Annotated in this window: 48 protein-coding genes and 3 pseudogenes (1 of these 51 running past the window's edge); 16 read left to right on the forward strand and 35 right to left on the reverse strand. The window is 64.6% G+C overall.

The annotated features are described in order from the left end of the window. Nucleotides 1–370: 370 nt before the first annotated feature. The 6 genes from RJ1_RS15835 to RJ1_RS15860 form a co-directional block, all read right to left on the reverse strand. On the reverse strand, nt 371–2,140 hold the full coding sequence (locus RJ1_RS15835; protein ID WP_073361375.1) for a DUF4407 domain-containing protein: 1,770 nt from the start codon (nt 2,138–2,140) through the stop codon (nt 371–373). A gap of 397 nt (nt 2,141–2,537) precedes the next feature. After that, nucleotides 2,538–3,560, reverse strand: coding sequence for a zinc-binding dehydrogenase (locus RJ1_RS15840; RefSeq protein ID WP_073361377.1), 1,023 nt, complete (start codon nt 3,558–3,560; stop codon nt 2,538–2,540). Next, nucleotides 3,536–5,137 (reverse strand): phosphonate ABC transporter, permease protein PhnE, encoded by a 1,602-nt coding sequence (gene phnE / locus RJ1_RS15845; RefSeq protein WP_073361379.1) that lies wholly within the window; start codon nt 5,135–5,137, stop codon nt 3,536–3,538. Before phnE ends, RJ1_RS15840 begins: the two co-directional genes overlap by 25 nt. After that, complete coding sequence (phnC, locus tag RJ1_RS15850; protein ID WP_073361532.1) at nt 5,134–5,958, reverse strand: phosphonate ABC transporter ATP-binding protein; 825 nt, start codon at nt 5,956–5,958, stop codon at nt 5,134–5,136. Before phnC ends, phnE begins: the two co-directional genes overlap by 4 nt. Further along, on the reverse strand, nt 5,958–6,929 hold the full coding sequence (locus RJ1_RS15855) for a phosphate/phosphite/phosphonate ABC transporter substrate-binding protein (RefSeq protein ID WP_073361381.1): 972 nt from the start codon (nt 6,927–6,929) through the stop codon (nt 5,958–5,960). The genes phnC and RJ1_RS15855 overlap by 1 nt, the downstream gene beginning before the upstream one ends. A 28-nt stretch (nt 6,930–6,957) precedes the next feature. After that, nucleotides 6,958–7,686, reverse strand: a complete 729-nt coding sequence (locus RJ1_RS15860) for a phosphonatase-like hydrolase (protein WP_073361383.1) — start codon at nt 7,684–7,686, stop codon at nt 6,958–6,960. Nucleotides 7,687–7,794: 108 nt separating this feature from the next. Here RJ1_RS15860 and RJ1_RS15865 point away from each other — a divergent pair, with 108 nt between their 5' ends. Next, nucleotides 7,795–8,526, forward strand: a complete 732-nt coding sequence (locus tag RJ1_RS15865) for a GntR family transcriptional regulator (protein ID WP_073361385.1) — start codon at nt 7,795–7,797, stop codon at nt 8,524–8,526. On the opposite strand, the gene RJ1_RS49290 is transcribed toward RJ1_RS15865, so the two are convergent. From RJ1_RS49290 to RJ1_RS15890, 5 genes and pseudogenes are all read right to left on the reverse strand, one after another. Beyond that, nucleotides 8,463–8,846: a DUF4193 family protein gene (locus RJ1_RS49290; protein ID WP_378381325.1), complete on the reverse strand. Its 384-nt coding sequence runs from the start codon at nt 8,844–8,846 to the stop codon at nt 8,463–8,465. The genes RJ1_RS15865 and RJ1_RS49290 overlap by 64 nt on opposite strands. Continuing rightward, nucleotides 8,833–11,562: an MGH1-like glycoside hydrolase domain-containing protein gene (locus tag RJ1_RS15875; RefSeq protein WP_073361387.1), complete on the reverse strand. Its 2,730-nt coding sequence runs from the start codon at nt 11,560–11,562 to the stop codon at nt 8,833–8,835. The genes RJ1_RS49290 and RJ1_RS15875 overlap by 14 nt, the downstream gene beginning before the upstream one ends. Next, nucleotides 11,559–13,079 carry an alpha-amylase family glycosyl hydrolase gene (locus RJ1_RS15880; protein ID WP_083400831.1) on the reverse strand — a complete coding sequence of 507 codons (1,521 nt, stop codon included), beginning with the start codon at nt 13,077–13,079 and terminating at the stop codon, nt 11,559–11,561. Before RJ1_RS15880 ends, RJ1_RS15875 begins: the two co-directional genes overlap by 4 nt. Before the next feature lie 152 nt (nt 13,080–13,231). After that, nucleotides 13,232–15,061, reverse strand: a pseudogene (locus tag RJ1_RS15885) (glycoside hydrolase family 15 protein); the annotation flags it as partial. A gap of 93 nt (nt 15,062–15,154) precedes the next feature. Next, nucleotides 15,155–15,553, reverse strand: a complete 399-nt coding sequence (locus RJ1_RS15890) for a DUF7144 family membrane protein (RefSeq protein ID WP_073361392.1) — start codon at nt 15,551–15,553, stop codon at nt 15,155–15,157. 290 nt (nt 15,554–15,843) lie between these two features. Here RJ1_RS15890 and RJ1_RS15895 point away from each other — a divergent pair, with 290 nt between their 5' ends. The 3 genes from RJ1_RS15895 (at nt 15,844) to RJ1_RS15900 (ending at nt 18,475) form a co-directional block, all read left to right on the forward strand. Continuing rightward, nucleotides 15,844–17,292, forward strand: a complete 1,449-nt coding sequence (locus RJ1_RS15895; RefSeq protein ID WP_240320107.1) for an MFS transporter — start codon at nt 15,844–15,846, stop codon at nt 17,290–17,292. Between the two features lie 485 nt (nt 17,293–17,777). Beyond that, nucleotides 17,778–17,933 carry a hypothetical protein gene (locus tag RJ1_RS46745; protein ID WP_162850420.1) on the forward strand — a complete coding sequence of 52 codons (156 nt, stop codon included), beginning with the start codon at nt 17,778–17,780 and terminating at the stop codon, nt 17,931–17,933. A 143-nt stretch (nt 17,934–18,076) separates the two neighbouring features. Next, nucleotides 18,077–18,475 (forward strand): DUF7144 family membrane protein, encoded by a 399-nt coding sequence (locus RJ1_RS15900; protein WP_073361396.1) that lies wholly within the window; start codon nt 18,077–18,079, stop codon nt 18,473–18,475. A 195-nt stretch (nt 18,476–18,670) separates the two neighbouring features. Here RJ1_RS15900 and RJ1_RS15905 read toward each other — a convergent pair whose 3' ends face one another. From RJ1_RS15905 to RJ1_RS15915, 3 genes are read right to left on the reverse strand one after another with little or no spacing between them, the layout of a single operon-like run. Then, nucleotides 18,671–19,537, reverse strand: coding sequence for an HD domain-containing protein (locus RJ1_RS15905; RefSeq protein ID WP_240320109.1), 867 nt, complete (start codon nt 19,535–19,537; stop codon nt 18,671–18,673). After that, nucleotides 19,534–19,794 (reverse strand): hypothetical protein, encoded by a 261-nt coding sequence (locus RJ1_RS15910; RefSeq protein WP_073361398.1) that lies wholly within the window; start codon nt 19,792–19,794, stop codon nt 19,534–19,536. Before RJ1_RS15910 ends, RJ1_RS15905 begins: the two co-directional genes overlap by 4 nt. After that, a complete protein-coding gene (locus RJ1_RS15915) occupies nt 19,791–20,081 on the reverse strand; it encodes a hypothetical protein (protein ID WP_073361400.1) in 291 nt (96 codons plus the stop codon). Before RJ1_RS15915 ends, RJ1_RS15910 begins: the two co-directional genes overlap by 4 nt. A 1,086-nt stretch (nt 20,082–21,167) precedes the next feature. Here RJ1_RS15915 and dapA point away from each other — a divergent pair. The 4 genes and pseudogenes from dapA to RJ1_RS15935 form a co-directional block, all read left to right on the forward strand. Beyond that, complete coding sequence (dapA, locus tag RJ1_RS15920; protein WP_073361402.1) at nt 21,168–22,073, forward strand: 4-hydroxy-tetrahydrodipicolinate synthase; 906 nt, start codon at nt 21,168–21,170, stop codon at nt 22,071–22,073. Between the two features lie 195 nt (nt 22,074–22,268). Next, a complete protein-coding gene (locus RJ1_RS15925; RefSeq protein WP_143049033.1) occupies nt 22,269–22,802 on the forward strand; it encodes a hypothetical protein in 534 nt (177 codons plus the stop codon). 92 nt (nt 22,803–22,894) lie between these two features. Further along, nucleotides 22,895–24,046 (forward strand): esterase-like activity of phytase family protein, encoded by a 1,152-nt coding sequence (locus tag RJ1_RS15930; RefSeq protein ID WP_073361538.1) that lies wholly within the window; start codon nt 22,895–22,897, stop codon nt 24,044–24,046. Nucleotides 24,047–24,476: 430 nt separating this feature from the next. Continuing rightward, a pseudogene (locus RJ1_RS15935) lies at nt 24,477–25,415 on the forward strand (alpha/beta fold hydrolase); the annotation flags it as partial. Nucleotides 25,416–25,544: 129 nt separating this feature from the next. On the opposite strand, the gene RJ1_RS15940 reads toward RJ1_RS15935, so the two are convergent. Beyond that, complete coding sequence (locus tag RJ1_RS15940; RefSeq protein ID WP_073361406.1) at nt 25,545–25,985, reverse strand: nuclear transport factor 2 family protein; 441 nt, start codon at nt 25,983–25,985, stop codon at nt 25,545–25,547. A 32-nt stretch (nt 25,986–26,017) separates the two neighbouring features. On the opposite strand from RJ1_RS15940, the gene RJ1_RS15945 reads away from it, so the two are divergent. Next, nucleotides 26,018–26,281, forward strand: coding sequence for a hypothetical protein (locus RJ1_RS15945; RefSeq protein WP_143049034.1), 264 nt, complete (start codon nt 26,018–26,020; stop codon nt 26,279–26,281). A 146-nt stretch (nt 26,282–26,427) separates the two neighbouring features. Here RJ1_RS15945 and RJ1_RS15950 read toward each other — a convergent pair whose 3' ends face one another. The 6 genes from RJ1_RS15950 to RJ1_RS15975 all read right to left on the reverse strand — a co-directional run bounded on the left by RJ1_RS15950 (nt 26,428) and on the right by RJ1_RS15975 (nt 35,909). Then, nucleotides 26,428–29,955 carry a serine/threonine-protein kinase gene (locus tag RJ1_RS15950; protein ID WP_073361410.1) on the reverse strand — a complete coding sequence of 1,176 codons (3,528 nt, stop codon included), beginning with the start codon at nt 29,953–29,955 and terminating at the stop codon, nt 26,428–26,430. A gap of 230 nt (nt 29,956–30,185) precedes the next feature. Further along, nucleotides 30,186–31,433 carry a thiolase family protein gene (locus tag RJ1_RS15955; RefSeq protein ID WP_073361412.1) on the reverse strand — a complete coding sequence of 416 codons (1,248 nt, stop codon included), beginning with the start codon at nt 31,431–31,433 and terminating at the stop codon, nt 30,186–30,188. A 699-nt stretch (nt 31,434–32,132) separates the two neighbouring features. Beyond that, nucleotides 32,133–32,777, reverse strand: a complete 645-nt coding sequence (locus RJ1_RS15960; protein ID WP_073361414.1) for an FMN-dependent NADH-azoreductase — start codon at nt 32,775–32,777, stop codon at nt 32,133–32,135. 218 nt (nt 32,778–32,995) lie between these two features. Then, on the reverse strand, nt 32,996–33,505 hold the full coding sequence (locus RJ1_RS15965) for a DUF302 domain-containing protein (RefSeq protein ID WP_073361540.1): 510 nt from the start codon (nt 33,503–33,505) through the stop codon (nt 32,996–32,998). Further along, entirely contained in the window at nt 33,492–34,469 is a 978-nt protein-coding gene (locus RJ1_RS15970) for a nitrilase-related carbon-nitrogen hydrolase (RefSeq protein ID WP_073361416.1), read from the reverse strand. The genes RJ1_RS15965 and RJ1_RS15970 overlap by 14 nt, the downstream gene beginning before the upstream one ends. 378 nt (nt 34,470–34,847) lie before the next feature. Further along, nucleotides 34,848–35,909 carry an IS110 family RNA-guided transposase gene (locus RJ1_RS15975; RefSeq protein ID WP_073361418.1) on the reverse strand — a complete coding sequence of 354 codons (1,062 nt, stop codon included), beginning with the start codon at nt 35,907–35,909 and terminating at the stop codon, nt 34,848–34,850. 228 nt (nt 35,910–36,137) lie between these two features. On the opposite strand from RJ1_RS15975, the gene RJ1_RS47700 reads away from it, so the two are divergent. Further along, the gene (locus RJ1_RS47700; protein ID WP_240320063.1) at nt 36,138–36,467 is read left to right on the forward strand and encodes a hypothetical protein; all 330 of its coding nucleotides are present in this window, start codon (nt 36,138–36,140) and stop codon (nt 36,465–36,467) included. A 143-nt stretch (nt 36,468–36,610) separates the two neighbouring features. Here RJ1_RS47700 and RJ1_RS15985 read toward each other — a convergent pair whose 3' ends face one another. Next, complete coding sequence (locus RJ1_RS15985) at nt 36,611–37,426, reverse strand: NAD(P)-dependent oxidoreductase (protein ID WP_073361420.1); 816 nt, start codon at nt 37,424–37,426, stop codon at nt 36,611–36,613. A 7-nt stretch (nt 37,427–37,433) separates the two neighbouring features. Between RJ1_RS15985 and RJ1_RS15990 the strand changes: the two are divergent. Next, nucleotides 37,434–37,776 (forward strand): annotated as a pseudogene (locus tag RJ1_RS15990) (transposase); the annotation flags it as partial. Between the two features lie 538 nt (nt 37,777–38,314). Here RJ1_RS15990 and RJ1_RS15995 read toward each other — a convergent pair. From RJ1_RS15995 to RJ1_RS16015, 5 genes are all read right to left on the reverse strand, one after another. Next, entirely contained in the window at nt 38,315–38,758 is a 444-nt protein-coding gene (locus RJ1_RS15995; RefSeq protein WP_073361422.1) for a flavodoxin domain-containing protein, read from the reverse strand. A 15-nt stretch (nt 38,759–38,773) separates the two neighbouring features. Next, nucleotides 38,774–39,970, reverse strand: coding sequence for an FAD-dependent oxidoreductase (locus tag RJ1_RS16000; RefSeq protein WP_073361424.1), 1,197 nt, complete (start codon nt 39,968–39,970; stop codon nt 38,774–38,776). A gap of 131 nt (nt 39,971–40,101) precedes the next feature. Further along, complete coding sequence (fdxA, locus tag RJ1_RS16005) at nt 40,102–40,389, reverse strand: ferredoxin (RefSeq protein ID WP_073361426.1); 288 nt, start codon at nt 40,387–40,389, stop codon at nt 40,102–40,104. Continuing rightward, on the reverse strand, nt 40,386–41,849 hold the full coding sequence (locus tag RJ1_RS16010; RefSeq protein WP_073361428.1) for an FAD-dependent oxidoreductase: 1,464 nt from the start codon (nt 41,847–41,849) through the stop codon (nt 40,386–40,388). The genes fdxA and RJ1_RS16010 overlap by 4 nt, the downstream gene beginning before the upstream one ends. Before the next feature lie 81 nt (nt 41,850–41,930). Further along, nucleotides 41,931–42,596 (reverse strand): TetR/AcrR family transcriptional regulator, encoded by a 666-nt coding sequence (locus RJ1_RS16015; RefSeq protein ID WP_162850406.1) that lies wholly within the window; start codon nt 42,594–42,596, stop codon nt 41,931–41,933. A gap of 48 nt (nt 42,597–42,644) precedes the next feature. Here RJ1_RS16015 and RJ1_RS16020 point away from each other — a divergent pair, with 48 nt between their 5' ends. Both RJ1_RS16020 and RJ1_RS16025 read left to right on the forward strand, forming a co-directional pair. Further along, nucleotides 42,645–43,847, forward strand: coding sequence for a cytochrome P450 (locus RJ1_RS16020; protein WP_073361432.1), 1,203 nt, complete (start codon nt 42,645–42,647; stop codon nt 43,845–43,847). A gap of 158 nt (nt 43,848–44,005) precedes the next feature. Beyond that, entirely contained in the window at nt 44,006–44,866 is an 861-nt protein-coding gene (locus RJ1_RS16025) for an SDR family NAD(P)-dependent oxidoreductase (protein ID WP_073361433.1), read from the forward strand. A 501-nt stretch (nt 44,867–45,367) separates the two neighbouring features. Here the strand turns inward: RJ1_RS16025 and RJ1_RS16030 are convergent. From RJ1_RS16030 to RJ1_RS16045, 4 genes are read right to left on the reverse strand one after another with little or no spacing between them, the layout of a single operon-like run. After that, entirely contained in the window at nt 45,368–47,254 is a 1,887-nt protein-coding gene (locus tag RJ1_RS16030; protein WP_073361435.1) for an acetate--CoA ligase, read from the reverse strand. Next, the gene (locus RJ1_RS16035; RefSeq protein WP_073361437.1) at nt 47,251–48,015 is read right to left on the reverse strand and encodes an enoyl-CoA hydratase-related protein; all 765 of its coding nucleotides are present in this window, start codon (nt 48,013–48,015) and stop codon (nt 47,251–47,253) included. The genes RJ1_RS16030 and RJ1_RS16035 overlap by 4 nt, the downstream gene beginning before the upstream one ends. Next, nucleotides 48,012–48,896, reverse strand: coding sequence for an SDR family NAD(P)-dependent oxidoreductase (locus tag RJ1_RS16040; RefSeq protein WP_073361542.1), 885 nt, complete (start codon nt 48,894–48,896; stop codon nt 48,012–48,014). Before RJ1_RS16040 ends, RJ1_RS16035 begins: the two co-directional genes overlap by 4 nt. A 5-nt stretch (nt 48,897–48,901) precedes the next feature. Further along, complete coding sequence (locus RJ1_RS16045) at nt 48,902–49,852, reverse strand: enoyl-CoA hydratase/isomerase family protein (RefSeq protein WP_083400793.1); 951 nt, start codon at nt 49,850–49,852, stop codon at nt 48,902–48,904. Nucleotides 49,853–49,903: 51 nt separating this feature from the next. Between RJ1_RS16045 and RJ1_RS16050 the strand changes: the two genes are divergently transcribed. Both RJ1_RS16050 and RJ1_RS16055 read left to right on the forward strand, forming a co-directional pair. Next, nucleotides 49,904–51,088 carry an acyl-CoA dehydrogenase family protein gene (locus tag RJ1_RS16050; RefSeq protein ID WP_073361441.1) on the forward strand — a complete coding sequence of 395 codons (1,185 nt, stop codon included), beginning with the start codon at nt 49,904–49,906 and terminating at the stop codon, nt 51,086–51,088. A 3-nt stretch (nt 51,089–51,091) separates the two neighbouring features. Continuing rightward, nucleotides 51,092–52,912, forward strand: a complete 1,821-nt coding sequence (locus RJ1_RS16055) for an acyclic terpene utilization AtuA family protein (RefSeq protein WP_073361443.1) — start codon at nt 51,092–51,094, stop codon at nt 52,910–52,912. On the opposite strand, the gene RJ1_RS16060 is transcribed toward RJ1_RS16055, so the two are convergent. From RJ1_RS16060 to RJ1_RS16075, 4 genes are all read right to left on the reverse strand, one after another. Next, a complete protein-coding gene (locus tag RJ1_RS16060; protein WP_073361445.1) occupies nt 52,880–53,542 on the reverse strand; it encodes a GntR family transcriptional regulator in 663 nt (220 codons plus the stop codon). The two genes, RJ1_RS16055 and RJ1_RS16060, sit on opposite strands and share 33 nt — an antisense overlap. 66 nt (nt 53,543–53,608) lie before the next feature. Further along, nucleotides 53,609–54,319 (reverse strand): acetyl-CoA hydrolase/transferase C-terminal domain-containing protein, encoded by a 711-nt coding sequence (locus RJ1_RS46750; RefSeq protein WP_162850407.1) that lies wholly within the window; start codon nt 54,317–54,319, stop codon nt 53,609–53,611. Between the two features lie 466 nt (nt 54,320–54,785). After that, nucleotides 54,786–55,574, reverse strand: coding sequence for an enoyl-CoA hydratase/isomerase family protein (locus RJ1_RS16070; RefSeq protein WP_073361448.1), 789 nt, complete (start codon nt 55,572–55,574; stop codon nt 54,786–54,788). Nucleotides 55,575–55,633: 59 nt separating this feature from the next. Further along, entirely contained in the window at nt 55,634–57,196 is a 1,563-nt protein-coding gene (locus RJ1_RS16075; protein WP_240320145.1) for an AMP-binding protein, read from the reverse strand. A 398-nt stretch (nt 57,197–57,594) separates the two neighbouring features. On the opposite strand from RJ1_RS16075, the gene RJ1_RS16080 reads away from it, so the two are divergent. Continuing rightward, nucleotides 57,595–57,671 carry the beginning of an aldehyde dehydrogenase family protein gene (locus RJ1_RS16080; RefSeq protein WP_073361452.1) on the forward strand. The gene runs 1,348 nt beyond the window's last position, so only the first 77 of its 1,425 coding nucleotides appear in the window; the start codon lies at nt 57,595–57,597; its stop codon lies beyond the right edge, outside the window.

Below are 57,671 nucleotides of genomic sequence, written 5' to 3' on the forward strand. Positions count from 1 at the left end.
GCAGTATTCCCTCTAATGCTGCCACCGCGGCGGGGTCGTGGGGTCTAGACCTTCGGCGCGGGATACCGATCGAACGTCTTGACGTGACAGTCCTGCAGCTGCGCAACCCCGCTGGAGCACCGTGACCACCCATGACGACACTGCTGTGCGGTTGCAGAACGATGCCACCGACTCCTCCACTTCACACCGTCACGAGTTGCCGCGTGGAGCGCGACCAGTAAACGACGCCTGCCACCGCAAGTGCCACTGCTACGTGGTCACCCGCGGCGGCGCCCCATTCCCGTTGGTCAGGCGGAGGTATAGGGGGCGGATCGGTATCGTTTCGGAGCTGGACGATCTGGGATCCTGCTGACGACCCTGTCGCGCCGCTTCAGACTCCCGGCGGCAGCTCCCGTGGGCCCTTCCGTGCAGTCAGTGCGTGGCGGGCCGCCGCGGTGAGTGTGGGCGAGTCGTCGTGGTCTGATGCCGGCTCCAGCGAGTCCGGCAGCCACTCGGGCCTCGATCCACCGTGTGGGGGCTCGGCGATGCGGGTCGCGGTCACCCGAGTGGGTGGTGACTGTTCGACGCTCTCCTCGGTCGGCTCACCGACCGGTGTCGAGGTGCTCTGCTGCTCGTCCACGGTCACCGTGCGGCGGCGGGTGTAGCTGACGCTGACTTCCTCGAATTCCTCGACGAGGGTCCGCCGGGTGTGGCCGACCGCCCGGGCGAGGATCGGCGGCACGAACGGGCGGATGATCTCGGTGACGGCACTGGTGATGTCCGGTATCGGATTGCCCAGTGGTAGAGCTGGCAGCACGCCGAGCGGCCCGCTTCGGCGCTGCACCACCGGCGCTGTGTCGACCGGCACGGGCAGGTTCTCGGTGTCGGTGTCGTCGGTCTCCGGCCCCGCCGGGGGCTCGTCGGTGGTGGACGGCGCGGTGAGCGCCGCCGCGGTCAGCTCCGCCAGCGGCGTGGGCTCGGTGAGACCTCCGGACGAATGCAGTGCGTGTGACGGTGCGGTGAGTTCCCCGCCGTGTGCCGCCACGATCCGCCGCCGCTGCCGTTCCCGGGCGATCGCGGTCTCGGCCTCGGCGGCGAGACGGTTGGCAGCCAATTGCTGCTCCGCCCACAGGGCCTCGGCGGCGGCCCTGACCTCCGCCCGCTTCACGGCGATCGCGGTGTCGGCCTCGCGCTCTGCCCGCTCCCGCTCTGCATGGGCGGCGTCGCGGCGATCCTGCTCGGTTTCACCGCGCCACAGCTCGAGCACCAGCGGCAGCAGGCTCAGCACCGCAAAGAAGGCGATGGTGGCCAACCGGAGGATCAACGTTCCGGGGTGGCCGACCGTGTAGTCGTGCATCGCCGTCCACCGCGCGCCGAGGCCGCGGTTCAGGTCCGGCGGCGCCGCGGTCTGCGCGGCGGTGAGACCGTCGGTAGCCTGCGCGATGTCGGCGTCGAGGCCGGGTGCTTCGCGGTCGCGGGTCGCGAGGGCGGAGTCGAATTCCTGCTGGGCGTCGGCGAGTAGTTCGTTGGCCGTGCGTGTCTCGGGTCCGGCGCCGGGCACACCGGTGATCTTCTCCGGCGGGCAGGCCGGGGACGGGTTGAATTCGCAGCGGGCGACGACGAGCGCGTCGTCGCGCTGCGCGCGGGCGTCGCGCAGCGACTCGTCGAGACCGGCCCGCTGGGCCCGCAACCGGTCCAGGGTCTGCGCCGACTGCACGATCTCCGGGTCCGCGGCGACCTGCGCGGCGGCCCGGTCATCGAGTGCCCGGTCGATCGATCCGGCGACGATGCCGAGGAATGCCAGTTCACCGAGCACCGCCCCGACGAACAACGCAACCGCCGCGCGGCCCACCCACCCGGACCACCGAATCTGCCGCCCGCTGGCAAGGGTGCGGGCCAGGGCGCCCACCAGCAGACCGAAGATCAGGGTGAACGGCAGAAGCGCAAGGACTGGCCAGGACGTCGCGGCGGCGACGGCCATGGTCGCAACCAGCCAGGCGAGTAGTCCGTTGACAAGCACGACCAGGCCGGCGACCTGGTACGTGCTGCGCTCGACGGGTTCCGTGGTCTCGTGCGAGTGGCCACCGCCCAGCCAGAGGACAGACGTGCCGATAGTGGATCCTGTGGTGCGGGGCGTGCTGTGTGTTCGATGAGTGCTCATGGGACTCCGAAGGTCATTCCGGCGGTCCGTCCAGCCTCGCAGACACCTCCCGGACCCGCCTCCCGCCGCGCGCCTCCCGTGAGGGTTTTACCCAGGGTTCACACTGTCGTGGTGTCAGGCGAACGGTGCCTTGATGCCAGGCGAACCTGCAGCCACCTTGCGGCTCGAGATCTATCGGCGAACGAAGCACAAGACGATCCCGTGATGTCGATCGCGTCATGGAGGGCGATGGAGGGGGATCATGGAGGTGCGAGATCATCTCGCCCGTACACGGGCTGTCGGTGGATGATCAGATGTGGTGATCTGTGGCGTTCTGCTGCACCGGACCGCGAGCGAAGTTGTGCGCACTGCGCGGCGCAACCGGCCGGCCTCAGCCTTTCCGGCGCTTGCCGCATCCTCATGGTGCGATCGAGGCTCGGAGGATGTTGGGGGGTGGCGGGGCCATGACGGTCGCGATGTCGTCGAGCGGGACCGGCTCTGCCACTAGGTCTTCCCAGGGGAACTGTTCGCTGGTGCGGGTCAGGAACGCGACAGCGTGGGTCAGATGCCGGGGCTCGTAGTTGTGGACGCCGGTGATGGTCAGCCATCGGCGCACGACCGCCTCGGGATCGACCGCGATTGCGGGTCCTGGACTGACGGAACCTGCCAGGACGAGTCGTCCGCCGATGCCCAGGCGCCCGAGCGCGCCGGCGACGGCATCGGCTGATCCCGAGAAGTCCACCGCGACATCGACGTCGGTACCGTCGTCGTCCTTTGCTCCGAATCGGTGTGCCAGTGTGAGCCGTTGCGGGTTGATGTCGGTGATGCGCACGTGGGCGCCGGCCTCGGCGCAGGCAGCTGCTGCGGTGACTCCGAGCATGCCGGCGCCGCAGATCAGGACACGTCGACCGGTCACGTCGCCGGCGGCGTCGAGGGCGGCCATGACCGTTGCGGTTGCGCAGGCGGCGGGCGCTGCCACCGCGTCGGGCAGGTGCGGGGGAACGGGCACGATGGTGGTGCCGGGCGGCAGAATGATGTGCTCGGCGTAGGAACCGCTGAGGGCCCAATCACCCTCGAACGCCTCGTGACCGGTCTTTCGGACATTCGTGCATTTCGCGGTGAAGCCGACCCGGCAGCGGGGGCAGTGTCCGCATGCGACGGTGACCGACCACACGATGCGTTCACCGACGGTCACCGATTCCCCCGCGGCGTCGCCGCCGACCGCGATTACGTGACCGACAGCTTCGTGACCGAGGATCGACGGGCATGCGCCCGGCCGGCGACCGCTCACGGTGTGCAGGTCGCTGCCGCACACCGTCGCCAGCCCCACCCGCACCAGCACCTCACCGGGGGCCAGGAGCGGGACGGGGACATCCCGCACGGTCATGGTGTCGCCTGTCCATATGGCGGCGCGTGTCACACGAGGAGCGATCTGATCCACCCGGAGATCCTTTCGATGAGGTAGACGATGACGAAGATGATCACGACGATGGCGCCTGCCACCTGGAAGTTCAGTGTCCGAATCGCTTCGAACAGTAGGAATCCGATACCGCCGGCGCCGACGATGCCGAGGACGGTCGAGGTTCGGATGTTGACGTCGAGCAGATACAGGCTCGAGCCCACCATGGCGGGCACGGCCTGCGGGACTACCGCGGCGAACACTGTTTTCCACCATCCGCCGCCGACGGATGCCACGGCGTCGAGCGGTCCGGAGTCGATCTCTTCGACGGCGTCGGCGACCAGCTTGGCGAGGAACCCGATCGATCCGATCGCGAGGGCGCAGGTGCCGGCGACGGGGCCGAGGCCGAGTGCGGCGACGAACACGACCGCGAGGATCAGTTCCGGTACGGCTCGGACGAGGAGAATCCACGATCGAGCTGCCCAGTACACTGCGGGATGCGGAGAGATGTTGCGGGCGGCGAGGATTCCGACGGGGATCGACAGGACGATGCCGATGGCCGTGGACACCACACCGATCGCCACGGTTTGCACCGCCGCATCCACCAGGTCGGATCCGAGCGAGGCGAAGTCGGGCGGCGCCATGCGGGTGAACACCTCGAGCGACGGCCCGATCCAGGTGAACAAGGTGCGCGGATCGAGATCGAGCACGACGAATGACGCCGCGCACGAACCGACCAGGATTGCGGAGAATCCGAACCGCATCAGCCGGTCCCGGTGCGGTGAGGACGATGAGGGGCTCAGCAGCATGCGGCGGACGATGATGGCCACAGCTTCCATCACGGCGATGATCAGCAGAATGACCAGGACGATGCCGAGCGCGCGCGGATAGATCAAGCCCCGCAGGGCGTCCTGCAGCGCGAAGCCGATACCGCCGGCGCCGACGAAGCCGAGGACGACGGACATGCGCAGGTTGATGTCGATGCGGTAGACGAAGGTGCCGATCCAGGAGGGCATGACCTGGGGTATCACCGCGTTGATCATCTCTCGCAGGTAGCCGGCGCCGGTGGCGCGGACCGCTTCGCGGGGCCCTGGGTCGGTTTGCTCGATCGCATCGGCGAAGAGTTTGCCGAGCATTCCTATCGAGTGCACGGCCAGCGCCAGGATGCCCGGCAGGACACCGATTCCCAGCGCCCGCACGAAGAGCACGGCGAAGAGCAGGTCGGGCATCGCACGGCAGAAGGTGATCACCGCGCGAGCGATCGCGTACACCGCGGGATGCGGGGTGGTGTTGCGTGCGGCGAGGAACGCCAGTGGAACCGATGCGCCCGCCGCCAGAACCGTGCCGAGCACGGCCATGAGCAGCGTCTCGACTGCGAGGACCCAGACACGTCCCGGATCGTCGACCCGCGGTGGCAGCATTCGCCCGAGCAGACGCGCGACATCGTCGAGTCCGTCGATCAGCGTGCCCGGCGCGAACTCGATATACCGGGCGGATACGACGGTGGCTACCAGAGCGATCACCGTCAGGGCGGGCAGCAACCACCGCCGACGGCGATCGCCGTGGCCCGGGTGGGCGGCGGCAGTGCCGTTGTGTCGTGCATGGAGAGTCGCGATCATGTCGATCCTGCCGTCGCCGTCTCGTGCGCAAGGCCGGGGTCGACGCGCTGGTAGATCGCCATGACCTCGTCTCGGGTCATGCCGACCGCGGGACGATCGAGCACTTTGACACCGCCCCGCAGGCCGACGAGCCGGTGCGCCCACCCGAGCGCGAGGTCCACCTGGTGCAGCGTGCATACCACGGTCAGTTTCTCCTCGATGCAGACGCGGAAGAGCAGATCCATGACGACGCCGGCGTTTTCGGGGTCGAGCGAGGCGACGGGCTCATCGGCGAGGACGATGGTCGGGCGCTGCATCAGCATCCGGGCGATCGCCACCCGCTGTTGCTGCCCGCCGGAAAGCGTGTCCGCGCGCCGCTCGGCGTAGTCGGCGAGGCCCACGCGGTCGAGGTGTGCCATCGCCTCGGTGCGCATGCTCCTCGGGTAGGTCAGTGCGCCGTATCGCGGCACGTGCAACCGCCCGAGCCCGCCGATGAGAACATTCTCGAGGCAGCTGAGACGGCCCACGAGGTTGAAATTCTGAAAAACGAATCCGACGTCCTTGCGAAGCTCACGGATCCGCTTGCGCGTCGCGAGATCGACACGGGTACCGGTGACGTCCACGCTGCCCGACGTCACCGGGTGCAGCCCGTTGATGCAACGCAACAGCGTCGACTTCCCGGACCCGGACAGTCCGAGCAGGACGAGCATCTCGCTGCGATGCACATCGAGCGAGACGCCCTGCAGCGCCGTGGTGGCGCCGAAGGTCTTGGTCACCTCGCGCACGGCGATCACGACGTCGTCCCCCGCGCCGTGATCGTGCCGACTCGGCCCGGTCGTCATCAGCCCCGGCACTTCTCTGACCCGGTGACCTCGCAGACGTGGCGGACCCCGTCGTAGTCGGAGTCCTGCGCGGGCACCACACCCCACGCGCGCTCGTCGGTGATCCGGCAGTCGTCGGAGCAGATACCGTCGGCCCGGAACGCCGCGGCGTTCATCTTCTCGCCGAAGATCGTCTTCAACTTCTCGATCGCCTCGGTGCCCAGTGCGTTGCTCGCCGTGAACACCGATCCGGCGATCGTCTCGGACTTCCAGACCGTCTTCATCTCGCCGGGCGTCAGTTCGCCCTTGTCGATCATCGTGTTGTCCACCATCGTGTCGAAAGCGAAGCCGGCGTCGCAGTCGCCGTTCTTCACCGCCAGGGCGGAGGCGTCGTGGCCTCCCGCATAGATCGGGGTCAGCGCGGCCGAGATGTCGGACTCCGCACCGGAGGAGATCACCCCGTCCTCGATGAGACCGGCTGTGGGATAGAGGAATCCGGACGTAGAGCTCGGGTCGACGAAGCAGACCGTCTTGCCGGCGTAGTCGGCGAGACCGTTGACGGAGTCGTTGTCGGCCTGTGCGATGCCGTACGACTGGTATCCCGGCTTGCCGCCCGCGTCCTTGACGACGGCGCCGAGCGGCGTCATCTCTGCGCCGTTGATACCGGCGACCACATAGGCGAACGGTCCGAAGAAGGCGAGGTCGACATTGCCGGCGATGATGCCCTCGACGACGCCGGCGTAGTCCGACGCCTGCACGAACTCGACGGTGGACCCGGTCTCATGCTCGAGCCGTTCGATCACGGGGTCGTAGCTGGCCTTCAGGTCGGTCGAGTTCTCAGCTGGAATCGCTGCCAATGTGATGGTCTCGGGAAATCCCTGGGCGTTGAGTGCGTCCGAATCGGATCCTGATCCGGAGCAGCCGGCGGCGACGAGAGCCGCGGCGGAGGCCACCGTGAGAGCGGCGACCCGCCGACGGGTGCGAATGATCATGGGTGTGTCCTTGTCATCGAGAGGGGAGTCAGGCGGGAAGGATCAGGCCGGGGAGATCGGCAACGGAGGCGAGGATGTGGGTGGCCCCGGCGCCGCGCAGGGCGTCGGCGTCGTGGGCGCCGGTCAGTACGCCCGCGACGATCGACGCGCCGGCGCGGCAACCGGACACGATGTCACTGGTGGTGTCGCCGACGACCGCGACCGCGGCGGCGTCGTCGACGTTTGTGCGGAGGGCGGCGGTGAGAACGAGATCGGGGTGTGGACGGCCGCGGACGCCATCGCCGGGGGCCAGGACGGCATCGGCGACATTGTGCCACCGGAGGGCATCGAGGATCCGGCGCTGGGTCGAGGAGCTGAATCCGGTGGTGAGCGCGACCTTGACACCGGCCTCGCGCAGCAGGCCAATGGTGTTGGCGGCGCCCGGGATCGGTGTGACGCCGTCGGCGACGAGATCGTCGTACGCGGCTTCGAAGGCGCGGTTGGCCTCCTCGGCGCGACCGTCGGTACCGAAGAGTGCGCGGAAGACCTCGATCTTCGACTGGCCCATGGTGTCGAGAACATATTGCCGGGCGTCTTCGCGTTCGGGGCCGATGGCGGCGAGGCCGACGGCCGACGCGGCGGCGTCGAACGCGCGGACCACCAATCCGTCGTCGGCGACCGTGGTTCCGGCCATATCGAGGACCACGAGTGCGATCTGGCTGAGCGGGGGAGTGGGCGACACCGCTGCAGCGGAGTTCTGTTCTGTCGAAGTGGGCATGACGGAGACTGTGCGTGCTGGTCTAGACCAGCGAGGGTGGATTTCCTGAACGACACGTGAACAATGAGGAACAAGCTGGTCTAGACCACGCGGTGCTAGGGTTCTTCCATGTCAGTCGATGACCGACCCCGCGTCCTCAAGCATCAGGTCGTACGCGGCAAGCTGGATGCCCTGCTCGACGGTCTCAGCGCCGGCGATGCCGTACCCTCCGAGCGAGTCCTGGCCGAACGCTACGACGTCGCCCGCGAAACGGTGCGGCAGGCCATGCGTGAACTGCTCGTCGCCGGCCGCATCGAACGCCGCGGCCGCACCACCGTTGTGGCCACGCCGAAGGTCGTGCTCCCGCTCGCTATGGGGTCGTACACCGAGGCCGCGCTGGAGATGGGCCTGCGCGCGACGCGCATCCTGGTCGATTGGACGGCTATGACGGCAGACGAGGAACTCGCAGGCGTCCTGAACGTCACGGTCGGTGCACCCGTCGTCCAGCTCGAGCGCGTGTTCACCACCGACGGTCTCCGGGTGGGACTCGAGACGACCCGTCTGCCCGCCGACCGGTATCCCGGCCTGCGCGAGACCTTCGATCACCGATCGTCGCTGTATGCCGAACTTCGTTCCCGCGGAGTCGAGTTTCACCGAGCGGTCGACAGCATCGAGACCACCCTGCCGGACGCACGGGAGGCCGCACTTCTCACCGCCGACACCCGAACCCCGATGTTCCTGCTCAACCGTGTCTCCTACGACCGGGACGACATCCCCATCGAGCAGCGCCGCTCCCTCTACCGCGGCGACCGGATGACCTTCACCGCGGTCATGACGGCCCATTCGTCCGATCGGTCCTGATCCGCCGACATGTGAACAACCCACTCGTGGGCGGCGCGGCGGCTGTAGTGATGGGCCAGGAAGCAACTGGTGCAGGTGAATTCGTCCGACCGTTTCGGGATGACGCGGACGGTGAATTCTATGCCGGACAGGTCGGCGCCGGGCAGCTCGAAAGACCCTGCGGTGTCGGTGTCGTCGCTCGCCTCGAACACGGCGACACGGTTCGGCACCGAATCCCGGCGCCATCGCCGAACACGCTCCGATGGGCGGGAGCACCGATATTCGTCGGCTTCTGTGCTTTCGGCGGTGCCCGGATGTGCGGTTGAGTCAGTCGCGGGGATGTCGGGTGCGGGAGGAAGGGGCGTCGGCCCCCGCGATCCATGCGCCGCGGCCGGGTGGGTCGAGGACCAGGTCGGCCACGAGCGCGGTCCAGCCGGTCTGGTGGGACGCGCCGAGTCCGGCGCCGTTGTCGCCGTGGAAGTATTCGTAGAACAGATGGTTGGACTTCCAAGCGGGGTCGGTCTGGAGTAGTTTCTCGCCGCCGTTCACCGGCCGGTTTCCTTCGGCGTCCGGCAGCCAGATGCCGACGAGGCGGTCGGCGAGGTCGTCGGCGATCTGCCGGAGAGTGAGGCGTCGCCCAGAACCGGTGGGGTAGTCGATGGTGAAGTCGTCACCGAAGAACTGTGCATACTGCAGCAACGCCCGGATCACGAGGTAATTGACGGGGAACCAGACGGGGCCCCGCCAGTTCGAGTTGCCGCCGTACATCGCGGTGCGGGACTCGGCCGGCTGGTAGTCGATCACCGCGTCCGGTGTGCCCGGCAGGGTGTACGGCGACTCGAACTGCTTGGACAGCGAGCGCAGCCCGTGCGGTGAGAGGAAGGCCTCTTCGTCGAAGAGTGTCGCTAGCACGGTCCGGAGCTGCTGCTCCGTCAGCACCGACAGCAGCAGTCGGCGCTCGGCGTCGGTGGTCCGCACCCGCCACGACTGATCCGCGTTCCTTCCGTTCGCGCGCACCATGCGACCGAAACGCTTGCTCAGCCGTTGCACTCGTTCCGAATTGCGCTCGGGAATGGACACCGCCACGAGGACGGGTATCACGCCGACGAGCGTCTGCACGCGGATCGGGGTGGCGTTCCCACCGGCGTCGACGAGCCGGTCGTAGAAGAATCCGTCGTTCGGGTCGTACAGCCCCGATTCGTCGAGCGCCTCCTTGATCAGCGCGAACTGCTCCAGGAACTTGACGACCATGTCCTCGTAGACGTCGTTGCGGTCGGCGAGGGTGAGGGCGAGGAAGAGCATGGTGGCGGAGTAGTAGGCCAGCCACCCCGTCCCGTCGGCCTGTTCCAGCCGGACCCCCGGCGGGAGGTGGGAACGGTCCAGGGGACTGATGTTGTCGAGTCCGAGGAAGCCGCCGCCGATGAGATTGTTCCCGTCGGGGTCCTGGCGATTGAGCCACCAGGTGAAGTTGATCAGGAGTTTCTGGAAGACGCGTTCGAGGAATTCGACGTCCTCGGCGCCGTCGATGAGGAACACCCGCAGTGCCGCCAGGGCGTGAACGGGCGGGTTCACGTCGTCGAAGCTCCATTCGTAGGCGGGGAGGGCGCCGTTGGGATGGAGGAACCACTCCTTGAGCAGCACGATGAGCTGGTACTTGGCGAAGGCGGGATCGAGATGTGCCCAGGGGACCGTGTGGAATGCGAGGTCCCACGCGGCGAACCAGGGGTATTCCCACGGGTCGGGCATCGCCAGGAGGTCGAACGAGTCGAGGTGCCGCCACCCGGTGTTGCGCCCGCTGCGGTGTCCCGGAGGAGGCGCCGGTTCGGCGGGATCGCCGTCGAGCCAGGTCGTCATCCGATACGGGTACATCTGCTTGCTCCAGATCAGACCGGCGCACGATTGCCGGAGGATCCGCATGCGTTCGGGGTCGGTGTCGCTCGGGGCGAGGGTGCGATAGAACTCGTCGGCGTCCGCGTGCCGGCGGGCGAGGACATCGTCGAACGCGGTCGTCGACCAGGACGTCGATTGTGTTGCGGGGCTGGTCGGCTCGGGCCGCCACAGGCGCAGTCGCAGCTCGACGGTTTCCCCGGCGGCAACCGTCAGGTGATAGCGCCACGCCGCCTTCGTTCCTCGCATGTCGGGGTTGACGGTGTCGGCGCCGGACACGACGTGGTCGTTGATTCCGTCCTTCGGGAACGGGCTGATCGGCGCCGCACCGAACAACCGGGCGGTGTTGGTTTCGTTGTCGCAGAACAATGCTTCGGGTCGCGTGCCGTCGCTCGCGGGGGCGGCCTCGAGCCGATACCCGCCCAGGCGCGGGTGGTCGACGGCGACGGCGTCCCCGTCGAGCGCCAGACCGGGGATCTCGGCACTCCCGGACGAACGCCACGTGTTGCGGAACCATGCCGTGGGGAGGACGTCGATGTCGGCCTCTTCGGGTCCGTGATTCTGGACGGTGATGCGGGCCAGCACTTCGGTGGGACCGGCCTTCGCGTAGGTGACGTCGACAATCCAGAAACGCCCGTCGTCGAACACCCCGGTGTCCAGCAGTTCGAACTCGAAGTCGCCGCGGCCGCGGCGGGCGTTCTCGTCGATCAGCTGCTGATAGGGGAATTCGGCCTGCGGGTAGTGGTACCGCCACTGGAGTAGTGCGTGACTCGGAAGGCCCTCGAGGTACCACCAGTACTCCTTGGCGTCCTCACCGTGGTTGCCCTGCGGACCGGTGAGACCGAACATTCGCTCCTTGAGGATCGGATCGGCGCCGTTCCACAGCGTGAGCGCCATGCAGAGGTCGTGGTGGATGTCGGACAGCCCGGCCATGCCGTCCTCGTTCCACCGGTAGGCGCGGGAACGGGCGTGGTCGTGGGGGAAGTACCCCCAGGCGTCGCCGCTGTCGCTGTAGTCCTCGCGTACGGTGCCCCACGCCCGCTCCGACAGGTAGGGACCCCACTCGTACCACGGGTTCGCCGTGAACAGGTCGTCCTCGGCCCGCCCGGTGGCCTCGGCGAGGCGCGCGTGTTCCGCCGAGGTACGTCCGTGGGATGCGTGCTTGCTCATGGGTGCTCCTCTGGCGAGTCGATACGGAACAGGTGCCACTGCCACGGACCGAGCTCGACGTACAGTCCGTCGCAGAGGTCGGTGCCGGCACGATCGAACACGACGTCGTGGGTGGGGTCGACGAGCCGGCATGGCACCCCTCGCAGGTCGTGCCACGGAACGCGCACGGAGCCGATCGCGGTGTCGGGGCCCAGGTTCACCACGACCAGCCATCGACGATCGCCGTCCCAGCACCACGCCACCAGATTCTCGACACTGTCGTTACCGGGCCGGCCCGGGCGGTCGCACAGTTGCCAGGAACCGGTCCGGAACGTGATGTCCCCGAGTGCCGTCAGAAGCGAGCGGAAGAACGCGGACCGCTCGGCGTCACCTGGCTCTTCGGGGAAGCGCCCGAGGAATACCGGCAGCCGTGCACGTCGGCCCTCCATCTGGCCTTCGTGCACCAGACGCGCTCCGGTCTGGGTGAGCGTCGCCACCGCTGCGGCGTTCGCCTGTGCCGGATCGAACACCATCGCGGCCCGGGGCTCGTCATGATTCTCGAGGAAGCGCACCAGCTTCTCCTGGTAGTCGAGATCGGCGAGGAGATGGCCGGCCACCTGCTTGGCGTCCCCCTGAACCAGCCGGTCGTAGAGACGCTTGTCGTAGCAGAAGTCGAAGCCCTGCTGCTGCAGCGCCCACTCCAGGTCCCAGTACGCCTCGGCGATGAAACGGAACGTCGGGTGGCTTTCGCGCACCGCGGGAATCACGGTCGGCCAGTAGTCTTCGGCGGGAGCGTCGCCGGCGCGGTCGCCCCACGTTCGGGCGAAGACATCGTTCATCATGAGCATCGCCATGTCGCAGCGGACGCCGTCGCACTGGTCTGCGATCCGGCGGAGCGATTCCACCACCGCCGACCGAAGATCCGGGGAGAAGGCGTTGAGCTGTACGACGTCGGGCCACGCCGGGAAGTAGGGATCCCGCCCGTTGGCCAGCACTCGGCCGGCGACATCGACGAACGATGTGGCGTCGTGTCGGAGATCCGCGGCGGTGCCCTGCACGAAGCGCTCCGGATGAGTTGTCGTCCAAGGGTGGTCGGGTGCCACATGGTTCGGGACGAAGTCGAGGATCAAGCCCAGCCCCCGTCTCGCGAGGGCTGCCCGCGCCGCCGCGAGTCCCGCCCGGCCGCCCAGATTCGGGTCGACCTCGTAGTCACGGATGCAGTAGGGCGAACCGACGACATCGGAGGGAACGTAGTCGTCGAGCGTCGCCTCGAAGGTGGAGACCAGTTCGTCGTCGGCCAACGCGATGGCGACACCCGCCGGGCTGCGCTCCCACACGCCCATCAGCCACACCGCATCGAAACCGAGGTCTGCGATGGCGTCCCACTGCTCGTCGGGCACGCTCCCGAGACGGACGCGGCGACCGGTGTCGGTGCTCAACCGGTTCAGCCACGGCCACGTGTTGATCTCGTACAGGAAGGGATGGGTCACCGACCGGCGCGACGCCGCGCCCTCGCCTTCCTCAGATGCGACATCCACGATGAAACGCCCTCTCCGTCGAAGAAAATCTGCGAGGAAATGAAATCGTCGATCCGAGCATCACGATCGCGGTCCACCGACGCGGCTCACCCACTCGGTGTGGGCGCGTTATCCACACGCTCGGTCCGCTTCACGGAATATCCACCTGTACTTCATGCCGGCGTCATCTGGTCCGTCGAAACGTCTGGTGGTTCGGAATCGACTTCCCGCGATTCGCATTCGGCACCGGCAATGGCGTACGCGGCGCCGATGAGCGTGAGATGGCTGAACGCCTGCGGGAAGTTGCCGACCTGCCGGCGTCGGCGGACGTCATACTCCTCCGCAAGTAGGCCCAGATCGTTGCACAGGGCGATGAGCCGCTCGAACAGGGCGCGGGCGTGGCCGGTGCGCCCGTTCAGGGCCAGCGCGCTGACCAACCAGAACGAGCATGCGAGGAACTGCCCTTCGTCGCCGGGCAAACCGTCATCGGTCTGTGCCGTCGAGTAGCGCGAGACGAAGCCGTCGCGGCCGAGCTCACGGGTGATCGCGTCGATCGTTCCGGTCACGCGAGCATCCGAGCCGGGCAGGAAGCCCACGATCGGAATGGTGAGCACGCTCGCATCGAGCTCCTCGGACCCGTAATACTGCGTGAAAGTGTTTCGCTGCCTGTCGAACCCATGGGCGCAGACGTCGCGGTGGATTTCGTCGCGTACCTCCCGCCACCGGTCGATGGGGGCGGGGAGTTCGAACCGTTCGGCCAAGCGCACGGCCCGGTCGAAGACCACCCAGGCCATCACCTTGGAGTGGGTGAAATGCCGGCGAGGCCCTCGGGTCTCCCAGATGCCGTCGTCGGGTTCGCGCCAAATGGTTTCGATGTGCTCGATGAGCTTCTGCCAGCGCGGCCAGCGCCGGGGGTCGATCCGGCCGAGGATCTCCGCACCGGAAAAGAGCATGCCGACGACCTCGCCGTAGACGTCGAGCTGGAACTGCTCGGATGCCGCGTTGCCGACTCGGACCGGCTGGGAGTCCTCGTAGCCGGGGAAGCCGTCGAGTTCGAATTCGGTCAGGCGCCGCTCCCCGCTGATTCCGTACATGATCTGGATCTTCTTCGGATCGCCCGTCCCGACGCGCGTGAGGAAATCCCGGAACGCGAGCGCCTCGTCGGTGTATCCCGCGGCGAGCAACGCCTCGAGGGCGAGCGCGGAGTCACGCAGCCAGCAGTAGCGATAGTCCCAGTTGCGCACTCCCCCGACATCCTCGGGTAGGGAGGTCGTGGGCGCGGCGACCATGCCGCCGGTCTTTTCGTAGGTCATCGCCTTGAGCGCGATCAGGGAGGTCAGCACCTGGTCGCGGTAGGGGCCTGAGTACACGCAACGCCCACTCCACTCCCGCCACCAGGCCTCGGTGCGGGCCAGCGCCGAATCGACGTCCTCCATCGTCGGTGCGTCGTCGAAGGACGAGTGCCAGCACAGAGTGAACCGGGCACGGCCACCCTCGGTGACGACGAAATTGGCGCCGATCGTACCGTTGTCGATCTGCAGTGGCACCGGTGTGCAGAGGCGGAAGGTGTCCGGTCCCGCGGTCGCGCGGACGCCGTCCGGTTCCGGCTCGACCCACGGGGAAATGGAGCCGTAGTCGGGGCGAACCACCAGGTCCATCCGCATCGGTACCCGGCCCCGGACACCTTGGACGATTCGCATCACCCGGGGTGGACCGTCGCCGCGCCGCGGCATGAAGTCGATGATCCGCACCATGCCGTCGGCGGTCTCGAAATCCGATTCGAGCACCAGCGTCCCCGGACGGTAGCGGCGAGCACTGACCCGCGCCTCGCCGACCGGGGAAAGGCTCCAGCGGCCGTGCCGTTCGTCTCCGACCAGTGCGGCGAAACACGACGCGGAGTCGAAGCGCGGCAGGCACAGCCAGTCGATGGCGCCGTTGCAGCCGACCAGAGCGGCTGTCTGCAGATCCCCGATGAGTCCGTAGTCCTCGATGCGCATGACAGATCTCCCGAACCTCGGATGTTTCCCTGATGGTCGAAAAGCGTTGCGATGCGGTTCACTTGATGTTCATCGATACGGTGGGTGCGGCGGCACCGTTCAGGTGTCCGCTGAATTCCACCTCGACACGGCCCAGATCACGACCGCGTTCAGGGCGATGATCGTGATCGCCCACATGGGGTAGTAGGGCAACCAGAGGAAGTTGACGAAGATCGACACAGCGCAGATCACCATGGCGCCCAATCGTGCCCACGTCGCACCGGTGAACAGCGCGACACCGATGGCGGTGACGATCGCGCCGACGATCAGGTGAGTCCATCCCCACGCGGTGAAGTCGAACTCGTAGGTGTAATCGACGCCGGTGACGAACACCTCGTCCTTGGCGATCGCGGACAGTCCCTGGAGGACTTCGAGCACGCCGACGGTCACGAGCAGGACCGCCCCGCCCATCGCGGTCCCTTGTGCCACACCTTGTTTGACTAACGAATCCTCGGACATGACGTTCCCTTCCCGGGACGAGTGAGAAGATGGTCTTCGAGGCCCAGTGTCCTCCGAGCGGGCAGGTAATGGAGGAAAATTCACAACCCCGCAACATTGCCGCTCGGCGACCACAGGAAGGTCCGGTCACCGAACCCCTCGGCTCCGCATCACCGCCCGGCGAACTCGTCCGGCGGGTAACATCATTCACGTCGAATTCCCCGAGCACGGCGCATGTTCGCGCGGGCCCATTGCGTGAAGACTGTGCGCCTGAGTCGATGTCACGGCCGCCGACCCGGAACAGGTGCGAGGTGGCTCCACGAGACGATGCAGCTCACCGCTCGGCCGCTCTCCGCCGGGTTCTGATCCCGCTGGCACTGGCCCAGTTCATCTGCAGCTTCGCCGGCTCCAACATGAACGTGATGATCAACGACATCAGCGAGGACCTGGACACCAGCGTGCAAGGTGTGCAGGTCGCGATCACCATCTTCCTGTTGGTGATGGCGGCGCTGATGATCCCCGGCGGCAAGCTGACCGACAAGTACGGGCGGAAGCGGTGTTTCACCGTCGGCCTGGTCATCTACGGAGTCGGTGCACTGATGAGCGCGGCAGCCCCGGGCCTGGGTGTGCTCATCCTCGGCAACTCGATCCTCGAAGGTGTGGGCACGGCGCTGCTGATCCCGCCGGTCTACATCCTCACCACGCTGCTGTTCACCGAGGTCACCTCACGAGCCCGCGCCTTCGGTGCGATCAGCGCGATGGGAGGAATCGGCGCGGCCGCCGGGCCGCTGATCGGCGGCCTGATCACCTCGGCGATCAGTTGGCGGGCGGCGTTCGTGTTCCAGGCCCTGGTCGTCGCGGCCATCGTGGTGCTGGCCCGGAGCATCACCGATCCGCTTCCGCCGGACCCCACCCGTCCGTTCGACACCGGCGGGGCGATCCTCTCGGCAGTCGGCCTCGTCCTGATGGTGACCGGAATCCTCGCCGCGGACAACAACGCCTGGCTGATGATCACCCTGATCGTTGCCGGTGCCCTCGTGCTGGTGTGGTTTTTCCGCTCGGTGCGGGACAAGGAACGCGCCGGCACGGAACCGTTGCTGTCGACCGCACTGTTCCGCAACCGCACTTCCAATCTGGGCCTGGTCACCCAGAACACCCAGTGGCTGCTGCTCACCGGGGTGTCGTTCGTGGTCGCGGCCTACCTCCAGGTCGTACGCGGCTACGACGCGATCGAGACCGGAGTAATCTTCACCGCCGAAACGGCGGGTCTGCTGGCGGCCTCCCTCGCTGCCGAACGGTTCGCGAAACGGCGCGCGCAGCGCACCCTGATCCTCGCCGGCTTCCTCGTCGTGATCGGCGGCATAACCGTCCTGCTGGCGCTGGTAAGTGGCACCCCGAACGTCTGGGCGTTCGCGCCGGGACTGCTGCTGATCGGACTGGGTCTCGGTGTCATGCTCACCCCGTCGGTCAACGTGGTGCAGTCGGCCTTCGCCGACCACCTGCAGGGCGAAATTTCCGGCCTCTCACGAAGCGTGTCGAATCTCGGCTCGTCCCTCGGCGCCGCGATCGCCGGTACCGTCCTCGTCGCCGGAATCACCGCCACCCCCGAGCGCTCGTACGCGCTCGCCATGGTCGTCCTGGCGGCGGTCGGCGTGGTCGGGCTCGCCGGCGCCGTGTTCCTACCCCGCACGCTGGCGCCGACGGGCTCGGCCGCACCTCCTTCCCCGGACGGCGACACTCCGAGACCACACCGGACGTAGCGCTGCAAAACAGACAGACAGCGAGCGATTCGGCGACAGTGCGGTAGTCTGGGTCCTCGATCACAGCGTTGCATCGAGCCACCTGTTGGCGAACTGTTTGTTCCCTGAATTGTTTTGGCTTCCTGAGCGCAATCCTGGCTCCTCAGCCGGTCGGTGTTTCGACTGCTGGGCCCGGGCCCGATTTCCGAGATCGCGTCCTGCATCGGTATGCCGCTGTTCCGGAATTCTTCCCCCCGTGTTCGTCTCCCGGACACCCCTGGTCCCGGCGTCGGACCTATGATGTTCAGGTGCGGGATTTCGCACGTACCCAACCGAACTGGCTCGGCGCAGTGTTGCCGTACGGTGCCGGTTACGGCGCAGTGGACACGTAGCGTGCGACATCACGTGCGGCGACGGCGCTCACTCGGGCTCGTCGGGTGCGGGCCGACTGGGGTGTCCGGGCAGTTCCCGGATGTGTCCCAACTACTCAGGAAACGTAGGCATCGATGACCGACATCCCCGTCGGGTATTCGCTCCCGCAGCAGTTGCCGGCGCGGGCGGTGACCACCGAATGGATCAAAGCCCATCTCGCGCGGATGGATCACGCCGATCCGTTGCTCGCCGGGGACGAGGCCCGCGCGGCACGCGACCCGCACAACTGATCGGCGGCGATGCCGTGCGTGGTGTCGGGATCATCGGCGTCCCCGTCGCATGTGGGGTAGCGCGCACCCGTCGATGCCCGCAGCTCCGTGGATCATCCTTTGTTGTGCCAGGCCATTTCGCAAGTTGACGGAAAGGAACGGTCATGTCCGTGGATTCGCAGGTCAAACAAGGTGTGGCAAAAGGAACGTCGATTGGTGGGGCGGTCCTTCTCGTCACCGTAGGCGTGCTGGAATTCTTCCAGGGAATCTCCGCGATCGCCAAGGACGAGGTGATCGTCACCGGTGTCGAGTACACCTTCAAATTCGACATCACCGCCTGGGGGTGGATCCATCTCATGCTCGGGGTGATCGTCGCGGGTGTCGGTGCAGCGTTGTTCACCGGGGCGGCCTGGGCGCGGCTCGCCGCGATGACGATCTGCGCCGTGTCGATCTTCCTGAACTTCCTGTGGTTGCCGTACTACCCGTGGTGGTCGATCACGATCATCGCCCTGAACGCCGTCGTGATCTGGGCGGTCGCGACCTGGAATCCCGACCAGGTCTGAGCCGCAACACCGGATCTCTCCGCTCGAAGGGCCACGAATCGAATAGTCCGACAACATTTTCCATCCGGAGGGGCGTGGTGCCTGTTCATCGGGACTGCGGCGCTACGGGCTGGTGTTCGGGCGCCACCCCACCGGTCTGGTCTTGCTGGCTCGTTCTCCGCACGCTGCTCGCGTCCTGGGCCCTGGGCGGCGGACTCACTCCAGCCCCAGGCGGTGCTCGACGCGGCCGGCGGCGGCCCGCAGATACGGCACCCGTTGTGAGTGGGCGTGGGCGGTCGGCGAGTCGGAGCCGTGTCTGTCGTTCTTCTCGCGCAGCCGCTGGTCCAGACTCAGTGCCTCGCCGTGCGGCCCGGTCGTCTGATCGGCGGCCGTCAGCGCGTCCGAGACCGCATCCTCGACGAAACCGAACTGGATCAGTTGATCGCCCAGGCCAGTGACCGCGGCGACGAAGCGGGCGCCGGAATGATGTGCGACCAGGTCGCAGAGCCGCGCCGGCCACCCGTGGGCTCGCAGGTAGTGGGCGCCGTCGAGCGGGTGGAACCCGGATTGCCGTAGCTCGGCGGCGTAGCCGATGTCGTGCAGCCAGGCGGCGGCCACCAAGGTGTCTCGTTCGGTGGCCGGGACGGTGGGTGTCAGGGCCAGCGCGCGGGCGGCGACTCCCGCGCTGTGGTCGGCACGCGCGGGCTCGCGGGCCAGAACCTGCAGTGTCAGCGCCTGCGCGTGAGCCACCAACGTCGACCCGCGCTCACCGCCGGGAGGTGCCGATCCCGGCCGTCGTCCCGGCCACGCGCTGTTCATCGGATTCAGCGCGACATTCCCGAGTATGTCGTCGATGGCGTCGTCCTTGCGCGAGTGCTCGCGGGACGGCTCGCCGGGTAGTTTGACCACCCAGTTCCCGCCGTGTATCCGCTCCGTCTCCGCGAGCACGGTGTCGTCGTGGGCGGTGAGGACCACGCGGTTGCCCTCGTCCCGCAGCATGTACGACGACCTCTCGTCCTGGAGATGCATCAGCCGGATGAGCTTCCCGGTCTCCGGGTGCACCGTGCGCCCGTCCCACTTCATGAATTCCATCCTTTCGGTGGTCGCGGAGATCCGTCGATCTGGAAGTGCAGGTGCGGGGTGCGCCGCGCCCGCGAGCGGTAGGCGTCGGCGATTTGTTCTTCGGTGCAGCCGATGTGCCGGGCGCACTGCGCGGCAGTCAGGTAGGCCTCGCGGTCGTCGTTCGAGACCGCAGCTCCGATCTGTTGCAGCGCCCACATCAGGCCCGCCAGGCTCGGCCGCCGGTTCAACGGGTGGGGCGTCCTCTTCGCTGTGGTCATCGGTTCGTCCCCTTCTGGTGCATGCCGACCTCGCCCACGACCCGCCGCAGCTGGAGGATCGCCTCGTCCTTGAACGGCTCGAAACTCACCACCTGCCGGAACAGGGGGGCCAGAGTGACTTCCCAGCCCGCAGTCGGGGAAACGAATCGCGCGGTCGCGATCAGTAGTCCGGTCGCATCCAGCGCGTCCACACGCCGGGCGCTGAGGCGCAGCCGCATGGGGTCGGTGATCTGGTTCCCGCGCAGGGCGAACATCGTGTACTCCCGTGTCACCTCCGACCCGGTCATCCGAGGCAGTCTGGGTCGTCGAAATGCATTCTGCCGCATTGTTGTTGAGGTGCTAGAATTGATAGTCGCGAGTGCGACGAGGACGGTGTGTGAGTTCATTGCTGGGCTTCGTCTGTCGGTGATTCGGGTGGAGGAGACGGCCCCGAATCGCGAATGAGGTTCGACATTCGGTCGTGGCTGAGCTCGTCATCCGTGGGTGGCGGCCTGAAGCGGCCGTAGCGAGTCAGTGCACTGCTGGGAGTTGGCGATTCGTTGCCGATTCGACGACTGCCGGTGGCGGGGCCAAGTGCGTGTCGAGGTCTGCCGTGCCTTTCTTCGAGGGTGATGTGTGCCGTCGGCCGTTGGCGTCGAAGCGCCGAGGGACGTCGCGGTGCTGTCCATGTTGTCGCCGTCCGCGATGGCCGTCCGCCATAGCTGTAGCGGTTGGATGTCCGAGACTCGTTGTGCTCGTGTTATCTTCGGTCATTCGCCGCGCGCGGCGGGAGTACGGCCTGGCCGGGTATGCTGGTTGCGCCGAAGTCCGGTGCTGTGATGCATTCCACAATACCGCCCCGGGACCAAAGATACTTATCCTGACGGGACGCAACTCTAATCATTCTGAGACAGGTGGCGAAGCTTTCCGTGTCCCGATCACCGCTGTCGACCAGGTACTCGATAATGGTCACAGGTGCCCGCGCGTGGTGTTCACGGTCCACGGTGGGTTCCGTTTTTGCCCGCACCCTTTTAAGGGTGAGGTGTGGCGTTGACGAGGTGGTGGTCGTGGCGGTGCACACTTGCGGTTGTGAACTCGGTGGAGGAGGCTCGCCAGATGTCGCTTGTGACGGCGCGGCTGATCACACGGTTCCCGTTATCGATGGCCACGACGAACGGCACCCCACCACGAGGGGGCGAGAGCAGCGGCAGGAGCAGCGAGATTAGGATCCGATCCAGGACCTGACCCGACGAGATTGATGATCGGCGACCGCTCACGAGGTGCTCTCAGTCCGAGACCTGCGTCGTTGTCCGCGCGACCCTGGTCGGTTGCCCACAAGTGAAGAACCGGTTTCGTCAGGGCTGTCGCCGGTTCGTGGCGCATAGACTGGGGCAATGACCGTCTCGTCAGCGCCTATCGCTCCGTTCGGCCGCGTACTTACAGCGATGGCTACGGCGTTCACCGTGGATGGTGAGCTTGATGAGGAGGCGACTGCGCGGATCGCCCTGCATTTGGTCGATCACGGACATGATGGACTTGTCGTCTCCGGGACCACCGGTGAGTCGGCTACGACGACCACCGGCGAAGATGGTCGGATACTGCGTGTGGTCAAGGATGCGGTGGGCGACCGCGCGAAGGTCATCGCCGGGGTGGGAACGAACGACACCCGGCACACTCTGGAATTGGCGCGGCAGGCTGTCCTGCATGGTGCTGACGGGCTGCTGCTGGTGACGCCGTACTACAACAAGCCGAGCCAGGGCGGTGTACTGCAGCACATTCGCTACGTCGTGGATGCCGTCGATGCTCCTGTCATGCTCTACGACATTCCCAGCCGGGCGGGCACCAAGCTGGCACCGGCGACATTCGAGGCGATGGCGGAGTGGCCGTCCGTGGTCGCGGTCAAGGATGCCGCGGGAGACCCCACGCAGGCGATCATGCTGCGTGAATTGGGCTATGCGGTCTATTCGGGAGACGACAGCCTCACGCTGGGCTTCCTCGCATACGGGGCATGCGGGGTTGTCTCGGTTCTCGGTCACGTGGCAGGCGATGAGATCCGCGCGATGATCGAGGCCTTCATGTCGGGGAACGTCGGAACGGCCCGGGAGATCAATGCCCGCTTGCAGCCGGCGTTGCGTGCGGTGATGGGTGTCCCCAATTACGGCGCGACCACGGTCAAAGGGGCGCTGCAGTTGCTCGGTGTCCTGCAGAGCAGAACCGTGAGGTCCCCGCTACTGGCCCTCGACGACGACGAGTACGAAGCGCTTCGGACGGGGCTGTCGGCTTCAGGGTTACTGCGCTGACAGGGCTGAGTCATGAACTCGGACCTCGACGCCGTGGTCCCACCGCGGGCGCTTCTGTGCGGCACTGCACGGGTCGAGTTCGTCGACGGGGTGCCGGACGCTCAGCCGAAGGTATACACCGTTTCACTGATGAGGTGGCATCGTCTTCGGCACCACTGCACTGACCTCGTAGGCAACGTCGGATATTGTCACGCGGTGAAGTCGGCGGCGTCGTGGTTGCGTTCGTCTTTGTGGTCGTCGATGGTGCTGGCGGTGGCTTTGAGCGTCACGGGGTGTGTGGGGGCTGTCGACCGGGCTGATTTCGATGCCGCGATGCAGTCCAGGGGCGGCGGTATGACCACTTCGCTGGTCCGTGACGGGCTCGCGGCACTTTCCGCCCGGTACGGCGTTGCCGAGGTGCAGGTGACGAGTGTGGATGTCGCGCCGGTCGAGACGCTGGATGTGACGGTTCGGAATCCTGCGAAGCCTGATCAGCTGGACCAGTACACATTTGACGGCGAATGGCTGAGCGACCCGAGTCCGGTGATGGTCTCTGCTCTGGAGGATCTCGACGCAAGGGCGTTCCGGATCGGTGATGTTCCCGCGCTGGGTCGTGTCGAGGCTCTGGTGGATGATGCCCTCGCACACAGTGGTGTCGATGGTGGCAGGGTGACCGGTATCTCGGTGAACCGGACGGAGGGATTCTGGCCGACGGTGATGGATGACTCGCCGCCGGTACTGCACATCTAATCTTCGGGGATCGAGTCGGGTGAAGTCGGAAACGCACCGTGCGTTTGCAGGGTTGACCGAGCGTGTTCATCCGGCGGATCTACGGTCACGCCATGAGGTCTGGATCGAGATGTCTGGCGTTCGTGGTGCCGCTGTTACTGCTCGGGGGCGGGTGCGCGAGCACCGACGGCGATACTTATGGTGGCGAGGCGACGGTGCGCCATCTCGATTCGATGACCGTTCCGGATGGATCGATGCCTTTCGGTGTCCCGTTCGGCGGCATCTCCGGAATCGACTACGACCCAACATCCGATCGGTATCTCGCGATCAGCGACGACCGTGCCGAAAAGGGGCCGGCACGCTACTTCGAACTCGGCTTGCCCATCGACGACTCGGGCCGGTTCACCGCAGAGCAACCCGACATCCTCACAATGACCGCTTTGGCGAACAGCGACGGGCAACCCTATCCGGCGAAGGGCGTTGATCCCGAGTCTGCCCGGCGCGATCCGGACAGCGGGAACATCCTGTACAGCAGTGAAGGGGACGCGTCGAAGTTGCTTGCCCCGTTCGTGCGGGCTGCCACTGCGGCTGGCACCGTTGTCGAGGACTACCCGTTGCCGCCCGCGTATCTTCCGGTCGCAGGACCCGACGGTGCGCAGGTCGCCGGCGTCCGTAACAACCTGTCGCTGGAAGGACTCACCATTTCCGCCGACGGCACTCGCATCGTGGCCCTCACCGAAAACGCGTTGACGCAGAACGGCCCCATCACGGGAACCGACTCCGCCAGCCCTGCCCGAGTCCTGTTTCTCGATCTCAACTCGGGCGAGCCCATCGACGAATTCGTCTACAGCGTCGACGCGATCGGTGGGCCCTACCCCGACGTCACCGACGCGACAGGCTACACGCAGAAGGCGGACCGGGGCGCCTCGGAGATCTTGGCCGTCAGCGACACCGACTACATCGTCGTCGAACGCGGCCTGATACCGGGCCGGGGTAATACCGTTCAGTTGTTCCGGGCCACCACGGCCGGCGCGACGAGCATTCGCGGAAAGGACCGTATCGACGGCACCGAGACACCGATGCCGAAGACGCTGCTGTTCGACTTCGCAACGGTCGGGATCAATCCCGACAACGTCGAAGGCATCACGTGGGGCCCGACGCTCCGTGACGGGTCCCGGACTCTCCTGCTCTGTTCCGACGACAATTTCAACGCCGTGGGCGGACAACACACGATGTTCCACCTCCTTGCAATCGAGGGTCTGTAAACCGGGAATCTGCGGATCGCGAACTGCGCGTTCCAGCTCAATCTGCACAGCTCATGTGTGGCGTCGACCGACGGGCCGGCTGCGCCTCGATCTGGGCGCAGGCCGCAGCGGTACCGGCGTAGATCGCGCCGATCGGCCCAGTATGAGGGTGGGTCCGAAGGTTCCCTCCCACAACGTGATTGATGTTTCCGGGAAGTCGATGAGGATCAGCGGATCGGTGTAACGGTCGTGCACCGCGCCCACGTCGCCGACGACCGCTTCACCGCCCGGACGAGTGCAGTGCCGGTCTCCCGGGAAACAGTGACCATCTCACCCTGGGTGGCGGAACGGTCACCCGCGGGTGTTTCCGGACAGCACTCGGGGTGCTTACTTCCTGAGCCGACGCGACGGACAGTAGAACCTGTCACCGCAAACAGGACCGGAGGGCGGCATGTCGAACGCGATCACCACCCCGGACCCGGTCGAGCGTAGAACCACAGTCTCGGCTGACGACGATGTTTCGCTTGCGGTTCGCGAGTACGGCCCCACCGACGCCCCTGTGACCATTGTCCTTCTGCACGGCCATTGCCTGAGTACCGAATCGTGGTCCTTGGTGCGGGATGACCTGATGCGGCAGTACCGCGACGCCCGGATCGTCTGCTACGACCACCGCGGACACGGCGATTCCGCCGAGGCGCCAGCCCGGACTTACACGCTCGAGCAGTTGGGCCGCGACCTCCACGTGGTGCTCCGCGCCGTCGCTCCCACCGGCCCCGTCATCCTGGTCGGCCACTCCATGGGTGGGATGACAGCGCTGACGTATGCCCGCCGGCATCCGCACGAGATCGGCGCCCGCATCGTCGGGATCGGTTTGATTGCGACCGCCGCGAGCGGTCTGGCTGAGGCAGGATTTGGCCGACTGCTGCGATCACCCGTTCTGTCCTGGATCCAGGGGGCGGTGCGCCGAGCTCCGACCTCCATGGAGCAGGTGAAGCGACTGGGCTGCAAGGTATTCGCGCCGGTGATCCGCGGGGCTGAATTCGGTGACCGGAAGGTCAGCCCGCGCGTCCTCGCACTTGCCAGCGCGATGCACGATGAGACCCCGATCGTGACGATGGCCAGCTTCCTGAGCTCGTTCATGACCTACGACGAGTCCGGGACGCTGCCCGCACTCTCAGCGATTCCCACGCTCGTGCTGTGCGGCTCCGCGGACCTGATGACGCCGCCCACCCATTGGGTGGCAATCGCCGCGCAGGTCGAGGATGCCGATTTCGTATGCGTCGACGGCGCCGGCCACTCGGTGATCCTCGAGCAGCCCACCCCGGTCGCCGAGGCGATCGCTCGCCTCGTGACCCGTGTGCGGTGCCGCGAACCTGGTAATTACTGCCTAATCGGTGCGCTGTTCGAGCAGGATGCTGCTCGGCGCGCTCGAGGTCCAGGCCCCGGAGACGCCGTTCCTGTGATCAACCCCGTTGCGTCGCGCGCCAGGTGGGAGTCAGGGGAGGGGACGCCGGGGAGGTCAGGGTGGTGGCCAACCGACGGCGTCGAAGACAGCGATCGGATCGAGGTAGTCTCGCCAGTGCGAGATCTCGCCCTCGCGGAGTGTGAGCACGGAGATGTATCGGTTGGAGTATCGGCGTCCGGTGCCCACGACCTTGCCTTCTGAGGCGTACTCGAGCACCACAACTCCGGTGGTGGTGTCGTGGTGGACGGCCAGATCGAAGCAGCGGTCGAGAACGATGGTGGTGCCGTAGGGGCGGTATAGCTCGGCGACTGCGGAACGGCCCTCGATGTGCCGCGGGTACCCGGGGACGGTTATCACGTAGTCGACGGTGATGTCTTCTGCGAGGAGGTCGAAGAAGTGTCCGGGCTGGACCAGTCCGTGCAGGCCCTGCTCGATGATCCGAAAGAACGGTTCCAGTGCGGCGAAGTCCGCGAGGTCGGCTATGGGTGCCTTCACGATGCCGAGTTTACGTCCATGCCGGAGTGGTCGTGGACGCAAATTCGAAGCTGATCGGTGCCGACGTCGGTGACGGCGGGGCATCGCCGTCGGGCTGGGAGCTGACACCGTGGGCAGTCGTCGTGACAGGGTTTGTCCGATCCGAGGGTCCGGATCGAGAGCAGAGTCCGCGAGGCCCGGTTATGGCGTCGCGCGGGGTCGAGGAATCCGGCACGGGGCGGCCGAGCAGGACTACGACCTCGAAGGGCGGACGCATTCCCGCAGAGGTCGACCTCGCGCCCAGCGACGCCAGCTGACGCCCGGCCGGATGAAGAGCTCGCTGCATAACGCTGTGAGGGGCGATCGCCCCTCGCGCAGTAGCCGCGGCATCGATCCGGGCGGTCCTCAGCCCGTCTGCGGTCATAGCGGCGACCCCGACCGATACGGCGTCGGGCGTCGTCGCTCATGCGGTGCGTGGAGGCGGGATCCCGGCTGTTGGCGCTGGCCTGAAGGGGTCCAGTTGGTCCAGCGGCGATGTCGGTGCACCGCAGAGTGATTCGAGAAAGTCGCTAGGGACCGGCGTCCACTCCGGCCGCCACAGCCCGTGCAGTTGATCGTCGCGGAGGCCGCGCACGGCCGACATGACATACGGTCCCCCGTCGAGGAGGTACCGGATCATGCCGCGATCCGCGCACTGCGCCGCGATCGAGGCCAGCACCTGTTTCGCTTCGTCCATTCGACCTGCGGCCGCGAGGCAGCCGATGAGCAGTCGATTCGCTTGCAGTAGCGCCCGGTGCCGTCCTCGGCCTTCGATCCTGTGTACCCATTCCCCGGCCCAGGCGCAGGCGGTCGCTGTCGTCTCCGCCGATCGTTGACCGAGGAGAAGGGTGATGGCACTGGCGTCCTCGAGTTGCGCGGTGATCTCGTCCAATCCATCGACCGGGTGACGCCGCTGGGCGAACTCGACCGCGCGACCGGGTTCGAGAGGGAGACCCAGCATGACCCGTTCGTTGTCGATCCTGGCCCGAAATCGGGGCAGCGACCGGGATTCGGCGGCCTCGGCGCCCTCGTCCATCCGCGTTTCCGCCCCGTCGCGGTCTCCTCGCAGCGCCATGATGTGGGCTCCGACGACGCAGGGGGCGAGCATGAAATCCACGCAGACGTCGAATCCGAGTTCGCGGCTCTCGTTCAACAGTCGTTCGGCCGTGGTGATGTCACCGCGTTCGTAGAGCAGTTCGCCGAGCAGGGCGCTGGCGAGACGTGCAGCGTGTGAGTGACGTCCCCCGGACTTCACCGCGAGCCGCATCGCCTTCCGGAAGTGGTGCTCGGCCGCAACGACATCGAGCTGTTCATTGGCCGCGATGCCGTAGTAGCAGTATCCCCACGCCCCGCTGTACGGTCCGCTCGTTCGCTCGTGGTACGTCGATGCCCAGTCCTGCATACGGCGTGCCGCGTCGAAGTCGAACCGGTAGACCGCGGCGAAGGTTGCGATGTCGGCCGCGGCGGAGACGACCCACGGGGGAAGGGTCTCCGGTCTCGACAGGCATTCCGCCATCAGTTCCTCGACGCCGTCGATCCGGTCCGAGAATATGGTGATGTCACCCTGAATGACGTTCGCCTCGACCCGCAGATCGGCGATCTCGGCCCCGGTCGTCGCGTCACGTTCGAGGAGGGAACAGGCGCGGTCCAGTGCCGCCTGTGCGGGCCGGACACGCTGGAGTTCACAGTGAGCCCACGCCAGCGTGAGCTGGAGACGGGCGCTGGAGGCGACAAGACTCGGGGGAAGTTTCGCCACAAGACCGAGCAGAGTGGACATTTTCGCGTGCTCGAGCAGAACCGCTCCGTCATGCTCGACCAAGTCGACTGCCCGTTTCTCGTCGCCCGCAGCCAGGGCATGATTGACGGCCTCACTGAGCAATTGACGATCGGCGAACCACTGCGACGCCGCGGCGTGGAGCTCACCGATCCGCTCGGGACGATCGCGCGCGAGTCTTCTGCGCAGGTACTCGGCGAAGAGGTGGTGGTACCGGAACCACTCGCCGTCGTCGTCGATGCGGCGCAGGAACAGATCCCGGCGCTCGACGTCTTCGAGCATCGCCTGCCCACGCTCGACGCGCGCGAGTGCCGACGCGAGGCTGCCGCAGATGCGTCCGGTGATCGAGGTGGCCAGGAGGAATTCGAGCAGAGTCGGCTCGAGGGTGTCGAGCACGTTCTCGGCCAGGAACTCGCCGATGGCGTGGTGGCGCCCCGACAGGTGACTGATCAGCTGCGTTGGGTCGTCGCATCCGCTCAGCGACAAGGACGCGAGTTGCAGGGCGGCAACCCATCCGTCGGTCGACTGTGTCAACGCGTTGACCTCGTCGCGGTCGAGCGCCAGCCCTCCGCGATCGACGAGAAACGAATTCGCCTCCGATACATCGAAACGCAAGGCAGCCGAATCGATTTCGACGAGTTCGTCACACACTCTCATACGGCTCAGGGGCAGGCCGATGCGGGTGCGGCTGGTGACGATGATCGGCAGGTGGTGACAGCCGTGGTCGAGAAGGAACTCCATCGCTGCGATCGTCTCGACACTAGTGACCCGATGCCAGTCGTCGATGACCACGGCCACGCGCTGCCCGCTGTCGTGGACCTCGTTGATCAGGCTGATCATGACGTACTGTGTTGCCGCATTACCGCGTTGCTCGAGCGCTTCACCGAGACCATTCCCCAGGGCCGGGCTGATCTTCCGGATCGCCTCGACCAGGTGAGCGAGAAACCACACGACGTTGTCGTCGTCACGATCGACACCGAGCCATGCCACCGCCACGCCGTCCTCGGTGAGAACGTCACGCCACTGGGCGGCGAGCGTGCTCTTACCGAATCCCGCCGGAGCATGAATCACGGTCAGTCGTCGAGACCGGCCCGCGCGTAGGACGTCGATGAGCCGAGCCCGGGCAACCAACAGACGCGTGGCAGTCGGTGGACGGAACTTGGCTGCCGGAGTGGGCGGCGGCGTACGCCGACGGGCGCTACCGCTCAGCGGGTGGGAGCTGCCCGACACGACGCCAGGTGTCCCGCCGAGTGGATCCTGTCCGTCCTCACGCTGCTCGACCGGAAGCGCCATGTGATCGACGGACAGCCCAATTCGACGCTGGCACTCCCGCAGCTCGTGCCCGAATTCGGCGGCGGTCGTCGGGCGCATCCGCGGGTCTTCGGACATGGCGCGTTCGACGATGTCGCATACGTCCTGCGGAATGCCTTCCCGCCCGAAATCAGGGATGGGTTCGGTGGTGATCCGCAGGAATTGGGCGACAACCCTCTCACCGCTACGCCGCTCGAACGCGGCGTGGCCGGTGATCGCGCAGAACAGTGTCGCGGCGAGGCCGTAGAGGTCCGAGCTCGGAGTTGGTCGCCCACCCGAGAGGACCTCGGGGGCGGTGAACGCCGGCGACCCGAGGACGGACCTGCTGGAGGTCTCGAAGCCACCGGCGATGCGCGCGATGCCGAAGTCGGTGAGCTGGGGTTCTCCGTACTCGGTGAGCAGGATGTTCGCGGGCTTGACGTCGCGATGGACGATGCGGAGGCGGTGTGCGGTTTCGAGGGCGCCCGCCAGTTTGATCCCGAGTCGCAACGCATCGGGCCACTCGATCGGTCCCATCGCGCGAATGCGGGCGTCGAGCGAATCGCACGCGTGATATTGCATCACGATGTAGGGGCGACCCGACGAGGTGGCGCCGACCCGGTAAATGTTGACGACGTGCGGGTGCCCGGACAGCTGACCCATCGCACGTTGCTCACGCAGAAACCGTTCGAGGTTGTCGGGGTCGAGGTCCTCGGTCAGCAGCTTCACCGCGACTGTGCGGTCCAGGGATGGTTGACGGCAGCGGTAGACGACGCCGAATCCGCCGCGCCCGATTTCCAGGGCGTCGTCGAATCCGGCCGCGGCCAGTTCCGCGGTGATCGCGGGACTGGGAGCGCGCCGAGTGGTCAGTGGATCGAACTCGGCCATCGGCGGCGGCCTCACTCCCGGACATCGGCATCCACCAGACGTCGGTCCCTCGCAGGCACTGCTCGACGTGGGTGTTTCTCCAGGATAGTCCCCCGACTTCGGGGGGGTCAGTCCGTCGGATTCGCCCCGCGTCCCCAGACCGGGAGGTGCACGTGGGCCTGTAGCTTGCGCCACTCGGAGTCGGCGGACCGAGCGGACGGGCTCAGCCAGTCCTACGGTCTGATGATCGGTCAAGCGATCCTGGGGTTCTCCAGCACGAGGGCGACGCCCTGACCCGATCCGACGCACACCCCGAGCACACCGTAGCGGGCTTCGCGGAGCCGTAGTTCGGTCGCGAGGGTGAGCACGTATCTGGTGCCGGACGATCCGAACGGGTGACCGATCGCGACGGCGCCGCCGTTCGGATTCAGGCGCTCATCGGGAACTTCGAAGCCGTCGAGCTGATGCGGTAGCTCTCGGAGCACGCCGAGGGCTTGCGCCGAGTATGCCTCGTGAATCTCCCACACACCGATGTCGCCGGGATTCAGGCCTGCCCGCGCGAGGGCCTTGGGGATCGCGAAGGCCGGCGCGATCCCCATGATGTGCGGATCGAGAGCGTACGTCGCCGACGCCACCACCCGGGCCAGCGGTTCGACGCCGAGGTTTTCTGCGGCGGCCGCGCTGGCGAGGACCACTGCGCTCGCCCCGTCGTTGAGCGGGGACGAGTTACCGGCCGTCATCTGGGTGGTATTCGGTTGCGGCGCGAGCGCTGCAAGCTTCTCGGCGGTGGTGTCCCCCCGAATGCTCTCGTCGTGCTCGAACCGGCGGGCCGGCGCTGTGCGGCTGGCAGGAATCTCGACAGGTTCGATCTCCATGGCGAGGCGGCCCGAATCGCGGGCGGCGGCAGCGTGCTGGTGTGAGCGTAGTGCGAAGGTATCGATTTCGTCGCGGGTGAGGTTGTAGCGGTCCGCGACGTTCTGCGCTGTCTGCATCATCTCGATGTATGCGTTGAGCGCGAGGAGTGTCGGGTTGGGTGGGCCGCCCGCGCCGGCCCACATCGTGTCGAGCATGAAGACCGGCCCGCGTGGCATGAACGGCGCGTCTCCTTTCATCAGAGCCCATCCCGAGCGGGACATGGATTCGACGCCGCTGGCGAGTCCGATTTCCATCTCGTCGCTGCGGATGGCGTGGGCGATCGAGATCGCCGCCGACAACGAGGACGCACAAAAACGGTTGACCGTGATCGCCGGGACGGAGTCCGGGAAACCCGCGGCGAGGGCGGACCAGCGTGCGATGTCACCCATCCCCTCGTGGGCGGGGTTCACGCAGCCGGCGACGATGTCCTCGACCTTGTCGAGCGGCACACTGGTGCGCTCGCACGCTGCGACCATGGTTCGGCCGAGCAGATCATCGGTGCGAATGTGCGAATGTGCGAGAGCGAGCCACCCGTAGCGCCCGACCGGCGTCCGAACGCCGCCCAGAACAAACGCGTCAGTCATGCCGACTCCTCACCCGCGGAAGGGCGTGCGTTACCTGATCAATGGAGCGGTGAGCCGCCCGAAACAACTATCTCGAGCGCGCTGGCCCATTGCGGACTCTAGCGGCGGAAGGTTGTCCATGAACCATTATCAGATAATGTGAGCATGGCTGCCGCAAATAACACGATCATGATGGTGAGGCCACCACCGAGGGCGCCATGTAGCGTTTTCGCCAAATGCGTTGCCCAGCAACATATTACCACTGAAATTGATGGCGGAGAACAACACGAATGCCTTCAACTGCAAGATGTTCCGCGTGGTGGGTCCTAATCATCGACGATCTGTTTCATCCTTTTCGTGGTAACTCGTGTTTCCGCTCTGGGAGTTCAGTCCTGGCCCGGTGTGACCTCCCACAGGCAAGAGACGATGTCTTGCTGTGTGACGTTGCATGCATATCCGTACTTCGGAGATATAGCGCTTCAAAGGCGGCTGTCCCGAGCGTCAGAAGCATAACCCGCGCCCAAGTTTGTATTCTCCAGCTTGGACGCAAGGTTGCACCGATGAAGTTGGCGATAACCCCACCTGCAACCACTCCCATCGGCTACCGAACAACCTGGAACAGGCTCACAGAACTGGAAAATTCGGTGACAGCCAAGAGGCACGCACGAGTTCGCGGAGATAACGGGGGGTGGGCACCCTGGTGGTCACATCCGGGCTGGGTTATCGCACGAGCGAGGGTATCCACCGTTGATCGATGGCGCGCTCGGCAGCGGCGCGGCTTTCCTTCGCCAGGGGGACGAGGTGCTCCATACCAGGTGTGACAGGTGCAAGGGTGAGCTCGGTGGTGATGAACTCCGGTTCGAGCCCCGTCATGGCAAGTCCATGCGGGAGCCACGGCTGCGCGTGGTCCCAACCGTCGCGGGGAGTGCCAGGGCCGAAGCCGCCGCCGCGGGTGGCAAGCACCAGCAGTTCCCGGCCCCCGAGCAGCGGGGCGCGAGTGTGCGCGTCCAGCGAGAGCCCCGGGGCGATCAAGTAGTCGACCCACGCCTTCACGCTGCTGGGCGGCCCATAGTTGTAGAGCGGCAGGCCCAAGATGATCGTGGTCGCCTGACGGACTTCCTCTACGACCAGCTCGGACACTGCCCATGCCGCCGATTGTTCGGGACGGCGCTCGGCTGCGGGGGTTATCCCTGCCAGCGCCGATGCGGTGTTGAGATGAGGTAGTGGACTCGCGCCGAGGTCGCGATAGGTGACTGTCCCGTCGGGATGCGCCGCCTTCCAGTTGGCCGCCGCGCGTGCGGTCAGGGTGCGGCTGACAGACGCGGGCCCGGAGATGCTCGAATCGATGTGCAAAAGGTGAGCCATGAGGACACACTTCCTTGTCGTAAGTTGCAAATAGTTTGTTGACACAAATCGTGCAGGGGCCGGTGAGTTCGCCGGGCCCACCTTTTGCACGGCGTCGGGCGAGTGACCCAAGGCCGTATCGCGGCCACATCCCATTCGGCCGGCACTCTGCACCGCGTCTTGGCAACTGAACGAGCTTTGAGGATCTGCCGGGCAGTCCCGATGTCGAGCCACCGTCCTCAATCTGCCGCCGTCACCTTCGCGGCCAGCGTCGCCAGTTTGGCGTCCAGCTTCATGGCGCCCGCGCGAAGCGGTCGATTCGGCTCGACAACCATGAGTGACGACGGTCGAACATAGGTTAGGGCGCTTCGGCCGTGCTGTTCGTCGGTGAGTAGGAGTTCAACCGGCGCGAAGAGGCCCGCCGTCACGTCGTGGCGCAGCATGGTGATCGCGATCAACGGGTTGCCGATCACAATCCGTAGCACTTTCCCACCGAGACCGGCCTTCTTGATCCAACCACCATGGTTCCACAGCGCGAACAACATGAAGCCGCTCGGGCCGACATGTGGTCGCACCTGTTGTTCATACGATTTCCAGCTCTCGAATCTTGCCGCAATGTCGTCGATCGGTACTGGCTTGTCGCCGACGTCGGCAAGCAACGCATCGACGAGATTATCGAAACTCTTGGTGCTGTCGAATCGCAAACGGACACCATCAAACCGGACTTCACACGGTTCAGAGGCGGGCATGATCGGCATCCCCGGCAACATCAGGATCTTGGTCCTGAACTCGCTCGTGCATATGAGCGGTCGCTGTGTGATCAACCAGCAGGCTGAGCAGTTCGGGGCGGCTGTAGTGACCCCGGGCGTCCATCTTCGCTTTTCGCCGGTCGATCAAGGAGAAATCGAGATCAGCGATCACCTCTCCCTCGCCGGAACGAACTGGCTCACCGAGCAATTCGCCCTGTGGTGACACGATCGCGGTGAAACAGCCACCGGAAATCGGGCCGATCGGGGACCCGGTGTCCGCCATGATCTGCGCCTGCTGATCGGAATCGAGCCAGGCGGTGGCATTGACGACGAAGCTGGCCGATTCGAGTGCGTGATTGCGCACGCTGACCTCGGTCTGCTCGGCGAAAAGAGGGCCGCCGAACGAGCCCGGGAACATTGCCGAGTGAATCTGCTCCCTGTCGGCAATGAGGGCGTAGCGGGCCAGTGGGTTGTAATGCTCCCAACACGCCAACTGGCCGATGCGTCCGACCGTGCTGTCGACGGCCCGCAGTCCAGAACCGTCGCCCTGTCCCCAGATCATCCGCTCATGGTAGGTAGGTAATATCTTGCGCCGACGCTGAATCAGGCTGCCGTCGGCGTCGAACAGCAGTTGTGCATTGAACAGGGTGCCGCCATCACGCTCATTCACCCCGATGGACACCACCATCCCCGCTTCCCTCGCCGCGTCAGCGATGGCGTGTGTTACTGCCGACGGTACCGTCACCGCTTGGTCAAGCAATCTGAGTTGCTCGACACCGATCTCGAACGGCCGCTGCACGAACGAGAAATACGGGTAATACGGGACCACCGTCTCCGGAAAAGTTGCAAATTGCACACCATGACGCCCAAGGTCGGTAATTTTGCCCACAACGTTCTCAACGGTTCCCTCACGGCTGTAGAGCACCGGACTCATTTGTACTGCAGCGGCTCTTACGACGGTCATTGCGACCACCCGACACGTCTGGTGTTCATGCGCTCGTATCCTCTGCTCTTGTTTGGAGTGCCACCTGGCGATGCCACTGCAACCACCATCGCGCGCCGAGCCTGTCCCTCGCGCCCTTGAAGTCCGTGGTCGGTCCCCTGGTATGTGGTTGCGGCCGCACACGGATGGTGATGGTCGGGAGTGTGACCATGGAGGTCGAGAATCGGCGGGTCGGCAGCCGACCCCAAGGTCACGTGCATCGGCACCGCGAAATGCTGATCGCGGTGCCGCAACGTCAAACGTGCGGCTAGCGAGCTTGCCCTCGTCGATGAACCGCTGGGGTTCAGCGTGGGAAGAGGGGCCTAAGAGCGTGTCTCATGTGGGGTGCCTCTCTGTTTGTCAAGCGGCCCTCGCGGAGTGATTCTTCTCTGGTTGAAGACGACGCTTTTCGTCGGACAGCATGATGCGCCAGACGTGATCGGACAGGTGACGTTTGAGGGCGCGCCTGGCCGCTGCCGGCTTCTTGCCCTCGGCGATTTTCTTCTCGAAATAGTTGCGCCCGGCGCTGGCGCGCATTCGGATCTGAACCATAGCGACGGTGTAGAGCGCGCTGTTGAGTTGTCGGTCGCCGTAGCGTGAGAGTCGGTGCCGGTCGGTGTCGGCGCTGGCGATCTGGACCGGTGCCGAGCCGTTGTAGTTTGCAAAGGCTGCCGCGGTCGGGAAACGGTCTGGCCGACCGGTGCGGCCGATCAGCCGGGCCGCGGTCACCGCACCGATTCCGTCGACCTCGCGCAGGCGGGTGCCGTGCTCGTCGAGGGTCTCGGCCATCTGCTTCTCGTTCGCCGCGAGCTGGTCGTCGAGGCGGCGGATGTCGGCGATGAGATCTCGACACAGCCCGACCCGCATCCGGTCGACAGGGCTCTTGGCGCGGAAGCTTCGTAACAGGGCGGCTGCCGCAGAGGCGGTGAGCGAGGTCGGGGCACCCCCGGCAAGCAGCTGCCGCAGGAGCGCATGCAGCTGATTCATGCTGCGGGTTCTACTGTTGGACAGATTTGTTCGTCGCTCGTCGAGTAGTCCGAGAATCTCGGCGGGACCCTCCGGGTCGACCGGGCGGGCGTCGCCCTGCAGCGCGGCCACACACGCCGCCGCGGCTGCGTCGATGCGGTCGTTCTTGCGGCGGCCGCCGCGGGAGAGTTCCCGCACCCGGGCGGTGGCGGTGGTCGGAACGTCGAGGGTGACCTCCCCGAGGACGAGCAGCCACTGCGCCAGGTGATGTCCGAGGCCGTAGGCATTCTCGACCGCCCACTGGCGTTGCGGCCAGGACTTGGCCCAGGCAATCAGCGTCTTGTAGCCGGTGAGGGTGGCGTCGATACGGATCGAGCCGAGGTCGGTGTTGGTGGCCGGGTCGACCGCGGTGGCGGTGTGGGTGGACTTGTGCGGGTCGATGCCGATGACGATCATGGAAGACGGTCCCTTCTCTGTCAGGATGGGATCCGCGGAGGACAATCCGATTTCAAGTACCTCTCACAGCAGCTTGGGGTCACGCCTCTCTTCAGTCACTCCGCGAACGCAGACAACGCCTCGAGCGCCCTCGGACCTTTCATCCGGCTGTTCGACGAGACGTTCACCCTCGATACGGTCCGCGCCGAAGAAATTCGGCTTCGAGTCGACGGCACAGACGGATTCACGATGGAGGGCACCAACAGCCTCGCCAGGATCAGCCGGCCGTTCGAAGAGTTGGTGTCGGCGACCATGGGTAATCATCACCAGTACCCGGACGGCTTCGCCCTCTACACCGGAACCCTGTTCGCGCCGACCGTCGATCGCGACGTGGCCGGGCAGGGCTTCACACACAAAACCGGCGACGTCGTCACCATCCGCAGCAAGCGCCTCGGCGCCCTGATCAACCAGGTCGGTGCCACCGAGACCCTGCCCGAATGGTCCTTCGGAATACGCCACCTGCTCGACTACCTCCACGCCCACCCTCCAACCGAGGTGCCCGTCCCCGCGACCGCGTAGGCCACCGACCCGGCCGCGACTCCCGGAGGGGGCGCGCTGCCTCAGTCTTGACCTTCGCCAAGCTGAGGCGCAGGTCGGATCCGAGAAGTCCGACCTGGTATATCGCGGGGTCCGTCATGGTGTGCGCCGGTTCGGCTCGCGGGTCAGGCTTTGTCGGAGGTGACGATGGTGTCGGCCATCTGTTCGAGGACCTTGACGATCGCCCAGTTGTCCTCGCCGGGGAACATCGTCTTGCCGGTCTGGAACAGCTGATTGGCGAGAGCCGTGGACGGCATCGGGACGGCGGCCTCGCGGGCGAGGTCGAGGGTGAGTCCGAGGTCCTTCCACGTCACGGCGATGTGGCTGCCGGTGTCGACGAAGTCGCGGTCGATGACGAACGAAGTCGTCCGCTTGAAGAGGGTCGAGCCGACGACACTGCTGCCGAGGACGTCGAGAAGTACCTCGGCCTTGACGCCGGCCTTTGCGCCGAGGACGAGGGCTTCGAAGGTTCCCTGGAAGGTGACTCCGACGAGGGCCTGCATGCAGGCTTTGACGACCTGGCCGGCGCCGATCTCTTCACCGACATGGAAGATCCCGTTCTCGTCTCCGACGGCGCGCAGGACGTCGAGGTTTTCGTCGAAGACTGCTTTGGGTCCGGAGGCCATGAGGGTGAGGGTCCCGGCGTTGGCGCCGGGTAGGCCGCCGCTGACGCCGGAGTCGATCATGTGGATGCCCTTGCCGGACAGTCGTGCTGCGATGTCCTGGGCTTGCTGCTTGCCGATGGTGGCGGTCAGGATGACCGCCGCTCCGGGGCGCAGGGTCTCGATGAGGCCGTTCTCGCCGAAGAGGACGTCCCGGACGTGCTCATCGTTGACGACCATGACGAAAACAACGTCGGCGCCCTCGCCGACCTCGGCGTTGGTGGCGGCGGCGATCCCGCCCTCGGCGACGAGTCGTTGCTTGGGTTCGTCGCGGATCATCGGCGCACTGTCGGAGAAGTTACCGAGGGTCGCACGACCACCTCGACGCAGCACGGCCGGACCTGTTGGCGTTCACCACATTTCCCAAGCAGATTTGGAAACAGATCTGGAGCAACAATCCGCAGGAGCGCCTCAATAAGGAAATCCGCAGGAGAACCGATGTGGTCGGAATCTTCCCGGATCGTACCGCCCTGATCCGGCTCGTCGGTGCGGTCCTGGCCGAACAACACGACGAGTGGATCGAAGGGCGCCGCTATCTCGGCCTGGACGTTCTGGCCCGCTCCCGCAACAAGCCCACCGACAGCAGCACCGAGTCCACCGAGGAGGTGACACCGGCCTTGACTGCCTGACTCACCAACGAGGAGTCACGCGACGACCCTCGTACACCACCCCCATGGACTTGACCCCCGGAGCGTGAGCTCAGAAGGTTCATACCCATGTTGGCGTGCGAGGAGGACAAGCGTGAGCGATCGAACCACGGCAGACCTCGAGCGTGAACTCGTCATGCTCGCCACCGTCCGCGCACCTACCTCCGGGACGCGGAGGGTAAGGATGTGCGTGCGGATTCCGACCGCCGCCGTCGACCAGGTGCTCGATGAACTCGACAGACACGATCGGCGCCGGCGATGTGGACCTCGACCGTCCACCCGCGGCCGCCGGCGAGGGGGGCGACGGAGAAGGCGTCGTCCGGGTACGCGTGCAGACGCGGAGTCGATCATCAGCAGCGTCGACATGTCGGTGGTTGTTGAAGATGTCATGGCCGTCCTACCCCATAGCGCTCCCCGGGAACCCGACCATCACCGGTCCCCGTGACATGAGTCGGGCGGCGCACCCGCGAAGCGAACTTCGGATCTCTGGCCTGCTGCGTCCTCTAATTACGCCGCAGTGTCAGAATTCCGCAAAGACGGTGCGCACCCATTCGAGCGCGTCGTTGTTCGGCAGTGAGCCGTCGCTAGCGTCGTGCCGACCGTAGTTTCCGATTCGCTCGGCCCCGAGCGTCCGGAGCATCTCGTCGATGATCTCGCTGCCGTGGCTGTAGGTCTCATAGCTGCTGTCGCCAAGCCCGAAGATCGAGTATCGGATTCCGTTCAGATCTGGTGACTCCGCTTCGAGTGCCTCGAAGAACGGTAATGCGCCGCTGGGAAGTTCCCCGTCGCCGTGGGTTGAGCACACGATGATGTACGAGTTGTCGGTGTCGAACTTCGAGATGTCGAAGTCCGTCATGTCGATTGTCTCGGCGTCGTGTGCTCTGTCGAGTTCGTCGACGAGATCTTCGGCTATCATTTCGGCGTTTCCGGATTCGGTTCCGAACAGAATGATTGTCTTGCTCATAGGACGCTCCTCGTTTCAGGAAGTGATGGGAGGCTGGATATCGAGTGCGCTGGCCCCCGGTTTGAATACCGAGTTGCTGCGCTCGGCGTAGGAGGCGATTATCGTGTCGCTGACCATACGTGCGTCAACCCGATTTTCCGGAATGGTTCCGCGTGGTCCGCGTCGTAGCCAGCCGACGCAGAACAAGTTGTCGCCGAGGATTCCGCGTTCGAGGTCGATATGTTCGATGTGCTCGTGGTCTGCTCGGCGGAGGGGAGCGGTATCGTGTTCGGCGAATCCGATTGCAGTGCAGACAGCGTCGGCAGGCATCGAAACGGTGGAACGGCTGCCGTCCATCGCCAGCAGGACGATGCCCGACACTGAATCGACTCCGGTGAGCTCGATTGGTTCCCATCCGAAGTGGAACCGCACGACGCGGCCGGCAGCGTCGTCGGATCCCGCCGCCAGAGTGGCGATCGCCTCGTGACGAGTCGACTGCTCGTCGGGTTCGACCTCGACACCGTGTGCTTCGAACGCAACATCGGAGAGCTTTTCCAGCTCGCGCACCATCGCGACATCGAACTTGGCCTGTGCCGGTTGTGATCGTCCGACGATGTCGATCTCACGAACGGGCCCAGCAGTGATGGCGTCGACGACGTCGTTCGCGATCCCGAGTGCTCGCAGCTGCTCGGCGGGGGTCAGGAATAGGCGGAGCAGGTCGATGGCGACGTTGCCGTGTCCGACGATGAGGACTCGGCGACCCAGGCTCAGGTCATCGACCTTCTCCTCCGGATGCCCGTTGATCAACCGGGTCAGTCGGCCGGCGCCGTACACGCCCGACAGTTCGGCTCCCGGCAGTGGCCCGCCCGGGCCGGCGAGGGCGCGATCAGCGTGCAGCCCGGTGGCCAGGACGACGATGTCGAAGGACCCTCGCAGTTGACCGAGTGTGAGATCGCCGTCGCCTTCGATCGTGGATATCAAGGTGGAACCGACGAACCGAATCGACTCACGCTGGAAGAGTCGATCGAACTGTTTGGACACCGCGCGTGTCCCAGGGTGATCGGGAGCTACACCGTAGCGAACCAGACCGTACGGAGTGTCGAGGCGGTCGAACACGACGATGTCGGATTCTCGCCAGCGCTTGCGAAGGAACTGCGCCAGGTAGCAGCCCGACGGTCCGCTGCCTACAATCGCGACGGACGGCTGTCTTGCGCCGGCTCCCGGTGTGGTCATGGTGGTGCCCCTCGCCGTGGTTTCTCTTGCAATGGGTGTCGCGGATGACAATGTCGCGATCGGTTCGCCACACGCATCAGCTATAAGCAGAATATGGCGTGCTCGAAGGTGGACGCCTTTTCTTCAACCGGCTAGGTGGAAAGGGAACCTGCGCCCAGTTTGGCTGCTCCGCCGGGAGATCCCAGATTCTCGAAGAAGTTGGCGTTGATCGTGGTGTATTCGTTCCACTCTTCAGGTAAGTCGCTTTCGAAGAAGATGGCCTCGACGGGGCAGGCAGGTTCGCATGCTCCGCAATCGACGCACTCGTCGGGCTGTATGTACAGCATGTTTGTGCCCTGGTAAATGCAGTCGACAGGGCATTCCTCGATGCAGGCCTTATCCATGATGTCGACGCAGGGCTCAGCAATCACGTAGGTCACGAGCTCGAACCAGTATTTGTAGTTATAAAAGGAGGTTCGATTCGATTCAAAACTGTTCGGGAAATTTCGGTCATGTCGTGGCGTTCGACGACTTTGATGCGTTCGCGGCCTTCTTCTTCGCCGAGGGAGCGTTCGTGTGCGTCGAGGCGATACCAGCCGTCCCAGGTGGTGAAGGGGACGTGCTTGTCTTCGAGGAACTTCACCACCGCTGCTTCGTCGGGTTCGGTGGCGCCTTGGAAGGTGGGTGCGTCTTCGAGGAGGTTGGCGACGGTTTCGTTGGCGTCGCCTTTGGTGTGGCCGATGAGGCCGACGGGTCCGCGTTTGATCCAGCCGGTGACGTAGGTGGCGGGTATGTAGGTGGCGGTGGAGGATGCGGCTGGAGTGGAACCTGCGGGATGACCCGAAGAGGCAAGCACGCGGCCGGCTTCGTTGGGAATGGTGCCGGCTTGGTCGTCGAAGGGGAGTTGGCTGATGTTCTGGGAGAGGTAGCCGACAGCGCGGTAGACGGCTGTCACGTTCCAGTCGTTGTATTTTCCGGTGCCGCGGACGTTGCCGGTGCCGTCGAGTTCGGTGCGTTCGGTGCGTAGTCCGGTGACGTTGCCGTTGTCGCCGAGGATTTCGGTGGGGGATTCGAAGAAGTGCAGGAAGAGTTTATGGGGTCGGGTGCCGATGTCGCGGATGGCCCAGTCCTGGAGGGTGTTGGCGACCATGTCGACCTGTTTGGAGGCGCGGCGGGCGGCTTCGGAGCCTTCGTCGTAGTCGATGTCTTCGGGGTTGACGATGACTTCGATGTTGGGGGAGTGGTCGAGTTCGCGGAGTTCGAGGGGGGTGAATTTCGCTTGTGCGGGTCCGCGGCGTCCGAAGACGTGGACTTCGAGGGCTTTGTTGGCTTTGAGGCCTTGGTAGACGTTGGCGGGGATTTCGGTGGGGAGCAGTTCGTCGCCGGTTTTGGCGAGGACGCGTGCGACGTCGAGGGCGACGTTGCCGACGCCGAGGACGGCGACTTTTTCGGCGTCGAGGGGCCAGGTGCGGGGGACGTCGGGGTGGCCGTCGTACCAGGAGACGAAGTCGGCGGCGCCGTAGGAGCCGTTCAGGTCGATGCCGGGGATGTTGAGGTCGCGGTCGGCGTTGGCGCCGGTGGAGAAGATGACGGCGTCGTAGTAGGTCCGGAGGTCGTCGAGGGTGATGTCGGTGCCGTAGTCGATGTTGCCGAGGAGGCGTACCTGGGGTTTGTCGAGGACTTTGTGGAGGGCGGTGATGATGCCTTTGATGCGGGGGTGGTCGGGTGCGACTCCGTAGCGGATGAGGCCGAAGGGTGCGGGCATGCGTTCGAAGAGGTCGATGCTGACGCCGGGTCCGCTGACATTGTGGTCGGACTTGATGAGCGCGTCGGCGGCGTAGATGCCTGCCGGTCCGGCACCGACGATGGCTACTCGGAGTGGGCGAGTCTGATCAGTCATCTCTACTCGATGTCACTTTCTCGATGGTGGATGTCATCCACGCGGTTGTCTTGCTGAAAGAGAGTGTTCTGTTCGGTCTGTTCACTTCTCGCGCGGCAACATGTCGCCGAAGGCCATGCGCACGAGCAACTCTGCAATCCCGTCGGCGCTTTCCGCGCCGGTCGGCTGGTACCATGCAGTGGACCAGTTCGCTGCCCCGATGATGAGCAGTCTGAGTACGCGAGCGTCGATGTCCGGTGCCAGGAAGCCGTCGGTCTTCGCGTCTTCGATCAACGCCGAGAAGTAGTGCCCGTACGAGCGATGCAGTTCGATCGCTGGGCCCTGCACCTCGGCTGGAGCTTGCCCCAGCGTCCGTATGCTGGCGCGCGCAATGTCGTTCTTGGTGAGCATGTACCGCATGTGCGCTGCGATCGCTGCTCCGAGGCGGTCCTGCGAAGTGGCATCCTGACCAAGGGATTGGACGGCGTCTTCCACGTATGCGTGAGTTTCGACGATGCCACGTGTCATGAGATCTCGAATCAGGTCTTCCTTGTTCTCCATGTAGTAGTACAGGCTGCCTGCCTTGACGCCAGCTGCTTTGGCGATGTCTGCCAATGTGGTTGCCGCGTAGCCTCTTTTGGCTAGGACGCGGGCAGCGCCTTGCATTATGCGTTCTTTCGTGGATTCCCCGCGAGGTGTGGTTGCGGGGGTGTCTTTCGGACGCCTGGCCTCTTTCATGATGCTCAGACTATCGACGGTAGGAGACATGTATGTCATTCTAACCTAGGTCTAGTTTAGAAACCAAGGAGATGCCCGATGACCGAACGACTGTTCGAACCGGATGTAGTTCAGTGCCCGTTCCCGCAATATCGGAAGATGCAGGACGAGTGCCCCGTCTACCAGGTTCCTGATGACGACCTATATCTGGTCCTTGGATACGACGACTGTGTCGACGTCCTCACCAGCCCTGATGTCTATTCCTCGAAGGCCGGCCCCGGCCTGCGTCAGAAGCAGAGCCCCGCAGCTAAAGCGGTTCTTGCGCAGGGGCATCGAATCGTACGTACTCTGCTGACCAACGATCCTCCGTCGCATCGGCGGTACCGGCGAATCGTCAACAAAGCCTTCACGCCCCGCCGGATCGCTGCGCTGGCGCCGGAAGTGACGAGTACCGTACAGGAGCTGATCTCCAAGCTCGAGCAGAACGAATCCGTCGATTTCGTCAGGGATTTCGCTCAGCCCTTGCCGCTGATCGTCATAGCCGACTTTCTCGGTGTGCCGCGTGACGACCTGGACATTTTCAAGCGATGGTCCGACGACGCCGCTGAGGTACTCGGCGGTACGCTGTCCGAGCAGCGGCAGATCGAAGTGAACACTTCCCTGACCGAACTGCTCCAATACTTTGCGGATCGCGCGGATGACCGCCGCGCAGCGCCGTCGTCGGACTTTCTGGGGGCCCTGGTCGAGGCCGAGGACGGCCAGTTGACGACAGAAGAAATCATCGCCATCGCGTATGTCGTGCTCGTTGCAGGTAACGAGACAACGGTGAATCTGCTGTCCTCGACGCTGTTGATGCTGCTCGAGCGGCCGGCCATCATGGCGCGAGTCCGTGCTGATCGATCGCTGATTCCATCCGCCGTAGAGGAGGCGCTGCGGTTGCAGTCGCCGATTCAAGGCTTTCCGCGGGTGGCGACGGTGGACACCGAGATCAAGGGCGTACCTGTGCCCGCCGGTTCGCGTGTGATGGTGATGATCGGTGCCGCGAACAGGGACCCCGACCATTTCGAGCATCCCGACGACGTCAATCTCGAAAGTGCTAAGAGCGCGCATATCTCGTTCGGAAAAGGTATTCATTTCTGCGTGGGCGCGGCATTGTCGCGACTGGAAGCCGAGATCGCCCTGAACGCGCTTTTCGACCGTTTCGGGTCGATCGAGTTCGCCCGAGCCGATTTCGAACCGGCGTATGCGGACAACGCGATCCTGCGTTCGCTTCTGGGGCTCCCCATCGTGCTTCGGGAGTAGAAATTTACGAGACGATTGGATACAACATTGCGATCTGCAGAGTATCCAGTTAGGCTCGGAGAACATCGTGTGATGCAGGTCTCAACGCATGTCATCGTCATGCCGGAGCCGTCGAATTCAGCAGATCCTTTCAATCACAACAAGATCGAGGTAGAGCTATGGGCGCACTGGACGGAAAAGTTGCACTGATCACCGGCGCGGGACGTGGTATGGGCGCTTCGCACGCGAAGGTTCTGGCCGCGAAGGGCGCAGCGGTGGTCATGCTCGACGGACCGGGACCCGTGCCGACGGCTGAATACGCCATGTCCACGGCCGAATCCATCCAGGCCGGGGCCGCCGAGATTCGCGACAAGGGCGGACGCGCGTTGGCGATCGAAGGTGATGTCCGATCGCAGGACGACCTCGACGGTGCCGTGGCGAAGGCTGTCTCGGAATTCGGAAAGCTCGATCTGCTGGTAGCCAACGCCGGAATCTGGGGAGAGCTTGCACCGATCTGGGAAATGTCGGAAGAGGCATGGCAGGAAACGATCAACATCAACCTCTCCGGACCGTGGCGCACTGTCAAGGCTGCGGCTCCCCAGATGATCGAGAACGGCGTGGGATCGATCGTGTTGATCTCGTCCGTGGTGGGCATCGGAGAGGGCCTGCCGGGTTCGGCAAACTATGCCTCGGCAAAGCACGGTGTCATCGGGTTGTTGCGCACGGCTGCAATGGAACTGGGACCGTTGAATATTCGTGTGAACGCGGTCTGCCCCGGATTCATTCGCACCGGGCTTCACGGATGGCAGGGTGCTGTCGATCTGATGGCCGGCCATCCCGGGGGTACAGAGGCGGACCTGATTCAGGCGGGTCACAACTACGGCATCCTGAAGGGGCGAGGTCCACTCGAGCCGGGCCACGTGAGTGAAACGGTTGCGTTCCTTCTGTCGGACGAAGCATGGGCCGTCACCGGCACGATCGTTCCGGTCGATGCGGGTCACACCATCCTGCCGCGTATCAATCCCTCACCGGCCTACTGATCGGCAACGAGAACTCCTGTAGTGGAGCGCGGTCCTGTGGCATCTGCCGCAGGACCGTGCTTGGCGTCTGTGCAGTGTGCCTGATCTGTCTGATTCGGGACTCTGTATTCGAATGATGTTAGCGTTCAAATGGATTCGCAGACACAAATTGAATACAAGTTTGACTAACATAGTGACGACCATTACATTCGCCTCGACGGTGCGCTCGGGTGCCGCAGTCCCGAGGGAGTCGAAGATGACCCGCGATCGACACGGACACCCACCATGTACGAAAGCATCGATCGTGGGATTGCTGACCAACCCCATGCTCATCGTTGTCGTCGCTCTGCTAATCGTGACGTCGATCGTGTACCCGAACTTCTGCTCGCCCGTCAATCTACCGCGATCGTGATCGCCGCGGTGCCGTGGACGTGTGGTTCCACCGCCGTCGAACGTCCTGAGTCGACCCCGACACCAGTACGGCGCCCGCCGATCAGCGGGCGCCGTTCTCGTCTTCACTCTCTAGGGACGTAGTACCGATCTCAACATGTCGAGCACGGCCGGGTCCTCGATCGTGGCCGGCACCGTTGAATCTCCGCGATCGGCAATCTCTCGCATAGACTTTCGGAGGATCTTCCCGGATCTCGTCTTGGGAAGACCGTCGACGACGACGATGTCCTTCGGGGTTGCGATTGCCCCGATGTCGGCGCGTACCGACCTGATGAGCTCGGCGACGAGTTCCGAATGATCTTGCTGCCAACCGGATCGCAGTACTACGAATCCCCGGGGGATCTGGCCTTTCAGCGCGTCTGCCGCGCCGATGACGGCACACTCGGCCACTGCCGGATGTGCCGCGAGGACTGCCTCGATGGATCCGGTCGACAACCGGTGCCCTGCGACGTTGATGACGTCATCCGTTCGGCCCATGACGAAGAGGTATCCGTCCTCGTCGATGTGGCCGCCGTCTCCGGTCAGGTAGTACCCGTCGAATGTCGACAAGTAGGACCGGACGAACCGGTCGTCGTCACCCCACAGCGTCGGGAGAGTGCCAGGCGGTAACGGGAGGCGAATGCAGATGGCCCCTTCCACTCCCGCCTCGACTTCCTGTCCGTGCTCGTCGAGTATCCGGACGTCGAAACCCGGCACCGCCACGCTCGGTGATCCGGGTTTGATCGGCATCGGATCGAAGCCTCGAAGATTCGCTGCGATCGGCCAACCGGTCTCGGTCTGCCACCAATTGTCCACGACCGGGATTCCGAGGAGATCCGTGGCCCAGGAATAGGTGTCGGGATCGAGGCGCTCTCCGGCGAGGAACAGATTGCGAAGGGACGTGACATCGTGATCGGCGATGAGCTCTCCGTCCGGATCAACGCGTTTGATCGCCCTGATCGCGGTCGGCGCCGCGAGCAGCCCCTGGACGGAATGCTCGGCGATCACCCGCCAGAACGCACCCGCATCCGGTGTCCCCACGGGCTTTCCCTCGTAGAGAACCGTAGTGGCGCCGGAGATGAGTGGCGCGTAGACGATGAACGAATGGCCCACCACCCAGCCGATGTCGGACGCCGACCACCACACCTGTCCCGGGTGGATGTCGTACACGTTGGGCAACGCCCAGGCCATCGCGAGGGCATGACCACCGTTATCACGCACCACGCCCTTGGGTCGGCCGGTGGTGCCGGACGTGTAGAGAATGTACAGCGGATCGGTTGCGCGTACGGTCACCGGAGCAGCGGGATGAGTTGCGCCGCTGCGAATAACGTCCGACCAGTCGTATTCCCTCGAGTCTTCGAGGGTGGCGGGTAGTTGTGGTCGCTGGACAAGTACCAGGGCATTGGGCCGGTGCGTCGAGATGGTGAGGGCCTCGTCGACCATCTTCTTGTAGTCGAGCACGCGGCCGGGCTCGATGCCGCACGACGCGGTGACGACGACGATGGGGCGAGCGTCGTCGATGCGGGCCGCGAGTTCGCGCGGTGCGAATCCGCCGAACACCACCGAGTGGACGGCGCCGAGGCGAGCGCACGCCAGCATCGCTACGACGGCCTCGGGAATCATCGGCATGTAGATGACGACGCGATCGCCGGCGCCGACCCCGAGATCACGTAGTCCTCCGGCGAAGGCGCCGACCTGCTCGAGGAGTTGGTCGTAGGTCAGGGTCGCCGAGGTCCCCGTGACCGGACTGTCGTAGATGATGGCGGCCCGGTCGCCGTGACCGGCGAGAACGTGTCGATCCACCGCGTTGTAACAGGTGTTCAACGTCCCGTCGGTGAACCATCTGTGCAGGGGAGCGCGATCGGAATCCAGCATCTTCGTCGGCGGTGTCACCCAATCGACGAGGCTGATGTGTTGAGACCAGTACCCCTCGGGGTCGGACAACGCGAGTCTTCGTGCGGTGTCGTAGCGTTCGCTCATCGTCCCGTCCAGACAGGTTGGCGCTTCTCTGCGAATGCGCGGGGGCCCTCGGCCGCATCGTCGCTGCGATAGACTTTCTCGTACACTGCGTTCGCGAATGCGACGGCGTGACTCGAACCGAGCTCGGTCGAGATCTCGACGAGCTTCTTTCCCGCCGCGACGCTGAGCGGTGCATTTGACGCCACGGTCTCGGCGACGGCGAGAGCCTCGTCGAGGAGTCTGTCTCCTGGTACGACGCGATTGACGAAACCCACCTCGTATGCACGCTGTGCAGTCATCGGCTCGCCGGTGATCAGCAGTTCCATCATGACGCGTTTGGACATGAGGTCGATCAGTGGCGCTGCCCAGGGCGCACCGCGACCGCGCTTGACTTCACTGATGCCGAACACTGCGGTATCCGCCGCGATACAGAGATCGACATCCTGTACGAGGCGAAATCCGCCCGCGAGCGCGAAGCCGTTGACCGCCCCGATCACCGGTTTGATCACGTGGCCCTTGGAGCTGAGAAGCAAACTCCATTCCTCGGGTGGAATCTGCACCGCCTCCGAGGCCATCTCCTTGAGGTCTCCGCCCGCACAGAACGCTGTTCCGTTCGCAGTCAGGATCGCGCACCGAAGTTCAGGGTCGGCTTCGTAGTCATCGAAGACGTCTCGTAGTCGTTGTCTCAGTGCGGCATTGAGAGCGTTTCGCTGTGCGGGTCGATTCAGCGTGACGATCAGGACATGCCCGCGATTTTCGACGAGGCAGATGTCTTCGGTCATCGGGCCGCACCGCCACGAACGGTGGACTTCACTCCGGTGTTGCCCCTGTTGACGCCGACGAGAGTCGCGTATCGGGGGTCCGTGCCCAGGTACTCTCCGAGGCGCGGTCCGGCGGCTTCGAGTCCGCCGTCCACTGCAAGATATTGTCCGGTGACGAAGGACGATTCGCGCGAACCGAGGAAGTAGATGGCGCGGGCGAGATGTTCGGGTTCGCCCACGAACGGCAGCGGCTGAGCGCGGGCCAGTTCACTGCCGTCGAATTGCCGCGAGGCGGACGGATTGAGCGGTGTCGCAATGGCGCCGGGACACACACAGTTCACCCGAATGCGATCCGGTCCGAGTTCTGTCGCGAACACCCTGCTCATGTGCAGCACACTGGCTTTGGCGGCGGAATATGCCTGGAGTCCCGCGTCTCCGGTGAGTGCTGCCAGAGATGCGAGGTTGACAATCGACCCACCCGTTCCTTGCTCACGCATGACTCGTGCGGCGTGCTTCACGCCGAGAAAGACTCCGCGACTCAGGACGGCGAACGTGTAGTCCCAGTCCTCGACCGACGTTTCCGTGACGGATCCGAAGGCACCGCCGATGCCCGCGTTGTTCACTACGCAGGCAAGCGCGCCGTTGAACGACGCAGCGTGTGCCACAGCGTGTTCGACGTCCGGCTCGCTCGAGACGTCCGCTTGCACGAAGGACAGGCGGCCGTCGCTCGATTCTTGTTCGTATTCGGCGACGAGCGACTTTCCGGACGCCTCGTTCAGATCGGCCGCCACTACGGTCCAGCCCCGGTCGAGAAAAAGTCTCACCGTCGCGCGGCCGATTCCACTGGCGCCGCCGGTGATCAGAACCGTATCGATGTGTGGACTGATCGCTGAGTTGTTCATGGTGCTCACTTCTTTCGGGTAAAGAAGCCCCGAACCCGGTCGCGGGTCGCGGGGTCGGAGTAGAGGTTTCGCATCGTGTCCTCGTAGTTCACGGGAATTTCGTAGCTCCGGAACGTTCGCTTGTACTCCGCGACGATCTCGGGCCCGTTGGCCGCGAACTGGCCGAGTAGCTCCTGGGCTCTGGTGTGAAGCGATTCTGTGTCCACAACCTCGAACACGAGACCGACCGACCGCGCGTAGTCCGCGGCGATGAGTTCACCGGAGAACAGTAGATACTTCAGGACCGGCAGGGGTACCTGACCGAACAGAGCCGGCCCGACCAAACCGTCGATAAGGCCGACCTTCGTCTCCGGGGTTCCGAACTTCGAACGGGGAGAGGCGATGATGAAATCGCAGGAGATCGCGGTCGCGAATCCGCCGCCGCAGCAGAAGCCGTCGACGACAGCGATCGTCGGCTTCCGGCATGCGCGAATGGCCTCGAACGGAAGGCTGTCACGGAATTTCCACAGGTCCCAGGAGGGCGGATCCCCTTCGATGTAGCCCAACATCTCCTTGAGGTCGCCACCGACGGCGAAATGATCTGCGTCAGAATCGACTATCACGCCTCCGACGGAGGAATCCACCTCGGCCTCACGGATCGCGGACCGGAGTTCCGCATAGAACTCGGTATTGAACGCGTTGCGTCCGCCCGCGCGACTCAAGGTGATGGTCGCGATACCGTCCTCTCCGCGGATGCGTAGGTGCTCGTAATTCTGAAGTGACATGGATCCGCCGCTCCTGTTCTCGGACGATCTGTCGGTGTGACCACACCGTCGCCGCCTGTCGGTCCTACTTACTATGCAGTGGTCATCCATGGCCATTCGAGCACGCGCTGCAGTTGCCGTCAACATTGGCTGCAACATTGTGAGCACTAGATTCGGCAACTCGTTGACGCAGTCCGATCTCTTGGCGTACATTGGCTACAATATTGCCGCCACAGTGCGCCATTGCTGCCGTCTGGAGAAATAATGTCAATCGATGACCACTTCCCTCACCTGACCAGAGATGCGGACCTACGACGCGCCGTCCGCGGTCTGTGCTCGAGATTTGATGTTGCGTACTGGGATCAGAAGGACGCAGATCAAGAGTTTCCCGAGGAATTCTTCCGGGCGTTCGCCGATTCGGGATTCTTGGGTACCTTCATCCCCGAAGAGTACGGCGGCGGTGGGGGATCGACCGCGAACATGGTGGCCATTCTCGAAGAGGTCGGTGCCAGCGGCGGCGGGCTCAACGCATGCAGCACGGTCCACACGCCACTGCTGTGCGCGCCGACCATCCTCGCCTTCGGTACCGAAAAGCAACGCACTGAACTTCTTCCCCAGATCGCGGCAGGCAAGCTGTACACGACGTTCGGCGTCACCGAACCCGACGCGGGGACCGATACCACCCGAATCGCGATGAAGGCCGTCGACGACGGTACGTCTTGGCGCATCAGCGGAACCAAGGTCTGGAATACCGGCGCCATGCGCGGTGACAAGGTGTTGCTGCTGGCCCGCACGTCCGAACCCGCCGAAGGTGAACGCCGCGGACTGGGAATTACACTGTTCCTCGCGGATCTGAATTCGGAGACAGTAGAGATCCGGCCCATTCCGAAGATCGGCCGCAATGCCGTCGCATCATGTGAGGTGTTCTTCGAAGGAACCAAGGTGCCCTACGAAGATGTGATAGGCGAAGTCGGGCAGGGCTTCTACCATCTCCTGCACAGCCTTAACAGCGAACGACTGTTCGTGGCCGCGGAAACAGTGGGGCTCGGCCGATGGGCGCTGGCCGCGGCGACACAGTACAGCCTCGACCGCGTCGTGTTCGGCCGTCAGATCGGAAAGAACCAGGGCGTCCAACACCCTCTCGCGAAAAGCTACCTGGACCTGCTGGCCGCCGCAGAGGTGCTGTACCGGGCCGTCGACGAGTACGAGGTTCGCGGGGGGGCTGCGATCGGTTCGCTGGCCAATGCCGCGAAATATCTGTGCAGTGAGGCTGCAGTCTCGTCGACCGATGCCGCCATGCAGGTCTTCGGCGGTTACTCGTTTTCCCGCGAGTATCACATCGGTCGACAGTGGATCGAATCCCGACTTCCTCGCGTCGCTCCGGTGAACAACCAGATGATTCTGAATTTCATCGCAGAGCGCACCCTCGGCCTACCGAAGAGCTACTGAGCCATGACAATCGAACGAACACACGGCAAGCCCGATGGGGCGCTTCGCGTCGGACAGTTCACCGGATGGCACGGGGACCGTACCGACGGAATGGCGGAGTTGCTCGAAAGCGGCGTCGAGATTCTGACCGGCGACTACCTGGCCGAGCTCACGATGCTGGTCTTGGCCAAGAACGAACACCGAGGTGGTAAGGGATACGTCTCGGCGTTCGTGGATGTGCTGGCGCTGCATCTAGACGAGATTGCCGAGGGCGGAATCAAGGTGGTCACCAATGCCGGTGGACTCGATGCCCCCGGTCTTGCTGCAGCAATTCGAGAACTCTGTGCCGAGCGCGGAGTGTCGCTGAGTGTCGCTGCCGTCATCGGTGACGACGTACGCGACGTACTGAACGAACGAGACGACCTCGAATTGGTGAACATCGATACGGGGGTCGCACTGGATCTGTCAGAGCACCGTGTGTTGACCGCGAATGCGTACCTCGGCGCGTGGCCGATCGTCGAGGCGCTGCATCGAGGTGCCGACATCGTCGTCTGTCCTCGTACGACCGATGCATCTCTGGTGGTCGGAGCGGCCGCGTGGAAATTCGGCTGGACGCCGACCGATTACGATCAACTCGCCGGCGCGGTGGTTGCCGGCCACATCATCGAGTGCGGCGCGCAGGCAACCGGCGGGAACTTTTCTTTCTTCGCAGAGCACGGCGATCTCGGACTTCCCGGGATGCCGCTCGCGGACATCTCGCAAGACGGTTCGGCCATCATAGGCAAGAGCGTCGACAGTGGGGGACTGGTCACCACTGACACCGTGCTTGCGCAACTGTTCTACGAGGTCAACGGTCATGCCTACCAGAACCCGGATGTTGTCACGGATCTGACGAGCGTGCATGTCGAGAGCGCAGGTGCGGATCGTGTACGGGTCTCGGGAACAGTGGGATTCGCGCCGACGTCGACGGCGAAGTTGTCGCTGACGTTCGAGGGTGGGTATCGGAACACCATGACGATCGGGCTCACCGGCGCGAACCTGAAGAACAAGATCGACTGGATTCGTCGGCAGGTCGAGGCCGAAATCGGCAAGCCCGAGTCTTTCGACGAATGCCGCTGGGCCACGATAGGTCCAGCGAATGTTGACGGCACCTTTGAGGAGGCGACCGCCTGGCTCGTGCTCACCGTCCGCGACAAGGAACGCAGCCGTGTCGACCGGGCACATTTCTCCAGCCGGATCGTCTCCATTGCAACATCGAGTGTCCCCGGGTTCTACATGACCACGCCGCCGCAGTCGGAGCGCCTGTTCGGAGTCCAGTGGCCGTCGCTGATCGAGAAGAATCTGGTTCACGCGTCCGTGCTGGTCGATGACGGGTCGCACATTCCGGTGGCGTGGCCCGCTTGGGACGATGCTGCCGCTGAGCCCTACCCGATCGCTGAGAACGATCGTCCGGACGTCACCGGTTCCGATTCCGATCTCGGGGCAACGGCGCCTGCGATGCTGGGCGCGTTCGTGGGAACACGATCCGGAGACAAAGCCGGATCTGCCAACCTCGGTGCGTGGGCACGTGATGATGCAACATTCCGTTGGCTCGACACATTTCTCACAGTCGACCGTCTGCGATTGCTCATGCCGGAGTTGGCCGACCTGCGAGTTGAGCGATTCGTGTTCTCGAATCTGCGCGGAATGAACTTCATGATCTACCAGTACCTGGGCGATGGCGTTTCGGCCTGCACCCGAATCGACCCTCAGGGCAAAGGTCTCGGCGAATACCTGGCCAGCCGGTTGGTCGATGTTCCGGTGGCCCTGTACTCAGCTGAGGATGGGAATCAGCCGATCGAGTGATGCCTTGCGGTGGCGGCGAGCGATATCGACGAGTAGGTCGTTGTCGCCCGCCGCGAGCGCGGCGATCATGTCATCGTGATCGGACACCACCACATGCCGATCCGAGAGCGCATTGATCGACAGTGACTGATACGCCAGCGTCATTCGGCCGATCGTCGCCAGCTGGCCCTTCAGCAGGGTCAGTGACGAATGTTCCGTGACGGCGTCGTGAAACGCTCGGTTTAGCCGGATGACCTCGCCGGAATTCTCGTCGGTGCGGATCTCGTCGTTGATCTTCCGCAGCCGCGTGAGGTCGTCCTCGCACATCGGCGGAAGACTCCGCAGGACCTCGGACTCGAGAAGTTCGCGAATCAAGTACAGCTGCCGCATTTCGTCGGATGTGAACCGAGTGACGAAGTAGCCTCGATTGCGTTCGTATCGCACGATGCCCTCCACCGCGAGAACCTGAAGTGCCTCGCGGATCGGGCCTCGACTGATTCCCAGTTGGTGCGCGAGGTCTTCCTGACGTACCTGTTCGCCGGGAAGCAGAACGCGCTGTAGCACCAGTTCGCGTATATCGATCGCCGCGCGAACAACCGCACCACCGCGGGTTTCCCTAGTCGACACGGCCGCAATATTGTCGGCTATCATGGATCCAATCCTACGAGATTGCTCCACACTGCGCAATCGTCACCGCCGTGCAGTTATACACGGGTGTCAGAAGATAGTCGAGAGAGCGCGCCTGCGTTCGTCGGTGTCGAGGTGCGTGATGATTGCAGACCCCTTCTCGGTGACCACCGCATCGATGACGTCGCTGTTGATGCTCGGATCGCTCACGTGCTGGACCAGTCTGGACACGCCGTTCCTGTCGCTGCTCCGCAAAGCGACGATGCTCAGCCCGCCCGGGCTGCCGTGCGCGCCCCGCGCGAAGTCGACCGCACCGCCCCTTCCTGAGATAGTGGAATCGCCCGCGCGTTCGGAATTGATGTTGCCGGCACAGTCGAGGTCGATCGCGCCGAGTACCGCGACGAAGCGGTCGTGCTGGGACAGCCACGCGGGGTTGTGGATTTTGGTGGACGGCAATAGACGTACGTCGTCGCACGACGCGGCCCATCGAAGAAGTGACGGAGATCCGATCACGGACATTGCTCGCATTGTCGCGCCGCCGATAGCACCGCTCTCGTACATCTTTCGCACTGCTTCGGTTAATACGCCGGTGAGGATCTCGACATCCCCGCGTCCGGCAAGCTGGAGTGCTAGGGCATCGTTGACCCGGCCGATGCCCAGGGCCAGACGTGGAGCCGTCGGGATCAGGCGCGCCACCTGTCGGGCGACCGCCTCGTCCACCGCATCGAATGCCGCCGAGAAAGGCGGTTGCTCGTCGCTGTCCGACGTCCGACTGGTCACCACGTCGTCGACGTCGGTCACGACCGTCGCCCCGCGAATCCGGGGCAGCCAGGAGACCTCTTCCGCGAAGATGCGGGGGGCCAGTGCGACAACGGGATCCAAGTATCCGTTCACTCCGCCCAGCGAACGCTGTCCGTCGTCGTCGGGTGGGGTTACACACGTGATCAGCACATCGGGCTGAAAAGATCTGTCAGCGAGCGACCGGCAGATCTCGCTGTACGACTGACGGTGGTAGGTGAGCGGCTGAACATGCTTCAACCCACGGCCGGGCATGTAGGAGCCTACTGTGAAGCATTCGGGCCCGACCGGATGGGGGAGGCTCGGCGCGCTGCGGCGCATTCCGAAGACCAGGTGTACCGGATCGAGCGTGGTCGGTGGGTGCAACTCGAAATAGCGCTCGAGAGCGGCCTGCGGTTCGACCGGGCCCTCGGCGCAGAGAACCGTCCTCATTGCGGTCGCCCATCGATCAACTGCGCTGCGCTGATGATCATTCGGAGATCGGACCGATCGGCTCGGGAGCGTAGGGTCCGTCCCAATTTGCACCTGACAGAGATGCCACGGCTTCGAGTGCGAGACCGGTGGACAGGTCGGCCGCCATCGCACGCCTCAGTTGCTCGATGAACACCAGTCGTGTGTTCCTGACGAAGACGGGGTTGCACACGGCCAGTCGGCGCGCGTGCGCGAGCGCACGGTCTGCCAGTGCGTCGGAGGGCAGAATTTCGGATACCAGTCCGAGCGTGAGAGCCTCTGCAGCGGAGATCTTCTGGCCGGTCAGCAGGAAGTACCGTGCGCGATTGAAGCCGAGCAGAAGTGGCCACAACACCTGGACGCCATCGCCCGGGACGAGCCCGAGAGGAACGTGGGCTGCGTCCTGGAAGTAGGTTTCCTCGGTGCACAGCACGATGTCACTGAGTAGAGCGAGTTCGGCGTGCACGTCGACCGGACCGTTGATCGCCGCGATGATCGGGACTTCGATCGCCAGCAATGCAGAGATCAACCGGTTTCCTTCGAACAGTCCGTCGTCCATGACCGCGGCGGGCGCCTCGCCACGTGCGACTGCTTCCTCGAAGGATGGGATCAGGTCGATGAACCGGTCTCCGGTACCCGTGAAAATTACGACGCGTACATCTCGGTCGGCGGCGATGGCTGCGAACAGTTCGGGTAATTCTCGGTGGGGCAACGCATTCCAGCCGAGTGACCCGCCTCGTGAATGGACTCTGACAGTCAAGACGCCGACGTCGTCGATCGACACGTCCGCCGTCTTGAACCTGGTCATGTATTCCTTGGGCACAGCTACTCCTCTGAATGTGAATGATTCGAGTGGGGCGGGTCGTTTCAGACTGCTGGTGTCGCAGCTGCTTTCCGACCTCGGGCTCCACGGTCTACGGTCTTGTCGGTCACGCCGATGCGGCGCAGCTCCGATTTTAGGACCTTTTCGTTCTTGGTCTTCGGAAGTTCTTCTACTACGAGTAGATATCGCGGCGATGCGAAGTAGGGAAGGTGCTCGTCGCAATAGCGGCCGAGCTCGGCGAGGTCCGCAACCGAGCCCGGAACGAGCACGATCGCTGCCATGACTTCATCCTCTGACAGCTCGGAAGGTACTGCATAGACCGCAACTTCGTGAACGCAGGGATGCGTAGCGACGACGGTTTCCACCTCGAACGACGAGATGTTCTCGCCGAATCGCCGCATGGCGTCCTTCTGTCGATCGATGAACCTGAACCACCCGTCGGGTTCCCGAACGAGTACGTCGCCGGTGTGGAACCAGAGATTCCTCCACGTCTCCATCGTGGCCTGGGCGTTGTTCCAGTAGCAACTCATGATGCTGTCGGGCTTGAGAGGTCGAACGATGAGCTCACCGGCTACGCCGTCGGGCACCGGCATGTCGTGCTCGTCCGCCACCACGCACTCGAAGTCGGGATGTGCGACGCCGGAGTACCCGGGACGTCCGGGCTGGTCCGGTGGCGTCCCGATGACCGAGGACGTGTCTGTCATTCCGTATTGGGACACGAGACGAAGGCCGAACCTTTTCTCGAAGGAGTCGTAGAACTCCGCGGACGGCGTGGGTACGGACAACGCGACGCGTACCGCGTTGTCGGCGTCGTCCTCTGTCGGTTGCGCTCCCCAGAGGATCGGGACCATGGCCCCCAATATGGATATGACGGTGGCCTGTTCGTCCCTGATTTCCTGCCAGAAGCCGGAGGCGGAGAACCGCCTTCCGAACACGACGGTCGCGCCTGCTCGGAGCGCGGGCAGCAGCGTCACACACAGCGCGTTCGCATGGAACAGCGGTAGGCAGTTGTGTGCGACGTCTTGTGGTGTGTAACCGAAGAGCCAGTCGGCTTTCTCCCCGAAGGCCACGATCGAATTATGCGTGTGCAATACGCCTTTGGAAGGCCCGGTCGTGCCCGACGTGTACAGGATGGCTGCGTCGTCGTACCGAGTGACGTCGGCTGGCGGGACTGCCCCTGCCGCATCGAGGGCGGTTGCGTAGTCGCGCGTGTCCATCGCGAACGACGATGGAGCGTGATCGATGACGAGGACGCGCGGTGAGATCCCGACCTTGGTCAGGGCGCGTCCGATCACCTCGGTGAACGATTCCTCGATCACCAGAACGGCTGGTGCGGAGTCTCGAAGCATGTGCTCGAGGATGGGGCCACGAAGGCTGGTGTTGAGCGGTACGGACAATGCGCCGATGTGAGCCGCTGCGAAGAACGTGTCGAGGAACTCGATGCGATTCGACATCATGATGGCGACACGGTCACCCGAGTTGACTCCCGATTCGGCGAGTACGCCAGCGAGTAATGCGGCGCGAGTGAGCAATTCGCGTGCAGTATATCCACGGTCGCCCACGAGGCGTAGACGGACCTCGCCTGGAGCCTTCGCGTCGGATGCCATGAGCGCGCCGAGGATTGTGCGTTCGTCCACGCGACTTCCCTTCACTAAAGCAGTGGGCCGACCTCGGAGTTGGTGCGGTGTCGGTGCTGCGCATACTGGATACAATTTAGTTGCCAAACTAGCACTCGTTGGTGTGCTGTCAAACACACTCGGAGTTCGTGACGGTTCGGCCCACACCGCAGCACTCGTGCGAGTGTGCGATTTTGGCTCCAATATTGACTACAGGTGTGATCGGCGTTACTTTGAGCGGGCTGGCCGACTTCGTTCACGATTGCCGAGCGGCTACTGCCAGCTACCTGCAGAAGACGGAGACGCACGTGACTTTGAATCAGATTTCCGACGCCGCGCAGCGGACTCGCAATCCCGCAGTCGATGCGTTTCTTACGGATTCGAGCAAGATGCTGTTCATTGGCGGTGAATGGGTGCCTGCTGATTCCGGTGACGTACTCGATGTCGTGGATCCGGCGACCGAGGA

The sequence above is a fragment of the Rhodococcus jostii NBRC 16295 genome, from assembly GCF_001894825.1.
GTDB lineage: Bacteria > Actinomycetota > Actinomycetes > Mycobacteriales > Mycobacteriaceae > Rhodococcus_F > Rhodococcus_F jostii.

Coding starts and splice junctions, on each gene's coding strand:
- RJ1_RS15835 (WP_073361375.1), bottom strand. CDS start 2,140: ATGAGCACTCATCGAACACACAGCACGCCCCGCACCACAGGATCCACT.
- phnE (WP_073361379.1), bottom strand. CDS start 5,137: ATGATCGCGACTCTCCATGCACGACACAACGGCACTGCCGCCGCCCAC.
- phnC (WP_073361532.1), bottom strand. CDS start 5,958: ATGACGACCGGGCCGAGTCGGCACGATCACGGCGCGGGGGACGACGTC.
- RJ1_RS15855 (WP_073361381.1), bottom strand. CDS start 6,929: ATGATCATTCGCACCCGTCGGCGGGTCGCCGCTCTCACGGTGGCCTCC.
- RJ1_RS15860 (WP_073361383.1), bottom strand. CDS start 7,686: ATGCCCACTTCGACAGAACAGAACTCCGCTGCAGCGGTGTCGCCCACT.
- RJ1_RS15865 (WP_073361385.1), top strand. CDS start 7,795: ATGTCAGTCGATGACCGACCCCGCGTCCTCAAGCATCAGGTCGTACGC.
- RJ1_RS15875 (WP_073361387.1), bottom strand. CDS start 11,562: ATGAGCAAGCACGCATCCCACGGACGTACCTCGGCGGAACACGCGCGC.
- RJ1_RS15890 (WP_073361392.1), bottom strand. CDS start 15,553: ATGTCCGAGGATTCGTTAGTCAAACAAGGTGTGGCACAAGGGACCGCG.
- RJ1_RS46745 (WP_162850420.1), top strand. CDS start 17,778: ATGACCGACATCCCCGTCGGGTATTCGCTCCCGCAGCAGTTGCCGGCG.
- RJ1_RS15900 (WP_073361396.1), top strand. CDS start 18,077: ATGTCCGTGGATTCGCAGGTCAAACAAGGTGTGGCAAAAGGAACGTCG.
- RJ1_RS15905 (WP_240320109.1), bottom strand. CDS start 19,537: ATGAAGTGGGACGGGCGCACGGTGCACCCGGAGACCGGGAAGCTCATC.
- RJ1_RS15910 (WP_073361398.1), bottom strand. CDS start 19,794: ATGACCACAGCGAAGAGGACGCCCCACCCGTTGAACCGGCGGCCGAGC.
- RJ1_RS15915 (WP_073361400.1), bottom strand. CDS start 20,081: ATGACCGGGTCGGAGGTGACACGGGAGTACACGATGTTCGCCCTGCGC.
- dapA (WP_073361402.1), top strand. CDS start 21,168: ATGACCGTCTCGTCAGCGCCTATCGCTCCGTTCGGCCGCGTACTTACA.
- RJ1_RS15930 (WP_073361538.1), top strand. CDS start 22,895: ATGAGGTCTGGATCGAGATGTCTGGCGTTCGTGGTGCCGCTGTTACTG.
- RJ1_RS15950 (WP_073361410.1), bottom strand. CDS start 29,955: ATGGCCGAGTTCGATCCACTGACCACTCGGCGCGCTCCCAGTCCCGCG.
- RJ1_RS15955 (WP_073361412.1), bottom strand. CDS start 31,433: ATGACTGACGCGTTTGTTCTGGGCGGCGTTCGGACGCCGGTCGGGCGC.
- RJ1_RS15960 (WP_073361414.1), bottom strand. CDS start 32,777: ATGGCTCACCTTTTGCACATCGATTCGAGCATCTCCGGGCCCGCGTCT.
- RJ1_RS15965 (WP_073361540.1), bottom strand. CDS start 33,505: ATGCCCGCCTCTGAACCGTGTGAAGTCCGGTTTGATGGTGTCCGTTTG.
- RJ1_RS15970 (WP_073361416.1), bottom strand. CDS start 34,469: ATGACCGTCGTAAGAGCCGCTGCAGTACAAATGAGTCCGGTGCTCTAC.
- RJ1_RS15975 (WP_073361418.1), bottom strand. CDS start 35,909: ATGATCGTCATCGGCATCGACCCGCACAAGTCCACCCACACCGCCACC.
- RJ1_RS47700 (WP_240320063.1), top strand. CDS start 36,138: ATGGAGGGCACCAACAGCCTCGCCAGGATCAGCCGGCCGTTCGAAGAG.
- RJ1_RS15985 (WP_073361420.1), bottom strand. CDS start 37,426: ATGATCCGCGACGAACCCAAGCAACGACTCGTCGCCGAGGGCGGGATC.
- RJ1_RS15995 (WP_073361422.1), bottom strand. CDS start 38,758: ATGAGCAAGACAATCATTCTGTTCGGAACCGAATCCGGAAACGCCGAA.
- RJ1_RS16000 (WP_073361424.1), bottom strand. CDS start 39,970: ATGACCACACCGGGAGCCGGCGCAAGACAGCCGTCCGTCGCGATTGTA.
- RJ1_RS16010 (WP_073361428.1), bottom strand. CDS start 41,849: ATGACTGATCAGACTCGCCCACTCCGAGTAGCCATCGTCGGTGCCGGA.
- RJ1_RS16015 (WP_162850406.1), bottom strand. CDS start 42,596: ATGTCTCCTACCGTCGATAGTCTGAGCATCATGAAAGAGGCCAGGCGT.
- RJ1_RS16020 (WP_073361432.1), top strand. CDS start 42,645: ATGACCGAACGACTGTTCGAACCGGATGTAGTTCAGTGCCCGTTCCCG.
- RJ1_RS16025 (WP_073361433.1), top strand. CDS start 44,006: ATGGGCGCACTGGACGGAAAAGTTGCACTGATCACCGGCGCGGGACGT.
- RJ1_RS16030 (WP_073361435.1), bottom strand. CDS start 47,254: ATGAGCGAACGCTACGACACCGCACGAAGACTCGCGTTGTCCGACCCC.
- RJ1_RS16035 (WP_073361437.1), bottom strand. CDS start 48,015: ATGACCGAAGACATCTGCCTCGTCGAAAATCGCGGGCATGTCCTGATC.
- RJ1_RS16040 (WP_073361542.1), bottom strand. CDS start 48,896: ATGAACAACTCAGCGATCAGTCCACACATCGATACGGTTCTGATCACC.
- RJ1_RS16045 (WP_083400793.1), bottom strand. CDS start 49,852: ATGTACGCCAAGAGATCGGACTGCGTCAACGAGTTGCCGAATCTAGTG.
- RJ1_RS16050 (WP_073361441.1), top strand. CDS start 49,904: ATGTCAATCGATGACCACTTCCCTCACCTGACCAGAGATGCGGACCTA.
- RJ1_RS16055 (WP_073361443.1), top strand. CDS start 51,092: ATGACAATCGAACGAACACACGGCAAGCCCGATGGGGCGCTTCGCGTC.
- RJ1_RS16060 (WP_073361445.1), bottom strand. CDS start 53,542: ATGATAGCCGACAATATTGCGGCCGTGTCGACTAGGGAAACCCGCGGT.
- RJ1_RS16070 (WP_073361448.1), bottom strand. CDS start 55,574: ATGACCAGGTTCAAGACGGCGGACGTGTCGATCGACGACGTCGGCGTC.
- RJ1_RS16075 (WP_240320145.1), bottom strand. CDS start 57,196: ATGGCATCCGACGCGAAGGCTCCAGGCGAGGTCCGTCTACGCCTCGTG.